The organism is Streptomyces griseus (assembly GCF_900460065.1).
GTDB classification, from domain to species: Bacteria; Actinomycetota; Actinomycetes; order Streptomycetales; family Streptomycetaceae; genus Streptomyces; species Streptomyces griseus.
This window is the reverse complement of the sequence record NZ_UAVD01000047.1, coordinates 57672-114620: the sequence shown is the minus strand read 5'-3', so window position 1 is coordinate 114620 and position 56949 is coordinate 57672. Positions and strand designations below refer to the sequence as shown.

General features: G+C 73.8%; 49 protein-coding genes (1 of these 49 cut by a window edge). 31 read left to right on the top strand and 18 right to left on the bottom strand.

Going from position 1 to position 56949, the window contains the following annotated elements; genetic code table 11:
- Positions 1-1198, bottom strand: partial view of a sacsin N-terminal ATP-binding-like domain-containing protein gene (locus tag DTB53_RS31485; protein ID WP_012379703.1) — the beginning only. Its footprint begins 2009 nt before the window's first position; only the first 1198 of its 3207 coding nucleotides appear in the window; it begins with the start codon at positions 1196-1198; the stop codon falls past the left edge of the window.
- Between the two features lie 398 nt (positions 1199-1596).
- Positions 1597-2529 (bottom strand): DUF3027 domain-containing protein, encoded by a 933-nt coding sequence (locus DTB53_RS31480; RefSeq protein ID WP_012379704.1) that lies wholly within the window; start codon positions 2527-2529, stop codon positions 1597-1599.
- Between the two features lie 416 nt (positions 2530-2945).
- On the opposite strand from DTB53_RS31480, the gene DTB53_RS31470 reads away from it, so the two are divergent.
- From DTB53_RS31470 to DTB53_RS31455, 4 genes are read left to right on the top strand one after another with little or no spacing between them, the layout of a single operon-like run.
- The gene (locus DTB53_RS31470) at positions 2946-4382 is read left to right on the top strand and encodes an MFS transporter (protein ID WP_003967291.1); all 1437 of its coding nucleotides are present in this window, start codon (positions 2946-2948) and stop codon (positions 4380-4382) included.
- Positions 4383-4409: 27 nt separating this feature from the next.
- Positions 4410-4886 (top strand): hypothetical protein, encoded by a 477-nt coding sequence (locus DTB53_RS31465; protein WP_003967292.1) that lies wholly within the window; start codon positions 4410-4412, stop codon positions 4884-4886.
- A gap of 53 nt (positions 4887-4939) precedes the next feature.
- Positions 4940-5647, top strand: coding sequence for a futalosine hydrolase (locus DTB53_RS31460; RefSeq protein ID WP_012379705.1), 708 nt, complete (start codon positions 4940-4942; stop codon positions 5645-5647).
- Positions 5625-6503 (top strand): 1,4-dihydroxy-6-naphtoate synthase, encoded by an 879-nt coding sequence (locus DTB53_RS31455; RefSeq protein ID WP_012379706.1) that lies wholly within the window; start codon positions 5625-5627, stop codon positions 6501-6503. The genes DTB53_RS31460 and DTB53_RS31455 overlap by 23 nt, the downstream gene beginning before the upstream one ends.
- A 73-nt stretch (positions 6504-6576) precedes the next feature.
- Here the strand turns inward: DTB53_RS31455 and DTB53_RS37910 are convergent, their stop codons facing one another.
- Positions 6577-6960 (bottom strand): cold-shock protein, encoded by a 384-nt coding sequence (locus tag DTB53_RS37910; RefSeq protein WP_003967295.1) that lies wholly within the window; start codon positions 6958-6960, stop codon positions 6577-6579.
- A gap of 178 nt (positions 6961-7138) precedes the next feature.
- On the opposite strand from DTB53_RS37910, the gene DTB53_RS31445 reads away from it, so the two are divergent.
- Positions 7139-7378, top strand: coding sequence for a hypothetical protein (locus DTB53_RS31445; RefSeq protein ID WP_003967296.1), 240 nt, complete (start codon positions 7139-7141; stop codon positions 7376-7378).
- A gap of 12 nt (positions 7379-7390) precedes the next feature.
- On the opposite strand, the gene DTB53_RS31440 is transcribed toward DTB53_RS31445, so the two are convergent.
- On the bottom strand, positions 7391-8062 hold the full coding sequence (locus DTB53_RS31440) for an HAD family hydrolase (protein ID WP_003967297.1): 672 nt from the start codon (positions 8060-8062) through the stop codon (positions 7391-7393).
- A 253-nt stretch (positions 8063-8315) separates the two neighbouring features.
- Between DTB53_RS31440 and DTB53_RS31435 the strand changes: the two genes are divergently transcribed.
- Genes DTB53_RS31435 through DTB53_RS31420 form a run of 4 tightly spaced genes read left to right on the top strand, consistent with a single transcriptional unit; the run spans position 8316 to position 12352 of the window.
- Positions 8316-9356 carry a FecCD family ABC transporter permease gene (locus tag DTB53_RS31435; RefSeq protein ID WP_012379707.1) on the top strand — a complete coding sequence of 347 codons (1041 nt, stop codon included), beginning with the start codon at positions 8316-8318 and terminating at the stop codon, positions 9354-9356.
- Positions 9353-10450, top strand: a complete 1098-nt coding sequence (locus DTB53_RS31430; protein WP_012379708.1) for a FecCD family ABC transporter permease — start codon at positions 9353-9355, stop codon at positions 10448-10450. The genes DTB53_RS31435 and DTB53_RS31430 overlap by 4 nt, the downstream gene beginning before the upstream one ends.
- Positions 10447-11346: an ABC transporter ATP-binding protein gene (locus tag DTB53_RS31425; RefSeq protein WP_012379709.1), complete on the top strand. Its 900-nt coding sequence runs from the start codon at positions 10447-10449 to the stop codon at positions 11344-11346. The genes DTB53_RS31430 and DTB53_RS31425 overlap by 4 nt, the downstream gene beginning before the upstream one ends.
- 1 nt (position 11347) lies before the next feature.
- A complete protein-coding gene (locus DTB53_RS31420; RefSeq protein ID WP_012379710.1) occupies positions 11348-12352 on the top strand; it encodes an ABC transporter substrate-binding protein in 1005 nt (334 codons plus the stop codon).
- A 126-nt stretch (positions 12353-12478) separates the two neighbouring features.
- Here the strand turns inward: DTB53_RS31420 and DTB53_RS31415 are convergent, their stop codons facing one another.
- Complete coding sequence (locus DTB53_RS31415) at positions 12479-13843, bottom strand: hypothetical protein (RefSeq protein ID WP_012379711.1); 1365 nt, start codon at positions 13841-13843, stop codon at positions 12479-12481.
- Between the two features lie 54 nt (positions 13844-13897).
- Between DTB53_RS31415 and DTB53_RS31410 the strand changes: the two genes are divergently transcribed.
- From DTB53_RS31410 to DTB53_RS31400, 3 genes are all read left to right on the top strand, one after another.
- On the top strand, positions 13898-16360 hold the full coding sequence (locus tag DTB53_RS31410; protein ID WP_012379712.1) for a helicase C-terminal domain-containing protein: 2463 nt from the start codon (positions 13898-13900) through the stop codon (positions 16358-16360).
- A 122-nt stretch (positions 16361-16482) separates the two neighbouring features.
- Positions 16483-17262, top strand: coding sequence for a YqjF family protein (locus DTB53_RS31405; protein WP_042496501.1), 780 nt, complete (start codon positions 16483-16485; stop codon positions 17260-17262).
- Positions 17263-17352: 90 nt separating this feature from the next.
- Positions 17353-18996: a DNA repair helicase XPB gene (locus DTB53_RS31400; protein WP_012379714.1), complete on the top strand. Its 1644-nt coding sequence runs from the start codon at positions 17353-17355 to the stop codon at positions 18994-18996.
- A gap of 17 nt (positions 18997-19013) precedes the next feature.
- On the opposite strand, the gene DTB53_RS31395 is transcribed toward DTB53_RS31400, so the two are convergent.
- On the bottom strand, positions 19014-19205 hold the full coding sequence (locus DTB53_RS31395) for a hypothetical protein (RefSeq protein WP_003967306.1): 192 nt from the start codon (positions 19203-19205) through the stop codon (positions 19014-19016).
- Between the two features lie 372 nt (positions 19206-19577).
- Here DTB53_RS31395 and DTB53_RS31390 point away from each other — a divergent pair, with 372 nt between their 5' ends.
- The gene (locus tag DTB53_RS31390) at positions 19578-21680 is read left to right on the top strand and encodes a HelD family protein (protein ID WP_012379715.1); all 2103 of its coding nucleotides are present in this window, start codon (positions 19578-19580) and stop codon (positions 21678-21680) included.
- Between the two features lie 77 nt (positions 21681-21757).
- Here DTB53_RS31390 and DTB53_RS31385 read toward each other — a convergent pair whose 3' ends face one another.
- On the bottom strand, positions 21758-22447 hold the full coding sequence (locus DTB53_RS31385) for a copper homeostasis protein CutC (protein ID WP_003967308.1): 690 nt from the start codon (positions 22445-22447) through the stop codon (positions 21758-21760).
- 283 nt (positions 22448-22730) lie between these two features.
- Between DTB53_RS31385 and DTB53_RS31380 the strand changes: the two genes are divergently transcribed.
- Positions 22731-25028: a heavy metal translocating P-type ATPase gene (locus DTB53_RS31380; RefSeq protein ID WP_012379716.1), complete on the top strand. Its 2298-nt coding sequence runs from the start codon at positions 22731-22733 to the stop codon at positions 25026-25028.
- A gap of 52 nt (positions 25029-25080) precedes the next feature.
- On the opposite strand, the gene DTB53_RS31375 is transcribed toward DTB53_RS31380, so the two are convergent.
- Genes DTB53_RS31375 through DTB53_RS31365 form a run of 3 tightly spaced genes read right to left on the bottom strand, consistent with a single transcriptional unit; the run spans position 25081 to position 27466 of the window.
- Positions 25081-25956: a 5-oxoprolinase subunit C family protein gene (locus tag DTB53_RS31375; protein WP_012379717.1), complete on the bottom strand. Its 876-nt coding sequence runs from the start codon at positions 25954-25956 to the stop codon at positions 25081-25083.
- Positions 25953-26720 carry a 5-oxoprolinase subunit B family protein gene (locus DTB53_RS31370; RefSeq protein ID WP_003967311.1) on the bottom strand — a complete coding sequence of 256 codons (768 nt, stop codon included), beginning with the start codon at positions 26718-26720 and terminating at the stop codon, positions 25953-25955. The genes DTB53_RS31375 and DTB53_RS31370 overlap by 4 nt, the downstream gene beginning before the upstream one ends.
- The gene (locus DTB53_RS31365; RefSeq protein WP_032774039.1) at positions 26717-27466 is read right to left on the bottom strand and encodes a LamB/YcsF family protein; all 750 of its coding nucleotides are present in this window, start codon (positions 27464-27466) and stop codon (positions 26717-26719) included. Before DTB53_RS31365 ends, DTB53_RS31370 begins: the two co-directional genes overlap by 4 nt.
- 196 nt (positions 27467-27662) lie before the next feature.
- Between DTB53_RS31365 and DTB53_RS31360 the strand changes: the two genes are divergently transcribed.
- The 3 genes from DTB53_RS31360 (at position 27663) to DTB53_RS31350 (ending at position 31189) form a co-directional block, all read left to right on the top strand.
- A complete protein-coding gene (locus tag DTB53_RS31360) occupies positions 27663-28424 on the top strand; it encodes an HD domain-containing protein (protein WP_012379718.1) in 762 nt (253 codons plus the stop codon).
- A gap of 144 nt (positions 28425-28568) precedes the next feature.
- Entirely contained in the window at positions 28569-29804 is a 1236-nt protein-coding gene (locus tag DTB53_RS31355; protein ID WP_012379719.1) for an outer membrane protein assembly factor BamB family protein, read from the top strand.
- A 113-nt stretch (positions 29805-29917) separates the two neighbouring features.
- Positions 29918-31189: a Cmx/CmrA family chloramphenicol efflux MFS transporter gene (locus DTB53_RS31350; protein WP_012379720.1), complete on the top strand. Its 1272-nt coding sequence runs from the start codon at positions 29918-29920 to the stop codon at positions 31187-31189.
- Here DTB53_RS31350 and DTB53_RS31345 read toward each other — a convergent pair.
- Positions 31122-31403 (bottom strand): DUF4031 domain-containing protein, encoded by a 282-nt coding sequence (locus DTB53_RS31345; protein ID WP_003967316.1) that lies wholly within the window; start codon positions 31401-31403, stop codon positions 31122-31124. The genes DTB53_RS31350 and DTB53_RS31345 overlap by 68 nt on opposite strands.
- Positions 31400-31771 carry a DUF8819 family protein gene (locus tag DTB53_RS31340; protein ID WP_012379721.1) on the bottom strand — a complete coding sequence of 124 codons (372 nt, stop codon included), beginning with the start codon at positions 31769-31771 and terminating at the stop codon, positions 31400-31402. The genes DTB53_RS31345 and DTB53_RS31340 overlap by 4 nt, the downstream gene beginning before the upstream one ends.
- A gap of 140 nt (positions 31772-31911) precedes the next feature.
- Between DTB53_RS31340 and DTB53_RS31335 the strand changes: the two genes are divergently transcribed.
- The 4 genes from DTB53_RS31335 to DTB53_RS31320 all read left to right on the top strand — a co-directional run bounded on the left by DTB53_RS31335 (position 31912) and on the right by DTB53_RS31320 (position 36416).
- Positions 31912-32829 carry a MurR/RpiR family transcriptional regulator gene (locus DTB53_RS31335; RefSeq protein ID WP_012379722.1) on the top strand — a complete coding sequence of 306 codons (918 nt, stop codon included), beginning with the start codon at positions 31912-31914 and terminating at the stop codon, positions 32827-32829.
- 56 nt (positions 32830-32885) lie between these two features.
- Positions 32886-33857 (top strand): N-acetylmuramic acid 6-phosphate etherase, encoded by a 972-nt coding sequence (gene murQ / locus DTB53_RS31330; protein ID WP_003967319.1) that lies wholly within the window; start codon positions 32886-32888, stop codon positions 33855-33857.
- Between the two features lie 50 nt (positions 33858-33907).
- Entirely contained in the window at positions 33908-35530 is a 1623-nt protein-coding gene (locus DTB53_RS31325) for a PTS transporter subunit EIIC (RefSeq protein ID WP_012379723.1), read from the top strand.
- 265 nt (positions 35531-35795) lie between these two features.
- Complete coding sequence (locus tag DTB53_RS31320) at positions 35796-36416, top strand: NADPH-dependent F420 reductase (protein WP_012379724.1); 621 nt, start codon at positions 35796-35798, stop codon at positions 36414-36416.
- Positions 36417-36428: 12 nt separating this feature from the next.
- Here DTB53_RS31320 and DTB53_RS31315 read toward each other — a convergent pair whose 3' ends face one another.
- Entirely contained in the window at positions 36429-37040 is a 612-nt protein-coding gene (locus DTB53_RS31315) for a Uma2 family endonuclease (protein WP_003967322.1), read from the bottom strand.
- Between the two features lie 231 nt (positions 37041-37271).
- Here DTB53_RS31315 and DTB53_RS31310 point away from each other — a divergent pair, with 231 nt between their 5' ends.
- Together DTB53_RS31310 and DTB53_RS31305 are read left to right on the top strand one after the other, a co-directional pair.
- Entirely contained in the window at positions 37272-39074 is a 1803-nt protein-coding gene (locus DTB53_RS31310; RefSeq protein WP_012379725.1) for a PP2C family protein-serine/threonine phosphatase, read from the top strand.
- The gene (locus DTB53_RS31305; RefSeq protein ID WP_012379726.1) at positions 39071-39520 is read left to right on the top strand and encodes a response regulator; all 450 of its coding nucleotides are present in this window, start codon (positions 39071-39073) and stop codon (positions 39518-39520) included. Before DTB53_RS31310 ends, DTB53_RS31305 begins: the two co-directional genes overlap by 4 nt.
- On the opposite strand, the gene DTB53_RS31300 is transcribed toward DTB53_RS31305, so the two are convergent.
- On the bottom strand, positions 39486-41921 hold the full coding sequence (locus DTB53_RS31300) for an ATP-binding protein (RefSeq protein WP_042496506.1): 2436 nt from the start codon (positions 41919-41921) through the stop codon (positions 39486-39488). The genes DTB53_RS31305 and DTB53_RS31300 overlap by 35 nt on opposite strands.
- Before the next feature lie 185 nt (positions 41922-42106).
- Between DTB53_RS31300 and DTB53_RS31295 the strand changes: the two genes are divergently transcribed.
- Positions 42107-42460, top strand: a complete 354-nt coding sequence (locus DTB53_RS31295) for a PRC-barrel domain-containing protein (RefSeq protein WP_003967326.1) — start codon at positions 42107-42109, stop codon at positions 42458-42460.
- 86 nt (positions 42461-42546) lie between these two features.
- Here the strand turns inward: DTB53_RS31295 and DTB53_RS31290 are convergent, their stop codons facing one another.
- Both DTB53_RS31290 and DTB53_RS31285 read right to left on the bottom strand, forming a co-directional pair.
- Positions 42547-42783, bottom strand: coding sequence for a hypothetical protein (locus tag DTB53_RS31290; RefSeq protein ID WP_003967327.1), 237 nt, complete (start codon positions 42781-42783; stop codon positions 42547-42549).
- Positions 42780-43013, bottom strand: a complete 234-nt coding sequence (locus DTB53_RS31285) for a hypothetical protein (RefSeq protein ID WP_003967328.1) — start codon at positions 43011-43013, stop codon at positions 42780-42782. Before DTB53_RS31285 ends, DTB53_RS31290 begins: the two co-directional genes overlap by 4 nt.
- Positions 43014-43339: 326 nt before the next feature.
- Here DTB53_RS31285 and DTB53_RS31280 point away from each other — a divergent pair, with 326 nt between their 5' ends.
- On the top strand, positions 43340-44383 hold the full coding sequence (locus DTB53_RS31280; protein ID WP_003967329.1) for a LacI family DNA-binding transcriptional regulator: 1044 nt from the start codon (positions 43340-43342) through the stop codon (positions 44381-44383).
- Between the two features lie 230 nt (positions 44384-44613).
- On the opposite strand, the gene DTB53_RS31275 is transcribed toward DTB53_RS31280, so the two are convergent.
- The gene (locus tag DTB53_RS31275) at positions 44614-47436 is read right to left on the bottom strand and encodes a glycosyl hydrolase (protein ID WP_042498446.1); all 2823 of its coding nucleotides are present in this window, start codon (positions 47434-47436) and stop codon (positions 44614-44616) included.
- Positions 47437-47670: 234 nt separating this feature from the next.
- On the opposite strand from DTB53_RS31275, the gene DTB53_RS31270 reads away from it, so the two are divergent.
- The 5 genes from DTB53_RS31270 (at position 47671) to DTB53_RS31250 (ending at position 54021) form a co-directional block, all read left to right on the top strand.
- Positions 47671-48975: an ABC transporter substrate-binding protein gene (locus DTB53_RS31270; RefSeq protein WP_012379731.1), complete on the top strand. Its 1305-nt coding sequence runs from the start codon at positions 47671-47673 to the stop codon at positions 48973-48975.
- Positions 48976-49096: 121 nt separating this feature from the next.
- Positions 49097-50080, top strand: coding sequence for a carbohydrate ABC transporter permease (locus tag DTB53_RS31265; protein ID WP_003967332.1), 984 nt, complete (start codon positions 49097-49099; stop codon positions 50078-50080).
- Positions 50077-50991 carry a carbohydrate ABC transporter permease gene (locus DTB53_RS31260; protein WP_003967333.1) on the top strand — a complete coding sequence of 305 codons (915 nt, stop codon included), beginning with the start codon at positions 50077-50079 and terminating at the stop codon, positions 50989-50991. Before DTB53_RS31265 ends, DTB53_RS31260 begins: the two co-directional genes overlap by 4 nt.
- A 63-nt stretch (positions 50992-51054) precedes the next feature.
- Positions 51055-52482, top strand: coding sequence for a GH1 family beta-glucosidase (locus tag DTB53_RS31255; protein WP_012379732.1), 1428 nt, complete (start codon positions 51055-51057; stop codon positions 52480-52482).
- A gap of 942 nt (positions 52483-53424) precedes the next feature.
- Entirely contained in the window at positions 53425-54021 is a 597-nt protein-coding gene (locus tag DTB53_RS31250; RefSeq protein ID WP_012379733.1) for a hypothetical protein, read from the top strand.
- A gap of 174 nt (positions 54022-54195) precedes the next feature.
- Here the strand turns inward: DTB53_RS31250 and DTB53_RS31245 are convergent, their stop codons facing one another.
- The gene (locus DTB53_RS31245) at positions 54196-55659 is read right to left on the bottom strand and encodes an MFS transporter (protein ID WP_003967336.1); all 1464 of its coding nucleotides are present in this window, start codon (positions 55657-55659) and stop codon (positions 54196-54198) included.
- A 419-nt stretch (positions 55660-56078) separates the two neighbouring features.
- Between DTB53_RS31245 and DTB53_RS31240 the strand changes: the two genes are divergently transcribed.
- A complete protein-coding gene (locus DTB53_RS31240; RefSeq protein ID WP_042496509.1) occupies positions 56079-56765 on the top strand; it encodes a DUF4232 domain-containing protein in 687 nt (228 codons plus the stop codon).
- Positions 56766-56949 lie beyond the last annotated feature (184 nt).

Below are 56949 nucleotides of genomic sequence, written 5' to 3'. Positions count from 1 at the left end.
GGTCCAGGATCGCCCCGCGCAGGGCCCCGTCCAGGCCGCCCTTGCCCAGCGGCCCCGGCACCAGGTCGATGGTCCCGGTCGACACGGGCCGCCAGCCGCCCAGCAGCTCCGCGTACGCGTCGGCCGCCCGCTCCACCAGGAAGTCGGTCAGCGGCCCAGGCGCGGGGTGCCTGCGGGCGGTGTCCAGCGGGAGGGAGGCGATGAGCAGGGCGGGGACGCCGAGCGGCTCGTCGGTGGGCGTCGGGGCGTGCACGACCGGTGCCGTACGGGGGTGGAGCGGGGCGCCGGACTCGTCGACCGGGACCGCCCAGGTCACCGACCAGTGCGGGCGCAGCCGCTCCTCGACCGGGCGGTCGGCGAGCAGGGCGGGCTCGACGGGCCCGTGGTGGAGGACCGTGCGCCAGCGGTTCAGGCCCCGGGCGGAGTCGTCGATGTGCGTGTACGGGCCCTGCTGCGACCGGCTCAGGGTCCGGGTGCCGTCCGGGGTCTCGATGACGACCTCGTCCAGGCCGGGCAGGGTCAGCAGCAGCGCGTCGTCCACGGCCGCCAGCAGCCGGGCCACCAGGTCCTCGGCGGTGCCGTCGCGCAGCGGCAGCACGACGACGGTGTCGTACCCGTCGGGCGCGGAGCCCTCGGCGGGCAGCGGCAGGCGCAGCAGCGGTACGTGCCCGTCGCGGCGGCGCAGCTCGTCCCCGAGGCCGGGGGAGCCGACGGCCGCCTCCCCGGCCAGCTCACGGGCCTCGGCCAGGGACCAGCGCACGCCGCCGTGGCGGCCGAGCACGGCCGGTTCGTCGCTGACCGCGAGGACGGCGGCGAACCCGACGCCGAAGCGGCCGACGGAGGACTCGTGGCCCTCGCGCTTGGCGGAGGCCCGCAGGGTGGACAGGGACTCCACGCCGGTGGCGTCGAGCGGCGCGCCGGTGTTCGCGGCGGCCAGCACGCAGCGGTCGTCCGGGTCGCCGGGGGCGGCGGGGTGCAGGGTGAGCCGGAGCCTGCCGGGAACGCGGGCGCGGGCGGCGGCGTCGGCGGCGTTCTGGGCCAGCTCGACGACGAGGCGGTCGCGGTAGCCGCCGAGCGCCAGGTCCTCCTCGGCGTTGGCGTCCTCCCGGAACCGGGCGGGCCCGGCCCCCCAGGCGTCGAGCACGCCGCGCCGCAGCCGTGCCGTCCCGAACGGATCGGCCCCCTCGGTCGCCTTCATGCTCACGCTCTCGACTCCGTCCGCGTTGTGGGTGGACCGCGTGTGCCCGTGCGGCCCGGTGTGCGCCCGAAGGTACCGCGCGCGCCGCCCTTGCCGTACCAGCGTCCCGGGCCGACCCGGTGCCCGCGGCGACCTGTCCCCGGGCAATTCAAGCCCGTCCGGCGTGTGCGGACGGAACCCCTGACCAGGGCGGCGGTCACCGAACAGGCACGTGGTGCGCAGGATCCTGCGGTGGCACCCGGCACCGCGTCGACGGTTCCGTCCTCAAACGCCGGACGGGCTGAAAAGGCGGCGCCCCGGACCACCGCCAGGGTTCCGTCCTCAAACGCCGGACGGGCTGGTGTGGCCGGACGGGCCGGAGAGGCCCACCATCACCGGGCAGCCCCGGGGCGGGCGTCTCAGGAGTGGCCCAGGTCCTCCGACGCGCCGTCCGGCTCGGCCGGGACCGAGCCCTCGCCCCGCTCCGGGCGCAGCGCGTACGCGTCCACCCGCATCGTGTCCAACGCGTGATCCGCCGGCCGGACCGGCTTCGGCATCACCGCGGCCTCCGAGTGCCCGCCGCAGCCGTACGCCAGCGACACCACATGTCCGTCCGCCGGACCGAACTCGTTCGCGCACACCCCGAACGCCTGCTTCAGGGAGCCCGCCATCGGGATCAGGAACGCGCAGCTGACGCAGGTCGCCGGGGCCGCCTGGGCCATCGGCGTCCTCGGGCCGAACTCCTCGTCCCAGCGGTCGGCCGCCGCGTGCAGCCCGTACCGGGACAGCACCCGCGCGCGGCGCGTACCGAGCTCGTCGGCGACCGCGGCGATGGACCCGCGGCTGATCGCGGCCACCGGCCGGTCCGTCAGCTCGGCGTCCTCCGAGTCGGCCAGCTCCGCCAGCTCCGGGGAGACCGCGGAGTTCGGCGGCGGCTCGTCCTCGCCCGTCCAGCCGGGCTCCAGGCGCAGGTCCTCCGCCTCGGTGGGCAGCAGGTCCCCGGGGCCCATGTCGCCGGGGCGCAGCCGCTCGCTCCACGGCACCCACTCCGGCGCCAGGAGCGCGTCGTCCCCCGGCAACAGCACCGTTTCGTCGAGGGTGACGTTCTTCGCGCGGGAGGCCCGCGCGACCGTCACCGCCCAGCGCCAGCCCCGGTACCCGGGCTCCTTGGCCTCGAAGTAGTGCGTGACGACCCGGTCTCCCTCGGAGACCACACCGATGTGCTCACCGACCACACCGGGCGCGGCGGCCTCCTCCGCGGCCGCCCGCGCGAGGTCCACCGCCTCGGCGCACAGGCGGTCGGGAACGGGGGTCCGGGCCGTACGGCTTCGCGTCGTCGTCGCAGCACTCACAGGTCTTCGCTTCTCTCCATACGCCAGTCTCACGAGCGCGCCAGCTGCTGCACGATTGCCGTTTCGGCCAGACAAGTGCGGGCGGAGCGGACCTGGGGGCCGCGTCGACGTCCACACCCGTTGTGCCTGCCTCGGGCGCGCCTTCTGCCACCCATTCTGCGGGATCGCCGAGAGGCGCGCGGCCAAGAACAACCGCCGGTGGCGCGTTACGCACGCTACCCTCTCCGCCGCGCTGCGCCCACCTGCCCGTCCCAAACGTGCCGTATCCGTTCCCGCCGGCCTGCCGCCGACGCCCATCGGAAAGGGGTGGCGAAAGCGCCCGGGACGCCACCGCCGCGCTCGCCCGACAGGGCGTCACACGCGCGTCCGGGGCCGATCACCGTTCATACCGGCCAGGGTTGGGGCACTATGACGGGGTGACTGCCGCCAGGTCGCACGACGGTCCCGGCCCGCTCCGCAGGGCGGGGCGGGCGACGGGCCATGCCCTGCGCGCCCCGTTCACCGGCGCGGCGCGCGGTATCCGCCGAGCGACCCACGCGCACGGCGCGGGCGAATCCGGACTCGGAAAACTGATCGAACTGCACGCGGTGAACGGCGCGGGCGACGTCATGATCACGGTCGCGCTCGCCTCCACGGTCTTCTTCTCGGTGCCCACGGACGAGGCGCGGGGCCGGGTGGCCCTCTATCTCGCCATCACCATGGCCCCCTTCACCCTGCTCGCCCCGGTGATCGGCCCGCTCCTGGACCGGCTGCCGCACGGCCGGCGCGCCGCGATGGCGGGCGCGATGCTGGCCCGGGCGCTGCTGGCGATCACCATGTCGGGCGCGGTCGCCACGGGAGGGCTGGAGCTGTATCCGGCGGCCCTGGGCGTCCTGGTCTCGTCGAAGGCGTACGGCGTGGTGCGCAGCGCGGTCGTGCCACGGCTGCTGCCACCCAGGTTCTCCCTGGTGAAGGCCAATTCCCGGGTGACCCTGGCGGGGCTGCTGGCCACCGGGGTGGCGGCCCCGATCGGGGCCGGCCTCCAGACCATCGGCCCGCCGTGGCCGCTCTACGGCGCCTGCGCGATCTTCGTCGCGGGCACCTTCCTGGCCTTCACCCTGCCGCCCAAGGTCGACTCGGCGAAGGGCGAGCGCCGGGCGCGGCTGATCGTCCCGCACCACGGGGACGCCACGCCCCGGCCCGCCCCCGGCCGGGGCAGCACCCGGGCGGGCCTGCGCAAGCGGGGCAACGGGGAGAAGCCGGCCAGGGAGCGGCCACCGGGGCTGCGGTCCGTCGGCGGGTCCGTCCTGCACGGGCTCCAGGCCAACGCCGCGCACCGGGCCCTCTCCGGCTTCCTCATCTTCTTCCTGGCGTTCCTGCTGCGCGAGCACCCGCTGGCCGGGCAGAGCGCGGCGGTCTCGCTCGGCATCGTCGGCGTGGCGGCGGGCGCCGGCAACGCCTGCGGTACGGCGGTGGGCTCGTGGCTGCGGGCCCGGGGCCCCGAGGTGATCATCGCGACGGTGCTGGGGCTCGCGCTGAGCGTGGCGGTCCTGGCCGCCGTCTTCTTCTCCACGGTGCTGGTCGCCGCGCTCGGCGCGGTCGCCGGTTTCACCCAGGCCCTGTCCAAGCTGTCGCTCGACGCGATGATCCAGCGGGACGTGCCCGAGGAGGTCCGCACCTCCGCGTTCGCCCGGTCCGAGACGTTGCTCCAGATGGCGTGGGTGGTCGGCGGCGCCATCGGCATCGTCCTGCCGCTCAACGCGGTGCTCGGCATGTCCGTCGCGGCGGGCATTCTCGCCCTCGGCGCGGCCACGTCCGTACGGGGCCTCCTGGGGGCCGCGCGGCGCGGCACGCCGCACCCCCGCGTGGCATGAGCGGAGGCGACCGATAGCCTTCGGCCCATGACCGTTGCGTTCTTCTCCGGTAAGGGCCGTCGAATCGGCGTCGCTCTTGGTGCCGTGTCCGCGGGACTCCTTGTCCTCTCCGCCTGCGACAAGCCGACGCCGCTCGCCACCGTGACGGTCGGCAGCGACTCGGTGAACACCGAGGCCGCCTGCTACAACGACGGCGAGGCGATCAAGGAGTCCCTGATCCAGGGCTGCCTGAACAAGAAGGCCGAGAAGACCATCACGGTCTCCATGGACGACAAGGTCCGCTTCGGCGTCGACCCCGAGATCGCCGAGAACGGCTGGACCCTGTTCATCAACGGCCAGCAGGCCGAGCAGGAGCCGTACGAGAAGACCTACCGGACGATCCCCGGCAGCGCGTTCTTCGCCAGCCAGACGGGCCAGCCGTCCGAGAAGACGAACATCTCCATCGTGGAGACCAAGGGCAAGAAGCTCACGGGCATCTGGCAGTTCGAGCTCAAGAAGGACTGACCCGCTCGGTCCGGAGCGCCCTTCCCCCGTCCTCGACCCTGAGGCTGTAACCCGTGCGTGTGCTGGTCGTGACCGCTGTCCCGGTGGAACGGGACGCGGTCACGCGTGCGTTCGGGGGCGCGCCGGAGGCGGTGGCGCTGCCGGGGGGCGAGCTGCACCGCCGCGGCGCGTTCGACGTCCTGGCGGGCGGTGCGGGCCCGGCCGCCGCCGCGGCGGCGACCGCCTTCGCGCTGGCGTCGGCGTCCGCGCCGTACGGGCTGGTCGTCTCGGCCGGGATCGGCGGCGCGTTCACCCCGCTGACGCCGCTCGGCTCGCTGGTCGTGGCGAGCGACCTCGTCGCCGCCGACCTGGGCGCCGACACCCCCGACGGTTTCCTCCCGGTCACCGCGCTCGGCTTCGGCCGGGACCGCTTCACCGCGCCGCCGGCGCTTGTACGGGAGGTGGCGGGCGCCGCGGGCGCCACCGCCGGCCCCGTCCTCACCGTCTCCACCGTGACCGGTACCGCCGAGCGCGCCGCGGACCTGCTCGCCGCGCACCCGGGGGCGCTGGCCGAGGCGATGGAGGGCTTCGGGGTCGCGGAGGCCGCCGCCCGGGCCGGCCTGCCCGTCATGGAGCTGCGGGCCGTGTCGAACGCCGTGGGCCCCCGCGACCGGGACGCCTGGCGCATCGGCGACGCGCTGGCGGCGCTCACGGACGCGTTCGGGAAGACCGCACCCGTACTGGAAGGTTGGAACCGGCATGACGACCGACACCACAGCTAGCCGGGGCCCGGCCGGGGACGCGATCGAGATCGCCTTCTCCCCCTGCCCCAACGACACCTTCGTCTTCGACGCCCTGGCGCACGGCAGGGTCCCCGGCGCACCCGCGCTGGACGTGACCTTCGCCGACATCGACCTCACCAACGGCATGGCGGAGCGCGGTGAGCTGGACGTCCTGAAGGTGTCCTACGCCGTGCTGCCGTGGGTGCTCGACGAGTACGCGCTGCTGCCCTGCGGCGGGGCGCTGGGCCGGGGCTGCGGTCCGCTGGTCCTCTCCAAGGAGCTGGGCCTCGACCTGACCGGCCGGACCGTCGCCGTGCCGAGCGAGCGCTCGACGGCGTACCTGCTGTTCCGGCTCTGGGCGGCGGAGACGGTCCCGGGCGGCGTCGGCGAGGTCGTCGTCATGCCGTTCGACGAGATCATGCCCGCCGTGCGGGACGGCAAGGTCGACGCCGGCCTGGTCATCCACGAGGCCCGTTTCACCTACCGGAACTTCGGTCTGCACAACCTCGCCGACATGGGCCGGCACTGGGAGGACACCACGGGCCTCCCGATCCCCCTCGGCGCGATCATCGCCAAGCGCTCGCTGGGCGAGGAGACCCTGCGCCGGCTGGCCGACGCGGTCCGCGATTCGGTCCGCCTCGCCTGGGACGACCCGGAGGTGTCCCGGCCGTACGTCCTGGAGCACGCCCAGGAGATGGACCCGGCCGTCGCGGACCAGCACATCGGGCTGTACGTGAACGAGTTCACCGCCGACCTCGGCGAGGACGGCTACGCGGCGGTCCGCGGCCTGCTGACCCGTGCGGCGGCCGAGGGACTGGTGCCGCCGCTGGGCCCGGACGCGCTGGCGTTCCCCTGACCCGGCCGGAAAGGACGCCCCCCGGCGGGCTGCGCCTGCCGGGGGGCGTCCCGCGCTACTTGCGCAACAGGACCTAGACGTCGAGCTGGTCGGCGACCGCCCTCAGCAGCCCCGCGATCTTCGCGCCGGCGGCCTTGTCGGGATAGCGGCCCCGCTCCAGCTGCGGCGTGATGTTCTCCAGGACCGTCGTCAGGTCCTGCACGATCGACGCCAGCTCGTCCGGCTTGCGGCGCTGCGCTGCGGCGACGGACGGGGTGGGGTCGAGGACCACCACGGAGAGGGCCTGGTCGCCGCGCTGGCCCGCGACCACGCCGAATTCCACGCGCTGGCCGGGCTTGAGGGCCTCGACCCCGGCAGGGAGAACCGACGAGTGGACGAAGACGTCGCCGCCGTCGTCGCGGGAGAGAAAGCCGAAGCCCTTCTCGCTGTTGAACCACTTGACCTTGCCGGTGGGCACGTCTGTCCTCGTCCTCGTACTCGTCGGTGTGCGGAAAGAGCCGGTCTCCCGGGGAAAACGGCTCCGGATAGCAGTGCAGCGGGTCACCGTGACCCGCCCGGTCCCAGGCTAATGGGCCCCCGGCCGGTGACAAGACGTCGCCGGAGAGTTCCTCCGGGCTGGGAACTACCCTGGTCGCGTGAGTACTACTCCTTCAGGCGCAGGTGACCGGCTTGTTCAGGTCGGCGCGATCGTCTTCTTCGTCGGCGCACTGGCCACACTGGTCACCGTGGCCCCCTTGTTCCTGGGCACGGACCCGTTCCCTCCGGTCGCGTACGCGGTCTGCATGCTGATGGGCGTCGGGTTCCTGATCGCCGGGGCGGGCGTCGTGCGCTCGGCCTGGTCGAACTCCCCGAAACGGGCCGCGAACCGCGTCTGACGCCGCCGCGCGTCAGGCCGCCCGGTCCGCCTCGAAGGCGGCCAGCCAGGCCGGGAAGCCCGTCAGGTCCTCCAGCACCACGTCCGCGCCCGCCGTCCGCAGCTCCGCCGCGTCGCACGGGCCCGTCGTCACCGCGACCGACAGCGCTCCGGCGACCCGGGCCCCGCGGACGTCGCCGGTGTGGTCGCCGACGTACACCTGAGCGCCGTGCTCGCGCAGCGCCTCGCCCTTGGCCTCCGCCCACAGCCAGCCGTCCACCGTGTCCGGCTCGATGCCGAGGTGGGCCAGGTGCAGCTTCGCGTGCGTGGCGAACTTCGCCGTGACGACGATCGCCCGGCCGCCGAGCGCCCGCACCGCGGCCACCGACTCCCGCGCCCCGGGGAGAGCCGTGCACGGGGCTATCGCGTGGTCGGGGTAGAGCTCCCGGTAGCGGGCGGCCGCGGCGGGCACCCGGTCGGCCGGGAACCAGTGCGCCAGCTCCGTCTCCAGCGGCGGGCCGAGCCGGTTCACCACCAGGTCGACGTCGATCGGCACCCCGGTCTCCGCGGACAGGACCCGGAAGGCGGCGGCGATACCGGGCCGGGAGTCGACGAGCGTCATGTCGAGGTCGAAGCCGACCGTCAGGGGGCGCCGGCGGGGGTGCCCGAGCGGCTGCTGGGAAGGGTTCTGATCCGTGGAAGCCATGCCTGCCATTGTGCCGACCGGCCGGAGGCAGCCCCGAAGCCGTCCCCGACCCCGCCCTCGCCCCCCCCTGGGGCGGACGGCTCCTGAGCCCACCCCCGCGCCCGTTCCCGAGCCCGCTCCGAAGCCCCCTTCGGCCGCAGAACGCCGCCGCTTAGACTGAGTCGCGCACTTAGCCAAGCCTTACCGTCCTGGCCCCGCGCCCCCGGCGCTCCCTCACGTTCCGTCACGTCCGCGTCCGTCCCGATTGGGTGAAATGTCAGCGTCAGCGCCCGTGCGGACCGCCGCGCCACCCCGTGCCCCCCGCCTCTCCCGACGTGCCGCCGCCACGGGCGCGGCCGTACTCGCCCTGCTGGTGGCGGTCCTGCTGAGCCTCGCCGTGGGCGCGCGTTCCATCCCTCCGGGCGAGGTGCTCGACGTCCTGCTGCACGGCGGGCACTCCGACGCGGCCGAGGTGATCCGCACGATGCGGGTGCCGCGCACGCTCATCGGGCTGATGGTCGGCGCGGCGCTGGCCCTCGCGGGCACGGTGCTCCAGGGGATCACCCGTAACCCCATCGCCGATCCCGGCATCCTCGGCATCAGCCAGGGCGCCTCGGTGGCGGTGGTGACGGCCATCGCGTTCGCGGGGGTCCACACGCTCACCGGGTACGTGTGGTTCGCCTTCGCGGGCGCCGCGCTCGCCTCGGTCGCCGTGTACGCCATCGCCTCCAGCGGGCGCGGCGGGGCGACCCCGGTGAAGCTCGCGCTCGGCGGCGCGGCGATCAACGCGCTGCTGGTGTCGGTGACGGTGGGGATCCTCACGACGAACGCCGCCGCGCTGGACGAGTTCCGCTTCTGGCAGGTCGGCTCGATCGCCGGCCGGGAGGCGGAGGTCGTCCAGCAGGTGTGGCCGTTCCTCCTCGTCGGGACGGTCCTGGTGCTCTCCGTCGCCCGCGGCCTGGACGCGCTCGCGCTCGGCGAGGACGTGGCGAAGGGGCTCGGGCAGAACGTCGCCGCGGTCCGGATCGTCGGCGGCGTCGGGGCGACCGTGCTGACCGGCGTCGGGGTCGCCGCCGCCGGGCCGATCGCGTTCATCGGCCTCGCCGTCCCGCACATCGCCCGCGCGGTCGTCGGCAGCGACCACCGCTGGGTGCTGCCCATGGCGGCGCTGATCGGCCCCGTGATGCTGCTCGTCTCGGACGTCGTCGGCCGGATCGTGTTCCCGCCGAGCGAGGTCCCGGCGGGCGTCATGACGGCCCTGATCGGGGTGCCGTTCCTCGTCGCCCTCGTACGCCGGAAGGCGGTGCCCGCGTGAACGGGACGTCCACGACCGCGCCCGCGCCCGCGAGGGCCGCACGGGTCCGGCCCGCCGGGTACTCCGTCGTGAAGGCCGGACCGCGCGGCCGGTTCCTGCTGCACCGGCGGGCCACCGGCGTCGCGGCCTCCCTCGTCGTCCTCCTGGCCGCCGTCTGCGTCGTCTACCTCTGCGTCGGCGAGACCTTCGTCGCGCCGGGCGAGGTCGTGAAGGTGATCCTCGGGCAGCCGTCGTCGGCGGAGCTGGTCGTGGGCACGCTGCGACTGCCCCGCATGGTCGTCGGGCTGCTCGTCGGCGCGGCGTTCGGGATCGCCGGGGCGCTGATCCAGACGGTGGCCCGCAACCCGCTGGCCAGCCCCGACATCATCGGCATCAGCCAGGGCGCCAGCGCGCTCACGGTCGGCGCGATGACCTTCGGCATCACCTCGTACACCGTCCTGCCCTACCTCTCCGTCGTCGGCGGCATCGCGGCGGCGGCCCTCGTCTACGTCTTCGCGTGGCGCGGCGGCCTGCACGCCACCCGCTTCGTCCTCATCGGCATCGGCTTCGCCATCGCGCTGCGCTCGGTGACCACCCTGTTCCTGACCAAGGGCGACTACCTGGTCGCCCAGCAGGCGCAGATCTGGATGACCGGTTCGCTGAACGGGCGCGGCTGGTCGGAGGCCGCCCCGATCGGCTGGACGCTGGTGGTCCTGCTGCCCGCCATCGCCTGGGCCGCCCGTGCGCAGCGCACCGTCACGATGGACGACGACACCGCCACCGCGCTGGGCGTGCGCCTGGGGCGCGTACGGCTCGGGCTGGTAGCGCTCGGCGTGGTCCTGGCGTCCGTGGCGACGGGCACCGCGGGCCCGGTGGACTTCGTGGCGCTGCTCGCCCCGCAGGTCGCCCGCCGGCTGACCCGGACCGCGCAGATCCCGCTGCTGTCCTCGGCGCTGCTGGGCGCGGTGATCGTCGTCCTCGGCGACCTGCTCGCCCGGAAGCTGTTCTCGCCCACCGAACTGCCGGTGGGCGTCCTCACGGCGGCGGTCGGCGCCCCGTACCTGATCTGGCTGATCATCCGCGGTCACCGCGGCCGCAGTGGAGGCACCGCATGAGCACGACGACCGGCACCGGCTCCGGCACCGCGCAGCACACCGGCAGGCTCGCCGCGAGCTCCCTGACCCTCGCGTACGAGGACCGCACCGTGGTCCACGAACTGGACCTCACGGTGCCCGACGGGCAGGTCACCGTCATCGTCGGCCCGAACGCGTGCGGCAAGTCCACCACCCTGCGGGCGCTCGGCCGGCTGCTGAAGCCGCGCGGCGGGGCGGTCCTGCTGGACGGCGAGGAGCTGGCGCGGATCCCCACGAAGCGGATCGCCCGGTCCATCGGGCTGCTCCCGCAGACCCCGGTCGCCCCCGAGGCGATCACCGTCTCCGACCTGGTCGCGCGGGGGCGCCAGCCGCACCAGAGCTGGTGGCAGCAGTGGTCGGACGAGGACGAGCGGGCGGTGACCGCCGCCATGGCCCGTACCGACGTCTCGGCGCTGGCCGACCGGTCGGTGGACGAGCTGTCGGGCGGTCAGCGCCAGCGGGTGTGGATCGCGATGGCGCTGGCCCAGGAGACGGACCTGCTGCTGCTCGACGAGCCGACGACGTACCTCGACATCGCGCACCAGGTGGAGGTCCTGGACCTGGTGCGCCAGTTGGCGTCCCCCGCCGAGGACGGCACCCGGGGCCGTACGGTCGTCACCGTGCTCCACGACCTCAACCAGGCCGCCCGGTACGCGGACCGCCTGGTCGCCATGAAGGAGGGGCGGATCGTCGCCGAGGGCCGGCCCGGGGACGTCGTCACCGCCGAACTCGTCGCCGAGGTCTTCGGCCTGGAGGCGGTGATCGTCCCGGACCCGGTGACGGGTTCGCCGCTCGTGGTCCCGAGCGCCCCCTGGTCCCCCTCGCCCCCGTCTCCGTCCCCGGCCCCGTCGGGCTCCTCCTCCCAGAAAGGTCCGTGACATGACGTCCCGCCTCCACCCCCTGCTCCGCGACCGCCGCCGCACCCTCGTCGCCGGTTCCCTCGCCGTGACCGCCGCGCTCACCCTCGCCGGGTGCGGCTCGTCGGACCCGGCCCCCGCCGGGGACTCCTCCGGCTCCTCCGGCTCCTCCGCGAAGACGCGCACCGTGGACACCGCGAACGGGAAGGTCGAGGTGCCCGCGTCGCCGAAGCGGGTCGTCGTCCTGGACTCCGGCGAGCTGGACTCCGCGATCACCCTCGGCGTCCGGCCGGTCGGCGCGACGCACTCGGCGTCCGAGGACGCCTTCCCCTCCTACCTCCCCGCGAGCGAGACGAAGGACATCACCCCGGTCGGCGAGATCGCCAACGCCAGTCTGGAGTCCGTCGCCGCGCTCGAGCCCGACCTGATCCTCACCAGCAAGGTCCGTGACGGGGAGCGCTACGACGAGCTGAGCAAGATCGCCCCGACCGTGATGACGGAGGCGACCGGCAGCGCCTGGAAGGAGAACTTCCAGGTGCACGCGGAGGCCCTCGGCAAGCAGGCCGAGGCCAAGAAGGTCCTCGCCACCTACGACACGCAGGTGGCGAAGGTGACGGAGGCGCTCGGCGGCAAGGAGAAGGCCGCCGCGACGGACGTCAACTTCGTCCGCTTCGTCGAGGGCGCCGAGATCCGCATCTACGGCAAGCAGAACTACATCGGCTCACTCCTCGCCGACATCGGCACCGGCCGCCCCGCGATCACGGACAAGGCGAAGGACGGGTTCTCGTACGACGTGTCGCCCGAGAAGATCGACCTCGCGGACGCGGACGTCATCTTCACGTCGACGTACGGCGACCCGGGCAAGGCCGGGACGACGAAGACGATGAACAGCGGTCTGTGGAAGGGGCTGAAGGCGGCCCGGAACGACAAGGTCTTCAAGGTCGACGACCGGCTGTGGATCGCGGGCATCGGCTACACGGCCGCGGGCAAGATCCTGGAGGAGTTCGAAACCCTCATGACGAAGTAGCCGCCGCGGCGCCGTGCGGACGGGCCCGGCACGGCACCCCGTGAGCCGCACGCGGCAATCCGTCCAGCCGCACGCGGCACCCCGTCCGGCCGGCCCGGCCCGGCGGGCCGGCTGACCGCGCCCCGGTCAGCCGGCCCGCCGCCGCGCCCGCCAGACCAGGTAGAGCGCCGAGGCCACGGCGGCGACGCGGACGACCACCGGCCAGGCGTCCAGCAGGACGTCCCGCATCGCGCCCTCGCGGATCGGCTCGCCCCAGCGCCCCTCCATCCGGCCCCACACCCACACGAGGGCCCCGGCCGCCACCACGCCCGGCAGACCGAGCGCCGCCCACTTCGCCTCCGTACGGGAGAGGGTGCGCGAGCTGTACGCGATCAGCCAGCCGCCCGCCAGCGGCAGCCAGGAACCGGTGACCACACCGGCGACGAGCAGCACGGCGGCCAGGAGCAGCAGCGGGTGGGCGAAGCCGCCGCGGGGGCCGGGGACGGCGGCCCCGGGCTCGACGATCACCGCGGCGGCCTTGCGGCGGCGGAGCTTCAGGAGGCGCAGGGCGCGGCGTCGCGCGGCGGTCCCGGCCCCGGTCTCCTCCGCGGCCCCGGCCTTCCCGGCCCTGCCCGCCGCGTCCTCGGCCCTGCCCGGCGCGTCCTTCCCGCCCTGCGGGGCCGGCCCGTCCTGCCCGTCCTTCTCGACGGGCCGGGGCCGCCTTCCGAGCAGCTCCGGCGCCTCGATGCCGCCGAAGAACCCGGGCACGGCGGTGCCCTCGTCGAAGGGGCCCGGCTCCAGGCGCCACCAGTCGGTCGCGTCCGGGTCCCCCTGCTGGTACTGGCCGAGCATGTGCGGGGCGGAGGGATCGGGCCAGTCGCGGGCCGGGACGCCGTCGGCCGCGTCCTGGTCGTCGGGGGCGGGAGCCGGACGGGGCACGGCGGCGGACCTCGCGCCGGCCGACCGGCCGGAAGCCGGGTCGGAGGCACCGCCGGGCGCCCGGTCGGCACCGTCGTCCGGAGCGCCGCCGGCGCCGCCCTCGGGGCCGCGGCGCGACGCGCCCCACCCGAAACCGGCTTTCGGCCTTCCGAAGGGCTTCGCGGCCCGGCCGTCCCCCGCCTCCGGAGCGGACCCCTTCGGCCCACGCGGCTCCTTCGGTTCCTTCGGCTCCTTGCGGAGGAGGCCGCCCCGGGGGCGGGGGAGGGAGGCCCGCCGCTGCTGCTCGCCGCCTTCCGCCCCGCCCCCCGCGGTGGGCAGGGTGACCGTGCCGTCGGCCGACTCCGCCGCCGCGGCGACCAGTTCGTCCGGGCTGCCCAGCCTGCCGATGATGCGCCGCACGGTCGCCGGGGAGTCCGCGCCCTCCCTGCCGCGCTGCCGGTCGATCTCGCCCCGCAAGGTCGAAACCAGGCGCATCCGGGCGCCCGACGACAGCTGTTGCTGCTGAGCCAGGTCGCCGACCCGGCTCAGGTAGTCGTAGACGAGCTGGTCACTCTCGATCCCCACGCGGTGCATCCCCTCTACCGGCCCTGCCCCGACGGTAGCGTTCCAGCGGCTACCGTGGGACGGATGGGGACGACCACACCACCGCGCACGCTCGCCGAAGCCCTGCGCGCCCGGGGCGACGAATCGCTGGCCGGGCTGCTGCGCGCCCGCCCCGACCTCCTCAACCCGGTGCCGAACGACATCACCCAGCTCGCCACCCGGGCCGGCACCCGGGCGTCCGTCGTCCGCGCGCTGGAACACCTGGACCGGTTCGCGTTGCAGACCGCCGAGGCGCTGGCGGTGGCCCCGGACCCGGCCCCGTACGACACGCTGCTCTCCCTGCTCACGGGCGACGGCCTGGACGACGGAGACCAGCGCGACGACGCGGGTGCGGCGGTCACCGCCGCGCTGCCGGGCGCGCTCGCGACCCTGCGCGAACAGGCCCTGGTCTGGGGCGAGGACGACCGGCTGCGGCTGGTGCGCACCGCCCGCGAACTGCTGGCCCCGTCCCCGCAGCACCCCTCGCCGACGGGCCTGGGCCCCACGGTCGCCGAGGCGACGGCGGGCATGTCGCCGGGCCGCCTCCAGGAGATCCTGGCGGCGACGGGACTGCCGGCGACGCACGACCCGGTCTCGGCGGTGGCCGCGCTGTCCGCCCTGTTCACGGACCGGACGCGGATGGCGGAGCTGCTGGACACCGCCCCGGTGGAGGCGCTGTCGGTGCTGGACCGGCTGGTGTGGGGCCCGCCGTACGGGGAGGTCACGCCCAACCCGACGCCTCCGGTGAAGTGGCTGCGCGACCGGGGCCTGTTGCTGCCGGTGTCGACGCGGACGGTGGTCCTGCCGCGCGAGGCGGCGCTCCATCTCCGGGCCGGGCGCGCGCACCGCGTGCCGGAACCGGTCCCCCCGGTCGTCCCGGCGGCGGCCGAACGCGATCCACAGGCTGTGGACAGGGCGGCGGCCGGGCAGGCGTTCACGGCGCTGTCCACGGTCGAGGAGCTGCTGAAGCTCTGGAACGGGGGCGGCCCCGCGATCCTGCGCGCGGGCGGCCTGAGCGTGCGCGAGCTGAAGCGCGCCGCGACCGCGCTGGACGTCTCCGAGCCGATCGCCGCGTTCTGGATCGAACTGGCCTACGGGGCGGGGCTGCTGGCCTCCGACGGGGAGACCGACGAACGGTACGCGCCGACGCCCGCGTCCGACGAGTGGCTCGACCTGTCCGCCGAGGACCGCTGGACCCATCTGGCCACCGCCTGGCTCGCCGCCACCCGCACCCCGGGCCTGGTCGGCGGCCAGGACGCCAAGGGCCGGGCCCTGTCCGCGCTCGGCCCGGAGCTGGACCGCTCGGCCGCCCCCGACGTACGCCGCCGGGTCCTGGCCCTGTTCGCCGAACTCCCGCCGGGCACCGCCCCGGAGACCGAGTCGCTGCTGCGACGGCTGCGCTGGGAACGCCCGTTGCGCGGCGCGGCTCCGGCCGCGGAGAGCGCGGACCTCCGCTCCCGCCTGGCCCTGTGGACGCTCAACGAGGCGGAGCTGCTGGGCATCACGGGCCGGGGCGCGCTCTCCGCGCAGGCCCGCGCGCTGCTCGACGAGGGCGAGGGGACGGCGGCGGCCCGCCTGGCTCCCCTCCTCCCCGACCCCCTGGACCACGTCCTGCTCCAGGCGGACCTGACGGCGGTGGCCCCGGGCCCCCTGGAACGCCCGCTGGCGGACACGCTCTCCGTCCTGGCCGACGTGGAGTCGAAGGGCGGCGCGACGGTGTACCGCTTCACGCCCGGCTCGGTGCGCCGCGCCCTGGACGCCGGGCAGGCGGCGGCCGACCTGCACGCGTTCCTGGCCGCGCACAGCCGCACGCCGGTGCCGCAGCCCCTGAGCTACCTGATCGACGACGTGGCCCGCCGCCACGGCCACCTGCGGATCGGGGCGGCGTCCGCGTACGTGCGCTGCGACGACGAGGCGGTCCTCAACGAGATCCTGGCCGACCGGCGCTCCACGGGACTGCGCCTGCGCCGCCTGGCCCCCACGGTCCTGGCCTCCCAGGCCGACCCCGGCTCCCTCCTGGAAGCCCTGCGCGACATGGGCTACGCCCCGGCCGCCGAATCCGCCGAGGGCGACGTCCTGATCACCCGCGCCGGCGCCCGCCGCACCCCGCCCCGCACGCCCCCGGTCCCGGTCCCCGAAGGCCCGCCGGTCCCGGACGACACCCTGCTCGGGGCGGCGGTCCGGGCCATCCGCGCGGGCGACACGGCCGCCACGGCGGTCCGCAAGGACCCGTCCGACGGCCCGTCGTCCACCACCCCCTCGGGCGCCCTCCCCCGCACCACCCCCGCCGAGACCCTGGCCACCGTCCAGGCGGCCGCGATGACGGGCTCGACGGTCTGGATCGGCTACGTCAACGCGGACGGCGCGGCGAGCCAGCGCGTGATCGCCCCGGTCCGCGTGGAGGGCGGCTTCGTCACGGCGTACGACCACACCGCCGACGAGGTCCGCACCTACCCGCTGCACCGGATCACGGGCGTGGCGGAGCTGGCGGAGGACGGGAAAGGGTAGGGCCGCCTTCCGCTGCGCCGCCCGGCCGGGAGATCGCCGGGCGCAGGGCCTCCGCCGCCGGGCGGGCCCGTCGGTCTCCCGTGCGGGCCGTCTGTGACGGCGCGGTCTGGAATGCTGCGGGCATGTCCTTCGCCGCCCGCGCCCCCGAGCCGAAGCCGGTGTCCCCCGAGCCCGTCTCCCCCCACCCGCCCGCCGCTTCGATGCCCCCGCTGCTCACCCAGTCCTGGCTGGACCTGGCGTTCCTGCACTGGGCCGTCGACCCGGCGGACGTCGCGCCGCTGCTGCCGCCGGGCACGGTGCCCGATACGTTCGACGGGGCGGCCCACGTGGGGCTCGTGGCGTTCCGGATGTACCGGGTGGGTGGGCTCGGGCTGCCGGGGATCCCCTATCTCGGGACCTTCCCGGAGACCAACGTCCGGCTGTACTCCGTGGACGGACAGGGGCGGCGCGCGGTCGTCTTCCGGTCCCTCGACGCCTCGCGGCTCGTCCCCGTCCTCGTGGCGCGGGCCGCGTTCCGGCTGCCGTACGTGTGGTCCCGGATGGGCGTCGAACGGTCCGGCGACACCCTCACGTACACGAGCACCCGGCGGTGGCCCGGCCCGCGCGGTGCGCGCAGCCGGATCGTGCTGCGCACCGGGGAGGCGATCGAACGGCCGACGCCCCTGGAGCACTTCCTCACCGCCCGGTGGGCCCTGCACAGCTCGTTCCTCGGGCGGACCGCGTATCTGCCGAACGTCCACCCCCGCTGGCCGCTGCACCGGGCGGACCTGCTGGAGTGCGACGAGGACCTGGTGGCGGCGGGCGGGCTGCCCGCACCCGCCGGGGAGCCGATGAGCGTGCTGTACTCCCCGGGCGTCCCGGTCCGCTTCGGGCCGCAGCGCAGGCCCCGGGCCAGGGGCTGACCGCGCACCCACCCCGCCCCGCCCCGCGATGCGGCACACTGGACGTTTGGCCGCGTCCGTGGCCGCACCCCGCAGAAAGGGCCGAAGCGCGTGAGCGGACCCCTCATCGTCCAGAGCGACAAGACGCTGCTCCTCGAAGTCGACCACGACCTGGCGGACGCCTGCCGTCGTGCCATCGCGCCGTTCGCGGAGCTGGAGCGTGCGCCCGAGCACATCCACACCTACCGGGTCACCCCGCTCGGGCTGTGGAACGCACGTGCCGCCGGGCACGACGCCGAGCAGGTCGTCGACGCGCTCGTCGAGTACTCCCGGTACCCCGTGCCGCACGCGCTCCTGGTCGACATCGCCGAGACGATGGCGCGGTACGGGCGGCTCACCCTGTCCAAGCATCCGGTGCACGGGCTCGTGCTCACCACCACCGACCGGCCCGTGCTGGAGGAGATCCTCCGGTCGAAGAAGGTCCAGCCGCTGGTCGGGGCCCGGATCGACCCGGACACCGTGGCCGTGCACCCCTCCGAGCGGGGGCAGGTCAAGCAGACCCTGCTCAAGCTGGGGTGGCCCGCCGAGGACCTCGCCGGATACGTCGACGGCGAGGCCCATCCGATCGAGCTGGCCGAGGACGGCTGGGCGCTGCGGCCGTACCAGAAGCAGGCCGTGGATGGGTTCTGGCACGGCGGGTCGGGCGTCGTCGTGCTGCCCTGCGGGGCCGGGAAGACCCTCGTGGGCGCCGGTGCCATGGCCGAGGCCAAGGCCACCACGCTCATCCTCGTCACCAACACCGTCTCCGCCCGGCAGTGGAAGCACGAGCTGGTGAAGCGGACCTCGCTGACCGAGGACGAGATCGGCGAGTACAGCGGGACGCGGAAGGAGATCCGTCCGGTCACCATCGCCACCTACCAGGTGCTGACCACCCGGCGCAAGGGCGTCTACCCGCACCTGGAGCTGTTCGACTCCCGCGACTGGGGGCTCGTCGTCTACGACGAGGTGCACCTGCTGCCCGCGCCCGTCTTCAAGTTCACCGCCGACCTCCAGGCCCGGCGGCGGCTGGGTCTCACGGCGACGCTGGTGCGGGAGGACGGGCGGGAGTCGGACGTGTTCTCGCTCATCGGGCCCAAGCGGTTCGACGCCCCGTGGAAGGAGATCGAGGCGCAGGGCTACATCGCGCCCGCCGACTGCGTCGAGGTCCGGGTCAACCTCACCGACTCCGAGCGGCTCGCCTACGCGACCGCCGAGACGGAGGAGAAGTACCGGTTCTGCGCCACCACCGCCACCAAGCGGAAGGTGACCGAGGCGCTGGTGCGCAAGCACCGGGGGGAGCAGACCCTGGTCATCGGGCAGTACATCGACCAACTCGACGAGCTGGGAGAACACCTGGACGCGCCGGTGATCAAGGGCGAGACCAGCAACGCCCAGCGCGAGAAGCTCTTCGACGCGTTCCGGAACGGGGAGATCAGCGTCCTCGTCGTCTCCAAGGTCGCCAACTTCTCCATCGACCTGCCCGAGGCGACCGTCGCCATCCAGGTCTCCGGGACCTTCGGGTCACGCCAGGAGGAGGCCCAGCGTCTGGGCCGGGTCCTGCGGCCGAAGGCCGACGGGCACGAGGCCCGGTTCTACTCGGTCGTCGCCCGCGACACCATCGACCAGGACTTCGCGGCGCACCGCCAGCGGTTCCTGGCCGAGCAGGGGTACGCGTACCGCATCGTCGACGCGGACGAGCTGCTCGCCGAGGGCTGAGCCCGGGAGGCGGGCGGTCAGCGGCCCCGGCCGGCGACGCCCGCCTCCTCCGCGTACTCCCCGAGGACGACGACGCCGAACGCCGCCGTGACGAACACCTTCACGGCGCGCACCGCGTCGCCGACGCGGTGGGGTCGGTGGTGACCGGTGGCCGCCGTCGCGCCGTGCGCGGGACCGGTCCTGCGTGGGTTCAGAGTGGCTGTGCTCATGTGTCCATGGTGCTCCCGTCACCCGTTCGGGCGCGTCGGCCCGCAGACGGAACCCCGGGGCCGGGCGGGTAGCCCTGCGGTGCCATGCCGGGGCGCGGCGTCCCCTACGGGTACCCCGGGTACCGAGCCCTCCGGCGGAGCCCGTAAACCGTTTCGACCGCGCCCCGCCCTGTGGCTACAATCGCCGGTCTGCCCGCCTCCCGCACCGTGGTACCGGCCTCTCACCGCCGGCAGCCGGGGGAGCGCCGCCGACCGGACGGAAACCGGCCGGCACCCACGCGAACCAACCTTCCGAGCGGACCGCCCCGCTCCCGGCCCCGGCCGGTACCGGCGCGGTCCGCCGTCCTGCGTTGAAGAGCCGGAGGCAACACCGTGCCCGCGCACGTAAGCGAAAGCGATTCCACCCCCGACCCCACCAGCACCACGGGCACCACCGATCCGCTGGCGCACGAACGGGCCCATCTCGCCGCGTCCCGCGCCGCCCTGCGCGGGATGCGCGAGGACGTCCAGGCCCTCGACATCCGCGACGTCACCGCGAACTGGGTCAACGCCGCCGTGCTCCAGGCCCAGATCGACGACCGCATCAAGGCGCTCGCCGACCTCTCCCACACCCCGCTGTTCTTCGGCCGCCTCGACTATCTGCACGCCGTCGGCGGCGAACTGGCCGAGGGGGCGGAGGGCGAGCGGTTCTACATCGGGCGGCGGCACGTCCACGACGCCGTCGGGGACCCCATGGTCATCGACTGGCGTGCGCCGGTCTCCCAGCCGTACTACCAGGCATCCCGCACGAACCCCCAGGACGTGGGGCTGCGCCGCCGCTTCGGCTACACCGGCGGCGAGCTGACCGCCTACGAGGACGAGCACCTCACCGATCCGGCGGAGGCCGAGCACACCAGCCGGCTCCTCCAGGCGGAGATCGAGCGGCCCCGCGTCGGCCCGATGCGCGACATCGTCGCCACCATCCAGCCCGAGCAGGACGAGATCGTCCGCAGCGGTCTCGGCGGGACCATCTGCGTGCAGGGCGGGCCCGGCACCGGGAAGACCGCCGTCGGCCTGCACCGGGTGGCGTACCTGCTGTACGCGCACCGCGAGCGGCTCGCCCGCACCGGCACCCTCGTCATCGGGCCGAACCGTTCCTTCCTGCACTACATCGAGCAGGTGCTGCCCGCGCTCGGCGAGCTGGAGGTGAAGCAGGCCACCGTCGACGACCTGGTGCGCACGGGCGTCGAGGTCCGGGGCGAGGACGAGGCGGCCACCGCCGTCGTCAAGGGCGACGCCCGCATGGCCGAGGTGCTGCGGCGGGCGATCCGCTCGCATGTGACCGCCCCCGTGGAGCCCGTCGTCGTGGTGCGCGGCTCCCGGCGCTGGCGGGTGCCCGCGTACGAGGTCCAGGAGATGGTCGACGAGCTGCTCGCCCGCGACATGCGGTACGGGGCGGCGCACGAGGCGCTGCCGCAGCGGATCGCGCACGCCGTCCTCGTACGGATGGAGGAGGCCGGGGAGGCCCCCGACGACCGGGTGCAGAACGCCGTGGCCCGGAATCCCGCCGTGAAGGCCGCCGTCAAGGCGGTCTGGCCCGCCGTGGACCCGGCGAAGGTCGTGCTGCGGCTGCTGTCCGACGCGGAGTTCCTGGCCGCCCACGCGGAGGGGCTGCTGAGCGAGGAGGAGCAGAAGCGGCTGCTGTGGGCCAAGCCCGCCCGCAGCGTGAAGTCCGCGAAGTGGTCGGCGGCCGACGCCGTGCTGATCGACGAGGCCGGTGACCTCGTCGCCCGTACGCACTCGCTCGGCCATGTCGTGCTCGACGAGGCGCAGGACCTCTCCCCCATGCAGTACCGGGCGGTGGGGCGGCGGTGCTCGACCGGTTCGGCCACCGTCCTCGGCGACCTCGCGCAGGGGACGACGCCGTGGTCCACGGAGAGCTGGGGCGAGGCGCTGTTCCACCTGGGCAAGGGGGACGCGGTGGTGGAGGAGCTCACGGCCGGTTTCCGCGTGCCGCGCGAGGTCATCGCGTACGCCTCCCGGCTGCTGCCCGTGATCTCGCCGGGGCTGGCCGCGGTGGAGTCGGTGCGTGAGTCGCCCGGCTCGCTGGTCGTGCGGGGGGTGGCGGGCGGTGCGGAGGGCCTGGACGCGGCCGTCGTCGCCGCCTGCGAGGAGTCGTTGCGCCACGAGGGGTCGATCGGGCTGATCGCCGCCGACGCCCGGATTCCGGCGCTGGGGGCGGCCCTGGCGGCGGCGGGCCACGCGCACCTCTCCCCCGGGGAGGAGACGACCGCCGCGTCGCGGCTGACGCTGGTGCCCGCGTCGCTGGCGAAGGGGCTGGAGTACGACTACGTGGTGCTCGACGAGCCGGCGGCCGTGGTCGACGGGGAGCCGGACGAGCGGACCGGGCTGCGGCGGCTGTACGTGGCGCTGACCCGTGCGGTCTCCGGGCTCACGGTGCTGCACGCGGCCCCGCTGCCGGGGGCGCTGGCCTGAGGGCCCGGGGTGGGGGCGGAACCCTCGCGGTTCTCCCGCCCCCACCACCCTCGCCGCCCCGGTCGCGAGGCGCCGGCTCAGGCGTCCAGCGCCTCGCGCCACTCCCGTACGGCCGCCGCGTCCACCGGGCCCGACCAGCCGCCGGGCCGGGCGGCGCCGCCGATGTGGACGGCGTCGATCCCCGCGGCCCGCAGCCGGGGCAGATGCCGCAGGTGGAGGCCGCCGCCGACCAGGACCTGGGCCTCGTACCCCGGCTCGCCGGTCCGGGCGGCCTCGGCGAGGAGGACCGGGATGCCGGAGTCGACTCCGTCCGGCGAGCCCGCCGTGAGGAACGTGTCGAGGCCGGGCAGGTCCGCGAGCTGCTTGCGCAGGGCGTCGCGGTCGACGGCCCGGTCGATCGCCCGGTGGAACGTCCACCGGCAGCCGTCCAGCTCGGCGACGAGCCGTTCGACGGCGACGAGGTCGGCGTGGCCCTCCCCGTCGAGGAAGCCGAACACGAACTCGTCGGCTCCCGCCTCCCGCATCTCGCGGGCCTTGCCGACCAGGACGTCGATGTCACCGGCGGCGAAGCCGTCCGCCACCCTGAGCATCACGCGCAGCGGGATGTCCACGGCGGACCTGATCGCCGCGAAGGTCTCCCGCGACGGGGTCAGACCGTCGGCGGCCATGTCGGTGACCAGTTCGAGGCGGTCTGCACCACCGGCCTGGGCAGCGACCGCGTCCTCCGCGTCGAGTGCGATCACCTCCAGGACTGCACGGTTGCTCATGGGTCCCCATTCCTCCGGTACGCAGCTATAGGTCTAGTCCAATGGCCAGCCTACGGGTCGGTAGACGGGCGGCGCAGCCCTCTATCTGAACGCACGGACACGAGGGCGCGCGAGCCGACCCCGCGGACGGGTGACGCACACCGCGCGCGCACCGGCGCGAAACGGGCGCGTCCACCGCGATCACCCCTTGCGCTTCATAGGGGAGGGGGGTATACATAGGGAGAGGAAGAGATACCCCCTAGGGGTATCCGGACGGCTTCGGAACAGCTTCAGGGAGGACCTCGTGTCCGCGCACTCCGCCACCACCGCCACCACCGCTGCCGACACCGCCGCGGTCGAGCTCGCGATCGGCGGGATGACCTGCGCCTCGTGCGCGGCCCGTATCGAGAAGAAGCTCAACCGCATGGACGGCGTCACCGCCACGGTGAACTACGCCACCGAGAAGGCGAAGGTCACCTACCTGGGCGCGGACGTGTCCGTCGAGGACCTGATCGCGACCGTCGAGGCCACCGGCTACACGGCCCGGCCACCCGCACCGCCGGCGTCCACCGCCTCCCCCGGGGGCAACAGTACGGACCCGGCGGGCGCGGCGGCCCCGAGCGAGGACGACGAGCTCACCTCCCTGCGCCAGCGCCTGGTCACCGCCGTGCTCCTCGCCGTACCGGTGATCGCGATGGCGATGGTCCCGGCGCTCCAGTTCGACTACTGGCAGTGGCTCTCCCTGACGCTGACCGCACCGGTCGTCGTCTACGCGGCGTGGCCGTTCCACCGGGCCGCCTGGACCAACGCGAAGCACGGCGCGGCGACGATGGACACGCTGATCTCCGTCGGCACCTCGGCCGCGTTCCTGTGGTCGTTGTGGGCGCTGTTCTTCGGGACCGCGGGCATGGTCGGGATGACGCACCCCTTCGAGCTGACCATCGCCCGCAGCGACGGCGCCGGGAACATCTACCTGGAGGCCGCGGCCGGGGTGACGGCGTTCATCCTCGCCGGGCGCTACTTCGAGGCACGCTCGAAGCGGAAGGCCGGGGCGGCGCTCAGGGCGCTGATGGAGCTGGGCGCCAAGGAGGTCAGGGTTCTGCGCGACGGCGTCGAGACGACGATCCCGACCGCCGAACTCCAGGTCGGGGACCGTTTCGTGGTCCGGCCCGGGGAGAAGATCGCGACGGACGGGACCGTCGTCGAGGGCTCCTCCGCCGTGGACGCCTCCATGCTCACCGGCGAGTCCGTCCCCGTCGAGGTCACCACCGGCGACACCGTCACCGGAGCCACCCTCAACGCCGGCGGACGCCTCGTCGTCGAAGCCACCCGCATCGGCGCCGACACCCAACTCGCCCGCATGGCCAAACTCGTCGAGGACGCCCAGAACGGCAAGGCCTCCGCACAACGCCTCGCCGACCGCATCTCCGCCGTCTTCGTCCCCATCGTCATCGCCCTCGCCCTCGCCACCCTCGGCTTCTGGCTCGGCAACGGCGCCGGACTCACCGCCGCCTTCACCGCGGCCGTCGCCGTCCTCATCATCGCCTGCCCCTGCGCCCTCGGCCTCGCCACCCCCACCGCCCTCATGGTCGGCACCGGCCGCGGCGCCCAGCTCGGCATCCTCATCAAGGGCCCCGAAGTCCTGGAGACCACCCGCCGCGCCGACACCATCGTCCTCGACAAGACCGGCACCGTCACCACCGGCCGCATGACCCTCCAGACCACCCACACCACCCACACCACCGACACCACCGAAGTCCTCCGCCTCGCAGGAGCACTGGAGAACGCCTCCGAACACCCCATCGCCCAAGCCGTCGCCACCGCCGCGGCCGACGCCACCGGCCCCCTCCCCACCCCCGAGGACTTCACCAACGTCCCCGGACTCGGCGTCCAGGGCATCGTCGAGGGCCACGCCGTCCTCGTCGGACGCGAACAGCTCCTGGCCGAGTGGGAGATCCGGCTCCCCGACCACCTCGCCGAGGCGAAGAGGGCCGCGGAGGCCGCCGGGCGCACCGCGATCACCGTGGCCTGGGACGGCGAGGCGCGGGCGGTGCTGGAGGTCGCCGACGCGGTCAAGGACACGAGCGCCGAAGCCATCCGCCGGCTCCGCGCCCTCGGGCTGACCCCGATCCTCCTCACCGGTGACAACCGGGCCGTGGCGGAGTCGGTCGCGGCCGAGGTCGGCATCGACGAGGTGTACGCGGAGGTCATGCCGCAGGACAAGGTGGACGTGGTCAAGCGCCTCCAGGCCGAGGGCCGTTCGGTCGCGATGGTCGGGGACGGGGTCAACGACGCCGCCGCCCTCGCCCAGGCCGACCTCGGCCTCGCGATGGGCACCGGCACCGACGCCGCCATCGAGGCCGGCGATCTGACCCTGGTCCGCGGCGACCTCAACGCCGCCGCCGACGCGATCCGCCTCTCCCGCCGCACGCTGTCCACCATCCGCACCAACCTGTTCTGGGCCTTCGCCTACAACGTCGGCGCCCTCCCGCTGGCCGCCGCCGGACTCCTCAACCCGATGATCGCCGGGGCCGCGATGGCCTTCTCGTCGGTCTTCGTGGTCGGCAACTCCCTGCGGCTGCGCACCTTCAAGGGCGCGTGAGACCCGGGGCGCGGAGTCGGAGCGCGGCGGAACCCCTTCGGTCCCGCCGCGCTCAGGCGCGTACGAAACGCAGCGGGGTGCCCGGCACCGCCCGCGCCGCCGCGGCGAGGGCCCGTTCGGGGACGACGCCGACGACCGGATAGCCGCCGGTCGTCGGATGGTCGTTGAGGAAGACGACGGGCCGGCCGTCCGGCGGCACCTGGATCGCGCCCAGGACCATGCCCTCGCTGGGCAGTTCCCCCGTACGGGACCGCTCCAGCGGCGGGCCCTCCGTGCGCAGGCCGATGCGGTTGCTGTGCGGCGAGACCCGGTAGACGGCGGTGAGGAGCGTACGGAGCGCCGCCCCGGTGAACCAGTCGTGGCGGGGCCCGGGATGGACCGGGAGCACCAGCTCGGCGGGGGCGCCCGGCCAGGGGACGGGACCGGCGTGCGGGGGCGGCCCGGCCGACGCCGGTTCGCCCAGCGGGAGTTCGTCGCCCTCGCTCAGCGGGGCGGGACCGAGCCCGGAGAGCAGGTCCGCCGAACGGCTGCCCAGCACCGGGTCGGGTGCCGGCCCGCCCGCGAAGGCCAGATACCCGCGGACACCGCACGCGGCGGGGCCCGCGTCCAGCACCGCGCCCGCGGGCACCCGCACCGGCGCGCCCCACGCCACCGGGCGACCGTCGACCGTCACCCGGCAGCCCGCCCCGCCGACGACGGCCACGACCGGCCGGTCCGGGCGGACCGCGCACCCGGTGAGGGTGGTCTCCAGGACGGCGGTGTCCGGCGGGTTGCCCACCAGCCGGTTGGCCAGCCGGGCGGCGGGCGCGTCCAGGAACCCGGCGCGCCCGACACCGAGGTGCGCCCAGCCGGGCCGGCCCGCGTCCTGGACGGTGGTCAGCGCCCCGGCCCGGACGACGTACAGCCGGCCGCCGGCGGCCGGTGTCACGGGTCCGCCCGGACGTCGCCCGCGCCTCGGCCGCTCTCCCCCACCGGCACGAACCGGACCGGCGTCCCCGGCGCGAGCAGCGCCGCCGGCTCCCGGGCCGGGTCCCACAGGGCGCCCGGGTCCGGCATCCGCCCCACGAGCTGCCAGCCGCCGGGCGACGGGCGCGGGTACACCCCCGTGTAGGGACCGGCGAGGGCCACGGCCCCGGCCGGGACCCGGGTCCGCGGGGTCGTGCGCCGGGGCACGTGCAGCGGTTCCGGCAGCCCGGTGAGATAGCCGAACCCGGGGGCGAACCCGCAGAACGCCACCCGGAACGCGGTACGGGAGTGCAGGGCGGCCACCTCCCCGGCCGGGACGCCCCAGAGCGCGGCGACCTCGTCGAGATCGGGGCCGTCGTAGACGACGGGGATCTCCACCGGTGCGCGGCCCTCGCGGGGCGGCGGCTCCGGCCGCCACGAGGCGAGGTCCCGGGCGAGGCGGTCCCGCGCCCCGGGGGCGCGCTGCCCGGCCGCGTTCCCGAGCCCGAGCCCGGCCCCGCCCCCGATGTCGATCCCGTCGATCAGAACGGTGCGGGCGGCCGGGACGATCTCGCGTACGGCGGGGAGTTCGCCGCGCTCGCGGCGGCGGAGCAGCTCGGCGTGGAAGGCCTCGGCGTGCTCGCCGTCGGCCAGCTCGACGAGCAGCGCGTGCGGCCCGGCGGGCAGGACGCGCACCTCGCCCGGAAGGACGCGCGCCGGGCCGGGCCCGGCCTCGCGGGCGCTCACGCGAACGCCCGTACCTCGACGCCCGCTTCCTCCAGCGCCGCCCGCACCCGGCGCGCGAGGGCCGCCGCGCCCGGGGTGTCCCCGTGGACGCAGAGCGAGCGCGCCGCGACCGGGATCCGGCTGCCGTCCGCCCCGGTCACCGCCCGCTCGACGGCCATCCCGACGCTCCGGCGTACGACGTCGTCCGGGTCGTGCACCACCGCGCCCGGCTCACCGCGCGGCACGAGGGTGCCCTGCGGGGTGTACGCGCGGTCGGCGAAGGCCTCCTGGACGGCGGGCAGTCCGGCCTCCGCCGCGTGGGCGAGCAGCCGGGATCCGGGCAGCCCCAGCACGGCCGGGGCGCCGCCCGCCAGCCGGACGCCCGCGACGACGGCGGCGGCCTGGTCGTCGTCCCAGACCACCCGGTTGTAGAGCGCGCCGTGCGGCTTGACGTAACTGACGGTGGCTCCGGCGGCCTCGGCGAAGACCCGCAGCGCGCCTATCTGGTAGGCGATCTCGGCGGTCAGCTCGGCGGGCGGCACGTCCATGGACCGGCGCCCGAACCCGGCCAGGTCCCGGTAGGAGACCTGGGCCCCGATCCGTACCCCGCCGGCCGCCGCCGCGTCGCAGACCCGCCGCATCACGGAGGCGTCGCCCGCGTGGAAACCGCAGGCCACGTTGGCGCTGGTGACACAGGCGAGGAGCGCGTCGTCGTCGGTCAGGGTCCAGTTGCCGAAGCCCTCGCCGAGATCCGCGTTGAGATCCATCATCACGGGCGCACGCTAATGACAGTTCAGCGGGGCGACAAGGGGCGGTCCGGGGGCCGGACGGGGGCCGGAGCCGCGGCCCGGCGGCCCGGGAGCCGGCCGGGCGGACCGACTCCGTCCGAGCGCCGTCCCGTCCTGGAGCCGTCCCGTCCTGGAGCCGTCCCGTCCTGGAGCCGTCCCGTCCTAGAGTCCTCCCATGACGGACAGCCCCCGCTCGCACGCCGCCGCTTCCCCCGACGCCGCTTCCCCCGACGCCGCTTCCCCCGACGCCGGTCTCCGTGACGCCGGTGCCGACGACGCCGGTGTCCATGACGCCGGGCTCCGTGACCGCTGGCACGACACGCTGCTCGCCGCGCGTGCCGGGGCGGACGGCCCCGATCCCCTCCCCTACGCCGAGAACCTCCTCGCCCGCTGGGCCGAGCCGCAGCGCCGCTACCACACGACCGCCCACCTGGCCGCCGTCCTGGACGGCGTCGACACCCTCGCCGGGCACGCCGACGACGTGCACGCGGTACGCCTCGCCGCCTGGTTCCACGACGCGGTGTACCGGCCCGACCGGACGGAGAACGAGGAGCGCAGCGCCGCCCTCGCCGAGCGGGCGCTGGCCGAGGCGGGGGTGCCGGAGGCGGTGGTGGCGGAGGTGGCCCGGCTGGTCCGCCTCACCGTCACGCACGACCCGGCGGACGGCGACCGCAACGGCGAGGCGCTGTGCGACGCCGACCTCGCGGTCCTGGCGGGCGACCCGCGGGAGTACGGGGCGTACGCGGCCCGGGTCCGGGAGGAGTACGGCTTCGTCCCGGACGGTGCGTTCCGGGACGGCCGGGCGGCGGTGCTGCGGCACCTCCTCGACCTGCCGAGGCTGTTCCGTACCCCGCACGGCGCTGCCGCGTGGGAGGCGCGGGCCCGGCACAACCTGGCGACCGAGCTGGAACTGCTGGCCTCGTCCGGCGCCGGCTGACCCGGCGCCCGGCCCCCGCCGACCGGTGAATGTTCCGGTTCGTTCACGGTGTCGTCCCGGACATGCCCTGGCCCGACCGGTGCGGCCCGGACACCGCTAACGTCTCGCATCGCAGATGCACACACGACTCCACGGGGGTAAGCGATGTCCAAGGCACTCGGCACGGCGGTCGGCAGAACCTCCCGGCGGCGCCTCCTGCGCCTGGCCGGAGGCGGGATCACGATGGCGGCGCTCGGGGCCGGGCTGACCGGCTGCGAGGACGAGCTCGCGACGGGCGGCGAAGGCAGCACGCCGCCGCCGCGCAGCGCCTCGCCCGAGGACGGGAAGGCGCCCGAGGACGGCAAGGCCCCCGCGCCGCTGTGGACGAGGTCGACGTCGGCGCAGACCTACGGGGACAACGACGAGCTCGTGGCCGTGGACGGCGTGGTGATCGCGAGCGGTGATCCGCTGGTCGCCTTCGACGGCGCGTCCGGCGAGGAGCGGTGGTCCCTGCCGGACGGCGCGGTGCCCGGGGCGCCGCTGCTGCTCGGCGACGGCACCCTGTACCTGGAGAGCGGCCAGTACGACGGCAGCGTCGCCGGCTATGTGCCGGGGTCCGGCAAGGAGGCCTGGCGCAGCCGCCTGGGCAAGGAGTACCGGCAGCCGAGGCCGGTCGCGGTGGACGGGGAGCAGGTGTACGTCATCGCGGAGATCCTGGAGGCCGACGGCTCGTCCCACACCAATGTGATCGCCGCGCTGAACAGCCGTACGGGCAAGGTCGCCTGGAAGGAACAGCGCGACCTCGGCACCCAGCAGAACGGCGTCCACGCCGCCGTACGGGACCGCTACCTCGTCTACACCGACTTCAAGAACAACCTCACGGTCCGCGACACCGCCACCGGCAAGCAGGTGTGGACGCAGAAGACGACGAAGACGAGCTACGGGCCGTTCGTCGTGCACCGGGATCTGGTGATCGTCCCGCAGGGGCAGCGGCTCCAGGCCTTCGCGCTCTCCGACGGGTCCGAGAAGTGGTCGGTGCGGTCCGAGGAGTTCACCGCCTTCCGGGAGCCGTCCCTCGTGGAGGACGTGCTCTACATCGCGGACAGCGGCCGGACGCTGTGGGCCGTCGAGCCGGGGACCGGCAGGAAGATCTGGCAGTCCACGGAACTCAAGGACGCGGGCGGGCAGGTGCCCCGGCAGTTCGTCAAGGCGGGCGGCACGCTCTACGGGGCCACCGATCTCGACGAGCAGGGCGGCGTCCACGCCTTCGACGCGAAGGCGGGCGGCCTGCGCTGGACGTTCAACGACAGGTCCGGCGACCACCACGCCTGGCTGGTGGCCACCGACGGCAAGCGCGTCTTCGCCCTGCACGGCAAGAAGCTGCACGCCCTTCCCGCGTGACGCGGGCATGAAGCGCGTGTGAACAGGGACGCTCTCGTCCGACGCCGGGAATGCGGCGGCGTTCCCCGGCGTTGGGACGAGTCATGCCCGACTCTCCCTCCCGCCGCGCACCCATGCCGCTGGCCGTATACATTCTCGGCCTCTCGGTCTTCGCACTCGGCACCAGCGAGTTCATGCTGTCGGGCCTGCTGCCGCCCATCGCCGACGACATGAACGTGTCCATCCCGCAGGCCGGACTCCTCATATCCGCGTTCGCGATCGGCATGGTGGTCGGCGCCCCGCTGCTGGCCGTCGCCACACTCCGGCTGCCGCGCCGCACCACGCTGATCGCGCTGATCTCGGTGTTCGGCCTCGGCCAGATCGCCGGTGCGCTGGCCCCGACGTACGAGATCCTCTTCGTCTCCCGCGTGGTGAGCGCACTCGCCTGCGCGGGCTTCTGGGCGGTCGGCGCGGCCGTGGCCATCGCGATGGTCCCGGTGAACCAGCGGGCGCGCGCGATGGCCGTGATGATCGGCGGCCTCTCCGTCGCGAACGTGCTGGGCGTGCCGCTGGGGGCCTTCCTCGGCGAGCACCTCGGCTGGCGTTCGGCGTTCTGGGCGGTCGGCGCGGCCTCGGCGGTGGCCCTGATCGGGGTCGTCACGCGCATCCCGCACATCCCGCTGCCCGAGAAGAAGCCCGAGCTGAAGCGGGAGCTGGCGATCTACCGGGACCGGCAGGTCTGGCTGGCCATCGTGATCACCGCGCTCGCGGCGGGCGGGGTGTTCTGCGCGTTCAGCTACCTGGCGCCGCTGCTGACGGACGTGGCGGGCCTGGACTCCGGCTGGGTGCCGTGGATCCTCGGCCTGTTCGGGGCGGGTGCGCTGATCGGCACGATGATCGGCGGCCGGGTCGCGGACGCGCACCTCTTCGGGGTGCTGCTGGGCGGCATCACGGCGTCCACGGTGTTCCTGGTGGCGCTGGCCCTCCTCGCCTCCAGCCAGGTCGCGGTCGTCGGGCTGGCGTTCCTGCTCGGCCTGTCCGCCTTCTTCACCGCACCGGCGCTGAACGCCCGGATGTTCAACGTGGCCGGGGCCGCACCGACGCTGGCCGGGGCCACCACGACGGCGGCGTTCAACCTGGGCAACACGAGCGGCCCCTGGCTCGGCGGCACGGTGATCGACCTGGACTTCGGCTTCGCCTCCACCGCGTGGGCGGGGGCCGCGATGACGGCCCTGGCTCTGGCGGCGGTGGGGGTGGCCCTGCGCCTCCAGCGCGGCGGCGGGAGCGGCCGGACGCGTTCGCGGCTGATCGCCAGGAGCACGGCGGGGCCCGAGGCCCCTAAGGACGGACGCCCGGCGCCGGCCGCCCCTTCGGCCTCCTCAGTCCCGCATCCGTCAGGCGCCTGACCAGCTCCTTCGAGCCGATCTCCCGCGCCCCGGCCCGCACCGCGTCCGCGTAGTGGGCCTGCGGCACGTCGTAGTGGTCGCGCTCGAAGGCGCGTGGCGGGCAGCCGATCGCGGCGGCGAAGGCGTGCAGTTCCTCGAACGACACATCGCTGACCAGGTGCGACCAGAGGCGGCCGTGTCCGGGCCAGGTGGGCGGGTCGATGTAGACCGTCACCGCCGCGGCACCTCGCCCAGCGCCCCCACCGGGGCCACCGCCACGGCCGCCTTGGTGCACACCCAGTGCGGGTCGGGCCCGAGCTCCGGCTCCACGTCCAGCGCGTGCGGTTCCTCCGCCGCCGAGCACGCGGGGCACAGCGGCCACCGCCCGTACCGCTCCAGCAGCGCGTCCTGCACGTCCTGGGCGACCAGCCCGGCGATGAACTCCGCCCCCTCGGGCCACTGCTCCACCCACCACCGGCGGTGCGTCACCGCGTCCTCGACCAGCGAGACGATGTCGGCCTCGGCGACTCCGCCGGCCGCCAGGTCGGCCATGACGAGCGCGCGGGCGGTGTGCAGGGCCTGCTCCAGGGGGTTCAACTCCATGCCCCCATTGTGCGCCCGCGCGGGAGGTCTCCCGTCGGGGCAGCCCCCGCCACCGCCCCGGGAGCGCGGGTGGCGGCGCCGCCAGAGGCAGGGACCGGAGAGGGGTTGACGGACCCCGGGGTTGAAAATATCTTTCACATGTGACCAGTGAAGTGAAGGAAATTTTCAGCGGCGATTCCCCGCCGGCCCCCGCGGCCCTCGCCGCCAAGGTCCGGACCCTCGCCCCCTCCATGACCCGCTCGATGCAGCTGGTCGCCGAAGCCGTGGCGGGCGACCCGGCGGGATGCGCCGCCCTCACCGTCACCGGTCTCGCCGAGCGCACCGGCACCAGCGAAGCCACCGTCGTCCGCACCGCCCGGCTCCTCGGCTACCCGGGCTACCGGGATCTGCGCCTCGCGCTGGCCGGGCTCGCCGCGCACCAGGAGTCCGGCCGGGCGCCCGCCGTCACCGCCGACATCGCGGTCGACGACCCCATCGCCGACGTGGTCGCCAAGCTCGCCTACGACGAGCAGCAGACCCTCGCCGACACCGCCGCCGGGCTCGACACCGTGCAGCTGGGGGCCGCGGTCGCCGCCGCGTCGACCGCCCGCCGCATCGACGTCTACGGCGTCGGCGCATCCTCCCTCGTCGGCCAGGACCTGGCGCAGAAGCTGCTCCGCATCGGGCTGATCGCCCACGCCCACACGGACCCGCACCTCGCGGTGACCAACGCCGTGCAGCTGCGCAGCGGCGACGTGGCCATCGCGATCACGCACTCCGGCTCCACCGGCGACGTCATCGAACCGCTGCGGGTCGCCTTCGACCACGGGGCGACGACGATCGCGATCACCGGCCGGCCCGACGGGCCCGTGACGCAGTACGCGGACCACGTGCTGACCACGTCCACCGCGCGCGAGAGCGAGCTGCGCCCCGCCGCCATGTCGAGCCGCACCAGCCAGCTGCTCGTCGTGGACTGCCTGTTCATAGGCGTCGCGCAGCGGACGTACGAGACCGCCGCGCCCGCCCTGGCCGCCTCCTACGAGGCGCTCGCCCACCGCCACAACCCGCGCACCCGCTGACCGCCCCACCCGTACGCGTACGAGACCGAGCACCCGAGAAAGCTGAGCCGCACCCCATGACCTCCACCACCGACGCGAACACCGACACCCCCGAGGCCGCCGGGACCTACGGCGAGCTCCGCGCCCAGCTGGCCACCCTCACCACCGAGGCGTTCCGCCCCGAGCTGGCCGAGATCGACCGGCAGCCCACCCGGGAGATCGCGCGGATCATGAACGGCGAGGACGCCACCGTCCCGGCCGCCGTCGCCGAGCGGCTCCCGCAGATCGCCGCGGCCATCGACGCCACCGCCGAACGCATGGCGCGCGGCGGCCGGCTGGTCTACGCGGGCGCGGGCACCGCGGGCCGCCTCGGGGTGCTGGACGCCAGCGAGTGCCCGCCCACCTTCAACACCGACCCGTCCGAGGTCATCGGCCTGATCGCGGGCGGCCCCTCCGCCATGGTCACCGCCGTCGAGGGCGCGGAGGACAGCAAGGAGCTGGCCGCCGCCGACCTCGACGGGCTGAAGCTGACCGCCGACGACACCGTGGTCGGCGTCTCCGCCTCCGGCCGCACGCCGTACGCCATCGGCGCGGTCGAACACGCCCGCGCCCTGGGCGCCCTGACCATCGGGCTCTCCTGCAACGCGGACTCGGCGCTCGCGGCGGCGGCGGAGCACGGCCTGGAGATCGTCACCGGCCCCGAGCTGCTCACCGGCTCGACCCGGCTGAAGGCCGGCACGGCCCAGAAGCTCGTCCTCAACATGATCTCGACGATCACGATGATCCGGCTCGGCAAGACGTACGGGAACCTCATGGTCGACGTCCGCGCCTCCAACGAGAAGCTGCGGGCCCGCTCCCGGCACATCGTCGCCCTGGCCACCGGCGCGTCCGACGCCGAGATCGAGGCCGCACTCGCCGCCACCGACGGCGAGGTCAAGAACGCGATCCTGGTCATCCTCGGCCAGGTCGACGGCCCCACCGCCGCCACCCGCCTCACCGAGGCGGACGGCCACCTGCGCGCCGCTCTCACGGCCGTACGCACCACCTGACCCACCCGGGTCCCCCGCCCCACCCCCCGCACAGCAAGGCACCGAGCACCATGGCCCCAGAAGACAAGAACCGCGCCACCGCCGCCGCGATCCTGCCGCTCGTCGGCGGGGCCGCGAACGTCGCCTCCATCGCCCACTGCATGACCCGGCTCCGCCTCGGTCTGCACGACCGGTCCCTCGTCGACGACGAGGCGCTGAAGGCCCTGCCCGCCGTGATGGGCGTCGTCGAGGACGACACGTACCAGATCGTGCTGGGTCCCGGCACGGTCGCCCGGGTCACCCCGCAGTTCGAGCAGCTGGTCGAGGAGGTCCGCGCGACCGCGCCCGAACCGGCCGCCGGGCCCGGTGCGGGTCCCGCCCCCGCCCCGGACTCCGCTCCCGCCTCCGCTACCGCCTCCGCCGAGGAACTGGCCGCACAGGGCGCCGCGATCAAGGCGCGGCGGAAGGCGAAGAACGCCACCCCGTTCAAGCTGTTCCTGCGCCGGATCGCCAACATCTTCGTGCCGCTGATCCCGGCGCTCATCGGCTGCGGGATCATCGCGGGCCTCAACGGCCTGCTGGTCAACCTGGGATGGCTGCCGGGCGTGACGCCCGCGCTGGCGGCGATGGCGTCCGGGTTCATGGCGCTGATCGCCGTGTTCGTGGGCCACAACACGGCGAAGGAGTTCGGCGGCACGCCGATCCTGGGCGGTGCGGTGGCGGCGATCATCGTCTTCCCGGGCGTCGCGAACATCGACGCGTTCGGCCAGACGCTCTCCCCCGGCCAGGGCGGTGTGCTCGGCGCGCTGGGTGCGGCGGTCCTCGCCGTGTACGTGGAGAAGTGGTGCCGCCGATGGGTGCCGGAAGCGCTGGACGTCCTGGTCACCCCGACCCTCACCGTGCTGATCTCCGGCCTGGTGACGATCTTCGGTCTGATGTACGTGGCGGGCGAGGTGTCCTCCGCGATCGGCACGTTCGCCGACTGGCTGCTGTCCAACGGCGGCGCGGGCGCGGGCTTCGTGCTCGGCGGCCTGTTCCTGCCCCTGGTGATGCTGGGCCTGCACCAGGCGCTGATCCCGATCCACACCACGCTCATCGAGCAGCAGGGCTACACGGTCCTGCTCCCGATCCTCGCGATGGCCGGTGCGGGCCAGGTGGGCGCGGCCGTGGCCGTCTACTTCCGCCTCCCCCGCAACGAGTCGATCCGCCGCACCGTCAAGTCCGCGCTCCCGGCGGGCCTGCTGGGCGTGGGCGAGCCCCTGATCTACGGCGTCTCGCTCCCGCTGGGCCGCCCGTTCGTCACGGCGTGCGTCGGCGGCGCGTTCGGCGCCGGGTTCGTCGGCCTGTTCCACCAGCTCGGCGACACGGTCGGCTCGACGGCCATCGGCCCGTCCGGCTGGGCCCTGTTCCCCCTCCTGGACGGCAACCACGGCCTGGGCTCGACGATCGCGATCTACGCGGGCGGCCTGCTGATCGGCTATGTCGCCGGGTTCGTCGCGACGTACTTCTTCGGCTTCGGCAAGGACCTGCTGGCCGAGTTCAACGTCTCCCAGGAGCCGGCCCCGTCCACGGTCGCCGCCCACGGCAACACCCCCGCCGCCACCGCCACGGCCGGCCCGGACGGCCCTGCCGGTCCCGACTCCGACGGCACCGACCCCGGCGCCTCCCCGGCCAAGGCCCCGGCCGGGGTCTGACCCCGCACCCGGCCCCCTCCCCCACCCGCCCCGGCGGTACGGGGAAGGGGGGCCGGGTGCGTCGCGCGGACTACGCCTCGGACCGGGTGCGTCCCGCGGACTACGCCTCGGACCGGGTGCGTCCCGCGGACTACGCCTCGGACCGGGTGCGTCCTGCGGACTACGCCTCGGACCGGGTGCGTCCTGCGGACTACGCCTCGGGGACGGTCCCGCCCCGGTCTCCAGCCCGATACGCCCCGGGGCCCCGCTGGTTAGCGTCTCGTTCATGCGTATAGGAATCCTCGGCACCGGAAATGTCGCCCGCGCCCTGGCCACCGGCTGGCGCGCCGCAGGGCACGACGTCCTCCTCGGATCGCGTCATCCGAAGGAGCGGACCGACCTCGGCCTGCCCGTCGCGGGCCTCGACGAGACGGCCGCCCACGCGGAGGTCCTGGTCAACGCGACGCCCGGCGGCGTCTCCGTGGACCTGCTCCGCTCGATCGGGGCCCCGGCGCTGGCCGGCACCCTGCTGATCGACGTCGGGGTCGGCCTCTCCGACGACTTCCAAGCCCTCACCCACCCCAACAGCAGCCTGGGCGAACTGATCCAGGAGGCGTTCCCCCTGACCCCCGTCGTCAAGACGCTCTGCACGATGGACTCGACCACGATGGTCGCCCCGGGCCGGCTCACGGAGCCGGGCACGGTCTTCCTCTCCGGCGACGACCCGGAGGCCAAGGCCACCACGGGCCGGCTGCTCACGGACCTCGGCTGGCCGGCCTCCTCCCACCTCGACATCGGCGGCATCGCGACCGCGCGCGGCCAGGAGCACTTCGCGTTCCTGTTCATGGGAATCGCGGGCGGGGTGAACACCCACACCTTCAACATCAAGGTGGTCACCCGGCCGTAGGCGCCCGACGGCTCACGAAGCGCCCGGGAACTCCCCCGTCGCCAGCTGTACGTCGAATGGGGACGGCACAGTCAGCGGCTTGCCGAACGGCACCGCGTCCGTGTGCTTGTAGGTGCCGTCCTCGTTCGGCTCGGTGAACAGCGTGACCATCGGCCCCCGGGTGTCGAACCGGTCGATCAGCAGATACATCGGGACGCCCGCCCGGGCATATGCCCGGTACTTCTTCGTGCGGTCCTCCCGGGCGTTGCCGCGCGAGGTGATCTCGACGACGAGCAGCGCCTCCGAGGCGTCCATCGGGTCGCTGGTCTCGGGATCGGCGGCGGCGATCAGCTCGGTGGGCATGACGACCAGATCGGGGACGTACAGCTTGCCGAGCGGCGCGATGTGGATGCCGAGGGTCTGGTAGATCTCCAGATCCTCGGGCAGCGTCGCGTAGAGCCTGCGCTGAACCCTGGCAGCGATCCCGTTGTGGTGTGCGTGCGGCGGCGGTACCAAAACGATCTGCCCCTCGTCGATCTCGGCGCGCCACCCCTCGGGCACGTCCAGCTCACGCCATGTCTGCAGGAGGTAGTCCCACGCGCGCCCATCCGATGCCTGGCCGTTCTCGACAAACGCTGCGGTCATCGCGGGTCCCTTCTTCCGTGGCCTTGCCGAGCAGGCTAGATCGGGGTTTCACGGCCGCCGGCCGTTCCCCGACAGCGTCCCACGATCGAGTGCTCGCGCGCAGGCAGCACGCCCCTACCGCCCGGTACCGCCACCCCCGCCCCAGGAATGCATTCCGGCCCTCCGGTCATACTGGCCCAGGACAGGCGACGGACATCAGGCGGCACACGAACAGCACCGGAGGGCGGGGTCATGGTCGACGACGACACGTGGTCCGGCGCGTTGCACCGGCTCTGGCAGGCCGCTTCGCGGGCGGAGGAGGTCGCCGCGCTGGCGGACGACGTCTACGCGCCGCTCCTCGCCACCCCCGGCGTCCACCTCGTCGTGGGTACCCGGTGGGACGAGGCCGTCACCCTGCGGTACATGAAGGCCCTGGGTGCGGACGGCGACGGCCCGGTGATCGTCGCGACGGCCCGGCCCATGCCGGGGGCCGCCGTGCGTGAACCCGACGGCGAACCGGTGGTCACGCAGGCCTCGGCGGACGAGCTCGACGACGCGGCGTGGCCGGAGGCGGAGTTCCTGCGGCAGTCGCCGGGGGCGTCCGTCGTGGGGTGCACCTTCCGGCTCGACCGGCGCGGCTGGGCGGGGCTCAGCGTCGCCGTGGACGCCTCGGCCGACACGGAGGTCGTCGCCCGCCGTGTGGCGCAGGCCGTCGACGTCATCGTCGCCTGCCACACCGGCATACTCCAGCGCGGCCGCGAGGCCCGCCGGGGCGCCGACGACGCCCTGCTCGCCGAGGCGTCGCTCCAGATGGACTCGTCGCTCGACATCGAGGACACCCTCAGACGGGTGGCCCGGATCGCCGTCCCGGCCGTCGCGGACGGCTGCCTCGTCCATCTGCTGCGCAAGGACGGTCCCGAGTTCGTCGCCGCCACCCACGTCGCCGTACAGCAGCAGCGCGCGCTGGAGGAGGCGGGCCGCGACGACCCGTGGCTGGCCGCCCTGCTCGCCCAGCGCGACGACGGCGACCAGGCGCTGTTCCTGAGCGGCGCCGCCCTCGAAGGGTCCCCGTTCGCCGGTCCCGGTCCCGCCGGGGGCGGCCGGCACCCCACGGTGGTCAGCGTCAGCACCCTGCACGCCCGCGGCCGCGTCGTCGGCAGCATCACCTTCGTCTACCAGCGCCCCGAGAACCGGCTGCCCGACAGCGCCTTCCTCGACAGCCTCGCCACCCGCGCCGCCCTCGCCATCGACAACGCCCTGCTGTACGAGCTGCGCCGGCACGCCGTCCTCTCCCTCCAGGAACACCTGCTCCCCTCGCGGCTCCCGGCCGCAGCGGGCTGGGACCTGTCGGCGAGTTACGAGGTCGGCGACCCGATGCTCGACGTCGGCGGCGACTTCTACGACGCCGTGCCCCGCCCCGACGGCTCCATCGCCCTGCTGATCGGCGACGTCTGCGGGCGCGGCGCGGAGGCCGCCGCCCTCACCGGCCTGGCCCGGCACACCCTGCGCACCCTCCTGGAGGAGGGCACCGACCCGGGCACCGCGCTGAGCCGCCTCAACCGGGCCCTGCGCCAGGAGGGGGCGTCCCGCTTCCTCACCGCGGTCGTCGTGACGATGGCCCCCCGGGCCGACGGCACCGTACTCCTCACCACGTGCAGCGCAGGCCACCCGCGACCGCTGGTGCTCCGCGCGGACGGCTCCATCGGCGAGGTCGTCTCGGGCGGGCTGCTCCTCGGCATCCTGGACGACGTCTCGTACGAGAGCCACGAGGACTTCCTCGCCCCGGGCGACACCCTCGTCCTGTTCACCGACGGGCTCACCGAGTCCCGGGAGGCGGACGGCACGTGCTTCGAGAGCGTCCTGCCCGGGCGCCTCTCCGACCTGCGCGGCAGCGACGCCGCCCAGGTCGCGGAGAGCCTGGCCCGGCAGGCCAGGGCCTTCCGCGCCTCCGGGCAGGACGACATCGCCCTGCTCGTGGCCCGCTGGAACGGCATCATGCCCTCCGACGGCCTGCTCCCTCTGGAAACCCTGCTCGAACAGGCGGCGTTGCGATGACCGGTGGCGGACTGATCCTCGTGGTCGAGGACTCGGAGGAGGACACCGAGGCCATCCAGCGCGCCCTGTCCCGCTCGCACCCCCTCCTGGACCTGGAGTTCGCCCCGCGCAGCGAGGACGTGCTCCCCCGGCTCCTGGACCCGGCCGCGCGCACCCCGGACCTGGTGCTCCTCGACCTCAACATGCCGGGCATCGGCGGCCTGGCGCTGCTGTCGAGCCTGCGCGCCCACACCGCGTGCGCGTCACTGACCGTGGTGGTCTTCACCTCCTCCACGGCCTCCGCCGAGGAGGACGCCTGCTACGCGGCGGGCGCGGACAGCTACATCTACAAACCCGTCAACTTCGAGCTGTTCCAGACCGTTCTGCGGGGCGCGGTCGACTTCTGGCTGCCGCGCGCGGCCGACAGTACGGTCACGGCCGCGCCTCCGGCGGCTCCTCCAGCGTGAACCAGACGGCCGTGCCGGGACCGCCACCGCAGTCGGCGTCCGGTGCGGCGGCCGGGCTCTCCAGCCACAGCCGGCCCCCGTGCCGTTCCACGATCCGCTTGACCACGGCGAGGCCGACGCCCGAACCGCCGCCCCGCTCGTCGCGGCGGTGCAGCCGACGGAACAGCTGAAGGACGTCCGCCTGCTGCCCGGGCGGGATCCCGATGCCGTTGTCCCGGACGACGAGAGCCGTCACCGTACCCCCGTCCGCCCCGCCTCCCCCGTCCTCCTCGGGAGCCCGGCCGGGCGCGGCGACCCGTACCGCTTCCACCCACACCCGCCGCTCCCCCGCACCCTCGTCCGCCGCGTACTTGGCCGCGTTCACGAGCAGGTTCTCCAGCACCTCCCGCAGCCGCTCCCGGTCCGCCCGCAGCCGGGGCAGGGCGGCCGGGCGCACCAGCGTCACCCCCTGCTCGGCCAGCCGTCCCCCGGCCACCACCAGCGCGTCGTCCAGCACCTCGTCCACCGACAACGCCTCCCGCTCCAGGCCCACCTGCCCCAGGCGCGAGAAGTGCAGCAGCGAGTCCAGCAGCCCGTCCATGCGCTCCGCGAGCCGCCGCACCGTGGTCAGCCGGCGCAGGGACGTCGCGTCCAGGACGGTCCCGGCGTCCTCGACGATGAACGCGGCGGCGTTCGAGATCCCCCGCAACGGCTCCTTGAGGTCGTGCGCCGCCGCGTGCGCGAAGGAGTCCAGGTCCTCGTTCGTCCGGGCCAGCTCCGTGTTCCGCGCCTCCAGCGCCACGACCTGGCGGGTCAGCAGCCCCGACACCTCCCGCCACAGCTCACCGGCGACCACCCGCTGGGCCGGACTCCACGGCGCGCTCCGCCCCCGTACGGTCGCCCGGTAGACCGCCGCCGAACCGCGCGGGGTCAGCCGCTCGCCCCCGGGGCCCGTACGCACCGGCCGGGACGGGTCGGCGGCCCACTCCCGGGGCGCGGGCTGCTCACGACGCCACCAGGCCAGCAGGTCGCCGTCCCGGTTGAACGGGAGGAGCAGCAGACCGGCCGGGACCCCTTCCGCCTCGGCCTCCTCCGGCTCCAGGCCCAGCACTTCGGGCAGCCGGTCGCTGCTCCACACCTCGCCGACGGACCCGTCCTGCGCGAGCCGGGCCAGCAGACCGGACAGCGCGTCCGGCAGCGGCGCCCCCGCCGTCAGCGTCTCCGTACCCCGCAGCAGCACCGCCCCGTCCGCGTCGAGCAGTTCGGCCAGGCCGGAGCCGGGCCTCATCAAGTCGTCCGGCGCCCCGGAGGTCAGCCGGGCCAGCATGGCGGCGAGCGCCCGCCGGTTCCGGGCCAGCTCGTCCGCCTCCTCGCGACCGGCGACGGCGGCCAGTTGCAGGGACAGCGCGATCCCGAAGAACTCGCACGCCCCCCGCGCCTCGGGGGACAGCCGCCTCGGCTCGTCGCCGTGGCAGGCGATCAGCCCCCACAACTCCCCTTCGTGCAGGAGCGATACGGACATGGACGACGCCACCCCGATGTTGCGCAGATACTCCAGGTGGTAGCCGGAGACCGTCCGCAGCACGGACGCGGAGAGGTCCAGCGGCTGACCGGTGTCCGCCCGCCGCTCGGGCACGAGCCCCACCGTGCGGTCGTCCACATCGCCGATGACCCGGATCCAGTTGCGGGCGTAGAGACGGCGGGCCTGCGGCGGGATGTCACTGGCCGGGAACCACAGGTCCAGCCAGGGTTCGCGCCCCTCGCTGCGGTCCTCCGCGATCACCTGTCCCGGCCCGTCACGGCCGTCGAAGCGGTACGCCACCACCCGGTCGTAGCCGGTGAGCGTACGGATCTCCCGGACGGCGGCCGCACAGCACTCGGTGACGTCGGTCGCGCCCTGGAGCTGCTGCAGGGCGCGCCGCACCCGGGGGTAGAAGTTCTGGAACACGAACGGCCCGCCCTCGGCCCGGGGCTCGAACTCCAGGACCAGCAGATCCCCGTTCCGGTGCACGGTCACGTCGAACAGCCGGGACCCGCCCTGACCCTCGTCGTCCTCGCCGTCCAGGGTCAGCGGCAGCACTCCGGAGGACGCGGGCCCCTCCTGCGGGGCGGCCGCGCCGTAGTCCGTCACGGCCTCCACGCTCTCCCGGGCCTGCGCCCACTGCTCGTCACCGATCAGCTCCGTGACCGGCCGGCCCAGCAGCTCCCCGGCCGCCCGGCCCAGCACCTCGGCCGCGTTCCGGCTGACGGTGTCCACGACGGCGTCGTCCCACCGCGCGGCGATCAGCGCCCCGTACGACTGGACACCGCCGAGCAGATGGATCGGCTCGCGCACACACTGCGACAGGTCGAACTCCTGGCTGACCCCGGCCTCGGCCGCGACCGCCCTGGGGGTGAGCCACCCTTGCACGTCGTCCGGCACCGTCTCTGCTCCGTTCCTCGGCTGCGCCCTTCTCCTTCCTACCCCCTGGAGGTCGCACCAGGTGTACGCCACCGCTCCCCGGGCACACGAAGGTCAGCGATAACAGCGTTCGGCGAACGCATCTTTCAACGCATTGCCGATCCGTCACCATGATGAACTGGGCGACCTTCACGAAAGGAGCCACAATGAGCGACTCCCTGTGGGGATATCAGCCGTCGAGCGGTCACACCGTGGGCGCCGACCTGACCGGCTATTCCGTCGAGGCCACCGACGGCGGTATCGGAAAGGTCGACAAGCACTCCGACGAGGTGGGTTCGGCGTATCTGCTCGTCGACACCGGAGTCTGGATCTTCGGCAAGGACGTCCTGCTGCCCGCGGGCACCGTGACGCGCATCGACACCGAGGACCGGAAGGTCTACGTCGACCTCACCAAGGACCAGGTCAAGGAGTCCCCGGAGTTCGACCGCCACCAGCAGGCGGACGATCCCGCCTACCACGAGCAACTGTCCGCGTACTACCTGGCGTACCGCGTCATGTGAACCGGCGTACGCCCCCCGAACGGCGGCGGGCCCGACCCCGGGAAGGGGCCGGCCCCGCCGCCTCGTGCGGGGTTCGCCGCCCGTCGTCAACGCGGCAGCTGCCCCTCCCTGTTGATCTCCGTCACCCGGGCCCGCAGCACCACACCCGGTGACGCCGGCCGCACCGCCTCCGCCGGACACTCCCACTCCGGCCCGCCGCCGGGCGGACGCAGCCGCACGTGCGGCCCGGACCGGCCCGTCACCCGGCCGACCCGCCCGTCCCGCGCGTCCACCGCGAACCCGCCCGGCTCGGGCGCACCCGCCCCGCGTACGTCACCCGTCATGACCGCTCCTTCTCCGCCAGCACCTCGCACAGCCGCAACGCGGTGTCGATGTTGCAGCGGCCCAGGTCGACCAGGGGCGCCGGTTCGTCACCCGCACACGAGACCGGATCGATCCGCAGGGACGGCAGCTTCACCCCGAACTCCGCAAGCCCTTCCTTCAACCGCTCCACGGTGTCCTCCGCCACCCGCACCCGGTCCGCCGCCGCCCTGCGCCGCTCCATCGCTTCCATGCCGCACACCTTCCACTCTGAGTGATGGCCATGCATACCCAGCGTGTCCAACGCGCAGTTGGGCCGGAAGAGGCGCGGTTCGGGCAACCGCTTCACCACTACCCACGGTTACTTTCGCCCCGCCGCCCCCGGACCCCCGCCCACCCCTTCCGCCGGCAGATCCACCGCGCCCCGCGACCCCCCGCTGGAAGCGCTCTCAGGACTGTCGGCGCCCGGCGCTAGGCTGTAGTCGATCCGGCGGCGACACCGAGCACGCGCACAGCACCCCGCGCACCCCCACGCACCAGCCCGCGTGGCGCCGCCCCCGTCGACGAGGAGCGACCGCCTTGCCCGAGCAGCCCCCCGGTTCCCGGCCCACCCTGGAGGCCGTCGCGGCACGTGCGGGGGTGTCGCGGGCCACCGCCTCGCGGGTCGTCAACGGGGGCGACGGAGTCCGCAAGCCGCTCGTGGACAAGGTGCTCCAGGCCGTCGACGAGCTGGGCTACATCCCGAACCACGCGGCCAGGACCCTGGTGACCCGGCGGACGGGTGCGGTGGCCGTCGTCATCGCGGAGCCGGAGATACGCATCTTCTCCGACCCCTTCTTCTCCCAGCAGATCCGGGGCATCAGCAAGGAGCTGACCGCCCACGACACCCAGCTCGTCCTGCTGCTGGTGGAGGGGCCCGGAGACTTCGACCGGATCGCCCGCTATCTGTCCGGCGGACACGTCGACGGGGCCCTGGCGTTCTCGCTGCACACCGATGACCCGCTGCCCGCGATCACCCGCCGGGCGGGGATTCCCACGGTGTACGGGGGCCGGCCCAGCTGGACCGCCGACCCCGGGGACCAGGCCGTCCCGTACGTGGACGCGGACAACCGGGGCGGCGCGCGGGCGGCCGTGCGGTATCTCAAGGACCTCGGCCGGGAGCGGATCGCGCACATCGGCGGGCCGCCCGACCAGACGTCGGCGATGGACCGTCTGGACGGCTACCGGGACGTCCTGCTGGACGTGGACCCGACGCTCGTCGCCGAGGGCGCGTTCACCGTGGAGAGCGGGGCCCGGGCGATGGCGGAGCTGCTGGAGCGGCGGCCCGACCTGGACGCGGTGTTCGCCGCCAACGACCTGATGGCGTCGGGGGCGTTGCGGGTGCTGCGGGAGCGGGGAGTGGCCGTGCCCGAGCAGGTGGCGATCGTCGGGTTCGACGACATGGACTCGGTGGCCGAGACCACCGATCCGCCGCTGACCACGGTCAACCAGGACATCGAGGGGCAGGGCCGGCTGATGGCCCGCCTGCTGCTGCGCGGCCTGGACCGGGACCGTACGGGCAGCGGCCCGGCGCCCGACTCGGTGATCACCCCGACGACGCTGGTGCGACGGGCCTCCGCCTGAGGGCGGCCGGGCCCGCCCGGGACCGCGCACGAGTGCGGCGGGCCTCCGCCCTGAGGAGCCGGAGACCCGCCGCACGAATCGTGCCCGCACGGTCGCGTCCTACACGTGCGTTTCCCGCCACTCCGTGCGTACGGGATCACGCGTCCCGTACGCACGGGGTGGGCACACCCCGGGCGCACGGGGTCCGCACGGCCCGCGCGCACGGGTCGGCACGCACGGATTCGCGTGTCCTACACGTACGGGATCTTCAGCACGGCCGCGTCCGTGCCGGTCTGCACCTGGGACGTGCCGTTGCCCAGCGCGTTCCAGATCTCCAGCCGGACCGTGCCGTTGCGCAGCTCGCCCAGGCTGCCGGTGGCCGTCTGCGCGCCGGCCCCCTGCGTGTACTCCTCCCAACCGCCCACCGGGTCGGTCGCGAAGTAGCGGAAGGTCTCCGCCCGGTCGAACGTGCCGTCGCCGGTCAGGTCGTAGCTGACCCGGACCTGCGGGGCGAGCCCGACCTTCGTGCCCGCGTCCACCCGGAGGCGGAAGGCGGTGGCCGCACCGGAGGCGACCTTGCCGTTGACCTTCTTCACCTCGTAGACGGTCGGCCGGTACGGGGTGCCGTCCCGGTTGACGCCGTCGGCCGAGGCGATGGTGTCCGCGCCCGCCGGGTCGGTGGTGACGGTGGTGAGGACGCCGCCGGACTTCAGGCGGAAGGTGTTCCCGGTGGACGGGCCGGGCTCCTCCGGGTCGGGGCCGGTACCGCCGGGACCCGTGCTCGTCGCCGTCGAACGGGCCGGGACCGACAGGGTCTTGCCGTCGGAGAAGGTGACCGTGCGGGCGGTGGAGCCGTGGTTGTGCGCGGTGTAGGTGCGGGTGCCGTCCTTCGAGAAGACGGCGGAGGTCGGGATGTCGCCGCTGACCGTCATGTCGGGGGCGCCCACCGCCGCGAGGGTGTTGATCCAGTGGTAGGTGTGCGCCCTGGACTCGCCCTGCTCGGGCGTGTAGTTCCCGTTCACCCCGTCCCACTTGGCCTTCGCCGCAGCCGGGTCCGACAGCGACTCGAACTCCCAGAGGAGGTCGCGCCACTCCTGCGCGGGCCCGCCGTTCTCGCGCTCCATCTCGGCGATGTTCCGCTTGATGGCCGCCTTCTCGCGGGCCAGGTGGAGGGACCCGCCGGTCACCGGGAGGACGTTGATGCCGTGGATCTCCTCCGGGTTGGCGGTCCACCAGGTGGAGTACGCGCCGCCGCTGCCCCAGACCATGCCGACCGTGTCGTGGCCGAAGGAGGCGGGGAAGACCTGCTGCGAGGCGTCGAACCAGTACTGGGTGATCGCCTCGGACTCGGTGGTCAGCAGGAAGCTGCCGAGGTCGCGGAGGCTGGTGTCGCCGGTGGCCGCGCCCCACAGGACGAGTCCCGCGCTGAGGTTGATGGACTCGGAGGAGGACTCCTGGTTGTTGCCCGCCGCGAAGCCCTGGTGGCCGGAGGCCCAGCTGTGGCCGGCGTACACGTCGAAGCCGCGCAGGAACGGGTAGGCGGAGTCGGTGCGGCTCGGGTTGGCGGTGTCGCGGATCAGGTGCTTGATCATCGTGCCCCAGGCCGGGTCGGCGGCCCAGGCCTGGTCGTACTGGGCGATGATCGCCGCCGCGTAGACGTAGTAGCTGTAGTGGAAGTGGTGGTCGTTGAGCTCGGTGTCGCTGCCGTACGAGGCCGGGTAGCCGGTGAGGGTCTTCCAGTCCTTGTCGTAGCTGAACTCACTGGCCCCGCCCGCGGTGAACCACTCCTGGAGGCGGCCCTTCATCAGGCCGAGGAGCTTGTCGCGGGTGGCCGTCTGCCCGATCTGGTCGGCGACGGGCACCAGTTGGGCGAGGCGGCCGAGCGCCTTGCCGGTCCAGTAGGTGTCCGAGGCCCCCGAGAACGGGTCGGCGGCGTTGGCGACCTCGTTGAGGTAGCCGGTCAGCCGGGCCCTGTCGACCCCGCTGGAGGCGGGCAGCGCGGGCACGACGCCGTTGTTCTTCTGGCTGGTGGTGAAGGTGGCGGACTCGCGCACCTTCATCGTGCCGCGCGGCGAGACATACGTGTACGGGGTCAGCGCGTCGGCGGTGTGCAGCCACTGGTGGCGGTAGAGGGCCTGGAGCGTGCCGCGCTCGGTGCCCTCCTTGGCCTCGGTCGTCAGGCTGTAGGTGGCCCGCACGTTGCCGCCGGTGGACTGCCAGGCCACCTGGGACCCGGTGACGAAGCTGAAGGCGTACTTGCGGTAGGTGGCGAGCGCGTCGGTGGAGGGCAGGACGGCGAGCGAGAAGTAGTCCTTCCCGCCGAGACCCGCGGTGATCGCGGTGCCCGAGACGTTCCAGTCGCTGCCGGTCGGGGCGAAGAGGGCGTAGTGGTGCCCGGCGACGGTGATGCCGAGGACGTTGCCCTGGTCGGAGAAGACCGTGGGCGTGGAGGCGGTGGTGATGCGGGCGTCGCCGCCGGAGCCCTTGGCGTACACGAAGGGCATGCCGTGGCCGATGGTGGCCCGGAAGGTGCGGGAGCCGTCGGCCCAGTAGGGCGTGACCGTCCAGTCGGACCAGGCGTCGGCCTTGGTGTCCGGTGAGTTCAGGCCGGAGAGCCCGACGGTGAGGTCGGCCTTGTGGGCGTACTCGTACTGGCGGCCGTCGCCGACGATCGCGGGCGTGGTCGGATAGCCGACCTCCAGGCCGGATGCCTTGGCCTGGTAGGTGAGCGGGTGGCCGTACATGGGCGTGCTGTACGGGTTGTCGCCGTAGCGCTGGTAGGCGAGCGAGGACCACCAGTCGTTGGTCGGGACCGGCTTGTCCCGTGCGGCGGTGGTGAGCTTGGGGGTGACGGGCGCGCCGGTGTTGGTGGTCGGGCCCGAGGTACCGGCGGGGCGGGAGTCGCTGTAGCTGCCGGCGCCGGCGGGGATGGTGGCGGCGGCAGCGGGCGATGCGGCGGGGCCCAGGCCCACGGCGGCCACGGCGATGGCCAGGAAGGTCGCCGCGGCAGGTCTGGAAGCGAGTCCGGGGACGCGTCTGGAGAGGGAGGTTCGCACGAGCAGCACCTCGATCATGGGGGGGAAGAGCGCGTTCGAGAGCGCTCTCAAGTGCCAAGGAACGTAAAACTCCTGAAACGTGAGTGTCAAGAGAACGCGCACGGACGGCAGTTGAATGGGCTCCGGCCGTAACCCCAAGCTGTTATGCGTTCGAGTCTTGACGGGGCGGGGGCGGTGGGGGACGCTCCAGACGCAGGATTTGAGAGCGCTCTCAAGGCGCTCGGTTCATCCCGAAGCCAAGGGAGGCTTCCCATGCCCATCGCCCGAGCCGCCAAGAGAGCCACCGTCCGCCTCGGCGCGGTCGTCCTCGCCGGGGCGCTCCTCGCCGCCTGTGGATCCGGCGACTCGTCGGACTCCTCCGACAGCGCCGGCGGAAAGGTCACGCTCAACGTCGACCTCTTCGGGTCCTTCGGCTTCAAGGAGGCCGGGCTGTACGAGGAGTACCAGAAGCTCAACCCGGACATCACGATCAAGCAGAGCGACACCCAGGACGAGGCGGACTACTGGAAGTCGCTCCAGACCCGCCTGGCGGGCGGCGGCGGTCTCGCGGACGTGCAGGGCGTCGAGGTGGGCCGCATCGCGTCGGTCACCCAGCAGCAGTCCGACAAGTTCCAGGACCTGAAGGAGTTCGGGGCCGACAAGCTCAAGGGCGAGTTCGCCGAGGCCAAGTGGTCGGCGGCGACCACCGAGGACGGCAAAATCCTCGGCCTCGGCACGGACGTCGGCCCCGAGGCGATGTGCTACCGCACCGACCTCTTCAAGCAGGCCGGGCTGCCCACGGACCGCGAGGAGCTCGCGAAGAAGTGGGCCACCTGGGACGGCTACCTGGAGCTGGGCAAGCAGTACAAGGAGAAGGCCCCCGCCAAGAGCGCCTGGCTGGACAGCGTCGGCTCGCTCTACGGGATCATGATCGGCCAGGAGAAGGAGCGGTACTACGACGCCTCCGGCGAGCTGATCTACGAGAAGAACCCGGCGGTCAAGGAAGCCTGGGACACCTCGGTGGCGGCGGCCGAGGCGGGCCTGAGCGCCAAGCTCGACCAGTGGACGCCCCAGTGGAACCAGGCGTTCGCCGCCGGTTCCTTCGCGACGATCCCGTGCCCCGCCTGGATGCTCGGCTACGTCAAGGGCCAGGCCGGTGACGCGGGCAAGGGCAAGTGGGACATCGCCAAGCTGCCCGGCGGCGCGGGCAACTGGGGCGGCTCCTACCTCTCCATCCCGCGCGCGGCCAAGCACAAGGAGGAGGCGTACCAGCTGATCGAGTGGCTGACCGCCCCCGAGCAGCAGGCGAAGGTCTTCCAGAAGCAGGGCAACTTCCCGTCCTCGACGGGCGCCATCGAGACGATCGCGGGCGCGAAGGACGACTACTTCTCGGGTGCGCCGATCGGCCAGATCTTCGGTGACGCGGCGAAGGAGTCCCCGGTCCAGGTGCTGGGCGTGCACGACCAGAACGTGATGCAGCAGATCACGAACGCGCTGAGCGAGGTCGAGCGCAAGGGGACGTCGTCGGACAAGGCATGGCAGACGGCGAAGAAGGGCGTGGACAACGTGCTCGGCTGACGCCGGCCACCAACACCCCGCCGCTCCTCCCCCGGCCCGGGGCCGGTCCACCGACGCGCACCGCGGTGGCCCGGCCCCACTCCCCGTAACCCATCGCCCCCCGATCCCGAAGGGCCGCACCGTGTCCCTCACCGCCACCGCGAAGGCCGGGCCCCGCCCGTCCGGAAACGGACCCGGCCCCGGCCCCGACGGCGGCCGGGCCGCCGCCCTCCGGCGCACCTGGCGCAAGGCCTCCCCGTACGCCTACATCGCCCCCTTCTTCACCCTCTTCCTGGCCTTCGGCCTCTTCCCGCTCCTCTACACGGCGTTCGTCTCGCTCTACCGGGTCGAGCTCCAGACGAGCGGCGAGATGGAGTGGCGGGGCCTCGCCAACTACACGGCGCTGTTCACCGACGAGTACTTCTGGATCTCGCTGCGCAACACGTTCACGATCGGCGTGCTGTCCACGGTCCCGCAGCTCGCGATGGCGCTCGGCCTCGCCCACCTGCTCAACTACAAGCTGCGCGGCCGGACCTTCATCCGGACGGCGATCCTGCTCCCGTACGCCACGTCCGTGGCCGCGGCCACGCTCGTCTTCGCGCAGCTTTTCGGCCGCGACTTCGGGCTGATCAACTACGTGATCGGGCTGGTCGGCTTCGATCCGGTGGACTGGCAGACCGGCACGGTCGCCTCGCAGATCGCGGTGTCGTCGATCGTGGTCTGGCGGTGGACCGGCTACAACGCGCTGATCTACCTGGCGGGCATGCAGTCGATCCCGCACGAGCTGTACGAGGCGGCGGAGATGGACGGGGCCTCGCGCTGGCGGCAGTTCCTCCATGTGACGCTGCCCGGCCTGCGCCCCACCATCGTCTTCACCGTCATCATCTCGACGATCGGCGCGACCCAGCTGTTCGGCGAGCCGCTGCTGTTCGAAGGGTCGATCTCCGGCGGCATCTCGCACCAGTACCAGACCCTCGGCCTGTACATGTACGAGCAGGGCTGGGGCTTCTTCCACCTGGGCCGGGCCGCGGCCATCGCCTGGGTGATGTTCGTCCTCATCGTGGTGCTCGTCGGGGTCAACGCCCTGCTCGTGCGCCGCCGCGCACGCAAGGAGGCCGGCCGATGACCGCGCTCGCCGCACCGCCGACCGCGCCCGAGAAGGGCGACCCGCCGCAGACCCCGCCGCCGGGCAGGCGCATCGGCAAGGGGGGCGCGGGCCGCACGATGAAGGGCGGCTGGCTCTCCTACCTGATCCTCGGCTTCGCGCTGCTGGTCTCCGCGTTCCCGTTCTACTGGACGATCGTCGCGGCCAGCCGGTCCAACGCGGACCTGGCCCAGGTGCCGCCGAGCCTGCTGCCGGGCCCGAACCTCATCAAGAACTTCGACGCGGTCCTCGAAGAGGCCGACATCGGAAAGGCCCTGCTCAACTCGCTGATCGTGTCGGGCTCGATCACGCTCGGCACGGTCCTGTGCTGCACGCTGGCCGGATTCGCCTTCGCCAAGCTGAAGTTCCGGGGCCGGGGCGCGCTGCTGACGCTCACGATCGGGACGATGATGATCCCGCCGCAGCTCGGTGTGATCCCCCTCTTCATGCTGATCGCCGAACTCCAGTGGGTGAACCAGCTCCAGGCGGTGATCCTGCCGGGCCTGGTCTCCGCCTTCGGCGTGTTCTTCATGCGCCAGTACCTGGTGCAGTCGCTGCCGGACGAGCTGATCGAGGCGGCCCGGGTCGACGGCGCCTCCACCGCGCGCATCTTCTGGTCGATCGTGATCCCGATCGCGCGGCCGGGGATGGCGGTGCTCGGGATGCTGACGTTCATGACGGCGTGGAACGACTTCTTCTGGCCGATCATCGCGCTGTCCTCGCAGGAGCCGACCGTGCAGGTCGCGCTGCGCCAGCTCGGCGGCGGTTACGTCAACGACCAGTCGGTGATCATGGCCGGCACGCTGCTCGGCACCCTGCCCGTGCTGCTCGTCTTCGGGCTGCTGGGCCGGCAGATCGTCGGCGGCATCATGCAGGGCGCGGTGAAGGGCTGACCCGAGCGCCCTCCCTGCCCGCCCCTCCCGTCCCCTCCTCCCTCACTCTGGAGTGTCCGTCTCATGACCGCTGTCGATGAAGCCCGCCCGGCGACCGCCCCAGGCCCCCGACCCGAGACCGGTACGGTGCTCCGCTTCCCGACCGGCTTCCGGTGGGGCACGGCCACCGCCGCCTACCAGATCGAGGGCGGCGCCACCGAGCACGGCCGCACGCCGTCCATCTGGGACACCTTCAGCCGGACACCCGGCAAGGTGCGCAACGGCGACACCGGTGACATCGCCGCCGACCATCTGCACCGGATGCCCGACGACGTGGCCCTGATGAAGGAACTCGGCGTCACCGACTACCGGTTCTCGGTCTCCTGGCCCCGGGTCCAGCCGACGGGCCGGGGCCCGGCGGTCGAGCGCGGCCTGGACTTCTACCGCCGCCTGGTGGACGAGCTGCTGGCGGCCGGGATCAGACCGGTCGCCACGCTCTACCACTGGGACCTGCCGCAGGAGCTGGAGGACGCGGGCGGCTGGCCGGAGCGGGACACGGCGCACCGGTTCGCGGAGTACGCGGGCCTGGTGGCCGGGGCGCTGGGCGACCGGGTGCCGACCTGGACGACGCTCAACGAGCCCTGGTGCGCGGCGTTCCTCGGGTACGGGAACGGGGTCCACGCCCCCGGCCGGACCAGCGATCCGGCGGCCCTGCGCGCCGCCCACCACCTGAACCTGGCGCACGGCGCGGGCGCGCGGGTCCTGCGCGACCGCCTCCCGGGGACGGCGGAGATCTCCCTCACCCTGAACCTCCACGCGCTGCGCCCGCTGACCGACACCGACGCGGACCGGGACGCGGTGCGCCGGATCGACGCGGTGGCGAACCGGATCTTCCTGGACCCGGTCTTCCACGGGCGGCTGCCGGAGGACCTGGTCGAGGACACGGCGGACGTGACGGACTGGTCGTTCGTCCGGGACGGCGACCTGGAGGTGACGTCGACGCCGATCGACTCGCTGGGCATCAACTACTACTCCCCCAGCGTGGTTTCGGCGGGGACGTCGGAGTCCCCGTCGCCGTGGGCGGGTGCGGAGCGGCACGTGGCGTTCACCCCGGCGGCCGGTCCGCGCACCGCGATGGACTGGCCGGTCGACGCGGACGGCCTGTACGAGTTGCTGACCCGCCTGCGCGACGAACTCCCCTCGGTGCCCGTGCTGGTGACGGAGAACGGGGCGGCGTACGACGACTACGCCGATCCGGAGGGCGAGGTCCACGACCCGGAGCGGGTGGCGTATCTGGACGCCCACCTGGCGGCGGTGCACCGGGCCATCGCGGACGGCGTCGACGTACGCGGGTACTTCCTGTGGTCGCTGCTCGACAACTTCGAGTGGGCGTACGGATACAGCAAGCGGTTCGGCATCGTGCACGTGGACTTCGCGTCCCAGCGCCGTACGGCGAAGGACAGCGCACGGTGGTACGCCGAGGCGATCGCGCGGGGCGGCCTGAAGCGCTGAACCGGAAAGCGGGGGGGGCGCGGGCCGGGGCCGGACGGCCCGCGGTCACCCGCCGCCCATCGGTCACGGCGGGCGGGGCGCGGGTCGCACGGGGGCCCGGGGCGGCATGCGCTCCGGGCCCCGACGCGTGTCCGGGGTCCGCTCGGACCACTCCCGAGCCATCCCGCCGAAGTGCCCGGCCGCACAGTACGGGCGATGAGAATTTTCTCCCGGAATCGGCCGGGCTACTTTCGGCCGGATGAATCAGCGGTGGAGTTCCCCGCTCCGACGGGTGGCCGGCGCGACGGGCGGCGGAGCACCCGCATGGCCCGAAGAGGCCCCGGGAACACGGCCCGGCCGGCGCCCCCGGAACACGACGGGGCCCCGCGCCGGGCGGAACAAGCTGCTCAGCCGAGGGGTGTGCCGGAGACGATCCGCGCCGGTGAGCCGGGGGACGGCCCGGCCGGCCGGGCCGGACCGGACCGGACCCGACCGGCGGCCCGGCCGATCTTCGGCCGCTGTGCGCGCTGCCGCTCAACGCCCGTGACCCTGATGCAACTTGGCGCGAACCGGTTGCCTCCGGCGGAGGCCGCTCCGTACACCTCTTGACCTCCGGATCACCATCCGTATGGTCTAGACCAAGCAGTGAGAGGCAGTCGGCGGTGGTGTTCACGCACCGCCCCTGCCTCGCCCACGTACTCGGCCAGGCGCGTTCGACCCCACCTTCCTCCTCCGAATCCTCCAGATCGTTCAGATCCCACAGATCCCTCAGATCCCTCAGATCCACCAGCCGAGGAGAACCCCGGGCCCCGGCGAGGGACCTGCCACCCCGTGCGCCGAAACACCTGAGCCGACGCGACAGAGCCGACGCTTCTCGCCCCAACGCCCGACAGGCGTCCGCGTACCCGCGCGGACCGCCCATGCACGCTTTCCCACCCCCACGGACACAGCGGGAGATCGCACATGAGGAGCCACACCGCAGAGCCGAGCCTTCCGCCGCCCGGCACCGCAGCCGAACCCCCGTCCCGAAAAGCCGGGTTCGCCCACGAACGCGCGGCGCCGGCCGGCGCCCGCGCTGCCCTCCAACGGCTGGCCGACCACGTCAGCGCGCACGCCCTCGCCCTGTTGAGGATGACCGTAGGAATCGTCTTCCTCGGCTTCGGCGTCCTGAAGCTGTTCCCCTCGGCCAGCCCCGCGGAACAACTGGCCGTCGACGCGGCCACGAAGATGACCCTGGGCCTCGTGCCGGAGACGGTGCTGCTGCTCTCCCTCGCGGCGTTGGAGACGGCCATCGGGATCGGCCTGATCGCGGGCGGCCGCCTGCTGCGCCCCACTCTCGTCGCGTTCTTCCTCCACATGGGCGGCGTGTTCTCGACCCTCGTCCTGCTCCCCGACGCGATGTGGCAGCCCCACTCCCCCGCACCGACCATGGAGGGGCAGTACGTCGTCAAGAACGTGGTCCTGGTGGCCGTGTGCCTGGTCGTGGCTGCCGACGCCTGGGGGAGCGGGTCCAGGAAGTCGCGACGGCGCAACGGGACCGACCTGCCCGCGTCGGACTGAGCCGCCGACAGGCCGACGGGCCCGGCGGGTCGGCAGGTCGGCAGGTCAGCAGGTCGACGGGACCCGAGAAGGCGGGGGCCCGAGGAAGCAGGGCCCCCGCCCTCGGAATGCTCCGGCCACGGCAGTGGCGGCAGCGGAGAGGTGACGGTGACGTGACGGTGTCCTCGACGGCGATCAGCCGACGTGGGCCGGCACCTCGGCGACACGGTCCGGAGTGACCGCGGGGCGGGGGCCCCGGAGCATGGTCGCGGCGACGATCGCGGCGACCACCAGGGTGACGGCGGTGGCGAGGAACACCGCGGAGTAGCCCTCGGTGAGGGCGGCCCCCCGGCCGGAGCCGGCCGCACCCGACCGTTCGACGGCGCCGAGGTAGATCGTGGTGAACACCGAGAGGCCCACACATCCGCCGATCTGCATGGCGGAGTTGACCAGCGCCGAGGCAGCGCCGGCGTCGTGCCGGGCGACGCCGACGAGGGCGACGTTCTGCACCGGGATGATCACGAAGGCGATGCCGACGCCCACGACCACGAGAGGGCCGAAGACCTCCGTCCAGTAGCTCCCGTCGGGGGTGACGAACGTCAGCCACACCATCCCGGCCGCGGCGATCAACGGCCCAGCGGTCATCAGGACCCGGGGTCCCCGGGCGGGCAGCAGTCTGGCGGCCACGGGGGCGGTGATCATCGTCGCGAAGGTCATCGCCAGACTCGCGAGTCCGGCGAGCAGCGGGGAGAGCCCGAGCACGATCTGCAGGTGGAACATCAGGTAGAGGGTCATCCCGATGTAGACGGCGCCGATGGCGGCCTGGATGAGGAACGCCCCCGCGCGAGCGCGGTCACGCACGATCCGCAGCGGCAGCAACGGCTGGGCGACGCGGGTCTCGACCCACCCGAACACCGCCAGCAGCACCAGACCCCCGGCGAGGAAGCCGACGGTGTCCGGCTCGGTCCACCCGGACTCGGCCAGGGTGAACCCGTAGACCAGGGCCGCCAGACCGAGGGTGACGGCCAGGGCGCCCGGGATGTCGTACCGGTTGTCGCCCTCGACCCGGCTCTCGGAGACGAACAGCAGCGCGCCGATCAGGCCGACGACGGCGAAGACGATGTTGACCAGCAGGCACCACCGCCAGTCGGCGTACTCGGTCAGGACGCCGCCCAGCGCGAGGCCCACCGCGGCACCGGTGCCGGCGACGGTGCCGAAGACCGCGAACGCCGTTCCGCGCTCGCGCCCGGCCGGAAACGTGACCGTCAGCAGCGCGAGCGCCGCAGGGGCCAGCAGCGCGGCGAAGGCGCCCTGGAAACCGCGCGCCACGATCAGCTCGGTCCCGCTCTGCGCGAGACCGCCCCACACGGAGGCGGCGCCGAACCCGAGCATCCCGAGCAGGTAGCCGCGCTTGCGCCCCCAGTAGTCGGCGACGCGTCCGCCGAGCAGCAGCAGCGCGCCGAACGCCAGGACGTACGCGGTGATGACCCACTGCCGCTCGGTGTCGCTCAGCTCCAGTTCCAGCTGGGCCTGGGGCAGGGCCACATTGACGATGGTGGCGTCGAGCACGACCACCAGTTGCGTCAGGGCGATCACCGCGAGCGCCCACCACCGTCGGGGATCGGGAGCGGTGGGCGGGGACGGCAGGGGGACAGACACGAAAGAAACCTCCGGGGTTCTGTCTGACGAGCGCCGGAGGTTTCAAGCCTCGGACCAGACACCGGACGCCGGGGTCTGACCACCTCGGCCACGGGGCCGAGCCCGACCATCGTAACCACGGGCCGGGGCCGGGTCCGCGCCCCGGAGGGCCGTGATCCCGCTCACAGGACGGGAGGTCCGCTCGCCGCCCGCACGCCGTCCACGTCGGAGAAACGGCGACCGGGGTACGTGGCTTTCGCCTCCGGCGGGCGAACAGGCCCACGTGAAGCACGACGTGACGCACATCCAACCCCCTTCGAAGGAACCGATTCGCTGAGACAGAACCTGGACATGCGGAGGATCATTTCGAGAACGAGCCGGCCCTAACGTCGTGGTTGTCAGCAGGCAGCACCGCAATCGACAACCCGCTGGAGACCATGATGCGCTCGCGTTCCGCCACCCGTTCCACCCGTCTCTTCCTGGCCGCCGCGGCCGTGACAGCGCTCGCCGCCACCACCGCCTGCGGGCCCGAGGACCCCGCGGAGAACGGCGCGGCCACGCCCACCGCCTCCTCCTCCTCCTCCGCCGACGGCGCGAAGGGCGAGGCGCCCGCCGGGGAGAACGCCACCGACGGTGGGGGCACGGCGGCGAGCGGCTCCAAGTCCAACGGCGGCACGGGCGGCGAGAGCGCGTCCGGCACCGGAGACAAGAGCGGCTACGGACAGTCCTGCGGCACCAACGACCTCGACTTCACCGTGACGTGGGAAGCCCAGCCGATCAGCCACTACCTGATCACCGCCAAGGCCAAGTCCGGCATCACCTGCTACCTGGACGTCAACACCCCCAGCGTCTCCTTCGGCTCCGGAGCCGACGGTGTCGCCTCGCCCGTCGGCCAGGGCGGCGAGGACCCGATCAAGCTCTCCGGCTCCTCCGTCGCGTACGCCGGCGTCAACGTCAAGACCACGCAGGGCGAGGGCGGCAAGCAGTTCGAGCACGTCATCATCGCCACCACGGAGGAGGACCCGAACCCGGCCCAGGTCGAGCTGCCCGACGCGCCCACCGTCGACAAGCCGATCGTCACCAACTGGTCCACGGAGCGCGGCGAGACGATCCCGCGCGTCATCTGACCCCCGCCCGGGGGGGGGACCGTGCGGGGTCGCAGCCGACGCCGCTGACCGGACGCCCGACGTCGAACGCGGGACCGGAGTCGAACCGGCTCCACGGAACGGGGTGAACACCTGTCCCCCGACGGAACGCCTGCCCCACACGCCTCACCCGATCAGGCTAAATAGCCTACTTGACACCGGGGTT

What these genes read in the sequence shown, in the direction of transcription:
- DTB53_RS31420 (WP_012379710.1), top strand. Translation starts at nt 11,348, where the DNA reads ATGACGTCCCGCCTCCACCCCCTGCTCCGCGACCGCCGCCGCACCCTC.
- DTB53_RS31395 (WP_003967306.1), bottom strand. Translation starts at nt 19,205, where the DNA reads ATGAGCACAGCCACTCTGAACCCACGCAGGACCGGTCCCGCGCACGGC.
- DTB53_RS31455 (WP_012379706.1), top strand. Translation starts at nt 5,625, where the DNA reads ATGACGACCGACACCACAGCTAGCCGGGGCCCGGCCGGGGACGCGATC.
- DTB53_RS31350 (WP_012379720.1), top strand. Translation starts at nt 29,918, where the DNA reads ATGCCGCTGGCCGTATACATTCTCGGCCTCTCGGTCTTCGCACTCGGC.
- DTB53_RS31255 (WP_012379732.1), top strand. Translation starts at nt 51,055, where the DNA reads ATGACCGCTGTCGATGAAGCCCGCCCGGCGACCGCCCCAGGCCCCCGA.
- DTB53_RS31435 (WP_012379707.1), top strand. Translation starts at nt 8,316, where the DNA reads ATGTCAGCGTCAGCGCCCGTGCGGACCGCCGCGCCACCCCGTGCCCCC.
- DTB53_RS31240 (WP_042496509.1), top strand. Translation starts at nt 56,079, where the DNA reads ATGCGCTCGCGTTCCGCCACCCGTTCCACCCGTCTCTTCCTGGCCGCC.
- DTB53_RS31310 (WP_012379725.1), top strand. Translation starts at nt 37,272, where the DNA reads ATGGTCGACGACGACACGTGGTCCGGCGCGTTGCACCGGCTCTGGCAG.
- DTB53_RS31415 (WP_012379711.1), bottom strand. Translation starts at nt 13,843, where the DNA reads ATGCACCGCGTGGGGATCGAGAGTGACCAGCTCGTCTACGACTACCTG.
- DTB53_RS31260 (WP_003967333.1), top strand. Translation starts at nt 50,077, where the DNA reads ATGACCGCGCTCGCCGCACCGCCGACCGCGCCCGAGAAGGGCGACCCG.
- DTB53_RS31315 (WP_003967322.1), bottom strand. Translation starts at nt 37,040, where the DNA reads ATGACCGCAGCGTTTGTCGAGAACGGCCAGGCATCGGATGGGCGCGCG.
- DTB53_RS31320 (WP_012379724.1), top strand. Translation starts at nt 35,796, where the DNA reads ATGCGTATAGGAATCCTCGGCACCGGAAATGTCGCCCGCGCCCTGGCC.
- DTB53_RS31270 (WP_012379731.1), top strand. Translation starts at nt 47,671, where the DNA reads ATGCCCATCGCCCGAGCCGCCAAGAGAGCCACCGTCCGCCTCGGCGCG.
- DTB53_RS31360 (WP_012379718.1), top strand. Translation starts at nt 27,663, where the DNA reads ATGACGGACAGCCCCCGCTCGCACGCCGCCGCTTCCCCCGACGCCGCT.
- DTB53_RS31340 (WP_012379721.1), bottom strand. Translation starts at nt 31,771, where the DNA reads ATGGAGTTGAACCCCCTGGAGCAGGCCCTGCACACCGCCCGCGCGCTC.
- DTB53_RS31275 (WP_042498446.1), bottom strand. Translation starts at nt 47,436, where the DNA reads ATGATCGAGGTGCTGCTCGTGCGAACCTCCCTCTCCAGACGCGTCCCC.
- DTB53_RS31355 (WP_012379719.1), top strand. Translation starts at nt 28,569, where the DNA reads ATGTCCAAGGCACTCGGCACGGCGGTCGGCAGAACCTCCCGGCGGCGC.
- DTB53_RS31440 (WP_003967297.1), bottom strand. Translation starts at nt 8,062, where the DNA reads ATGGCTTCCACGGATCAGAACCCTTCCCAGCAGCCGCTCGGGCACCCC.
- DTB53_RS31385 (WP_003967308.1), bottom strand. Translation starts at nt 22,447, where the DNA reads ATGAGCAACCGTGCAGTCCTGGAGGTGATCGCACTCGACGCGGAGGAC.
- DTB53_RS31285 (WP_003967328.1), bottom strand. Translation starts at nt 43,013, where the DNA reads ATGGAAGCGATGGAGCGGCGCAGGGCGGCGGCGGACCGGGTGCGGGTG.
- DTB53_RS31305 (WP_012379726.1), top strand. Translation starts at nt 39,071, where the DNA reads ATGACCGGTGGCGGACTGATCCTCGTGGTCGAGGACTCGGAGGAGGAC.
- DTB53_RS31405 (WP_042496501.1), top strand. Translation starts at nt 16,483, where the DNA reads ATGTCCTTCGCCGCCCGCGCCCCCGAGCCGAAGCCGGTGTCCCCCGAG.
- murQ (WP_003967319.1), top strand. Translation starts at nt 32,886, where the DNA reads ATGACCTCCACCACCGACGCGAACACCGACACCCCCGAGGCCGCCGGG.
- DTB53_RS31410 (WP_012379712.1), top strand. Translation starts at nt 13,898, where the DNA reads ATGGGGACGACCACACCACCGCGCACGCTCGCCGAAGCCCTGCGCGCC.
- DTB53_RS31465 (WP_003967292.1), top strand. Translation starts at nt 4,410, where the DNA reads ATGACCGTTGCGTTCTTCTCCGGTAAGGGCCGTCGAATCGGCGTCGCT.
- DTB53_RS31425 (WP_012379709.1), top strand. Translation starts at nt 10,447, where the DNA reads ATGAGCACGACGACCGGCACCGGCTCCGGCACCGCGCAGCACACCGGC.
- DTB53_RS31250 (WP_012379733.1), top strand. Translation starts at nt 53,425, where the DNA reads ATGAGGAGCCACACCGCAGAGCCGAGCCTTCCGCCGCCCGGCACCGCA.
- DTB53_RS31325 (WP_012379723.1), top strand. Translation starts at nt 33,908, where the DNA reads ATGGCCCCAGAAGACAAGAACCGCGCCACCGCCGCCGCGATCCTGCCG.
- DTB53_RS31365 (WP_032774039.1), bottom strand. Translation starts at nt 27,466, where the DNA reads ATGGATCTCAACGCGGATCTCGGCGAGGGCTTCGGCAACTGGACCCTG.
- DTB53_RS31290 (WP_003967327.1), bottom strand. Translation starts at nt 42,783, where the DNA reads ATGACGGGTGACGTACGCGGGGCGGGTGCGCCCGAGCCGGGCGGGTTC.
- DTB53_RS31295 (WP_003967326.1), top strand. Translation starts at nt 42,107, where the DNA reads ATGAGCGACTCCCTGTGGGGATATCAGCCGTCGAGCGGTCACACCGTG.